The sequence below is a fragment of the Micromonospora globbae genome, assembly GCF_003610785.1.
Taxonomy (GTDB): Bacteria; Actinomycetota; Actinomycetes; order Mycobacteriales; family Micromonosporaceae; genus Micromonospora; species Micromonospora globbae.
In genome coordinates this window covers 1-55,955 of record NZ_RAQQ01000013.1, presented here as the reverse complement: position 1 = coordinate 55,955, position 55,955 = coordinate 1, and the positions used below count along the sequence as shown (strand labels likewise).

Sequence of the window (55,955 nt, the reverse complement as noted above, 5' to 3'; positions counted from 1 at the left end):
CACCCTGCCGTTCCTCTTCATCTACCTCACCGACGTGCGGGGCCTCACCGACGCACGGGCCGGCCTGGTGATCGGCTGGTACGGCGCGGTCACCCTCGTCCTGTCGCCGCTGGGTGGCAGCCTCATCGACCGGTTCGGCGCGCGACGGGTGGTGATCCCCTGCCTGGTGATCGAGGCGGCGGGCACCGGCTCGCTCGCGCTCGTCCACTCGACCACCTCGGCGTTCCTGGTGATGACGGTGATCGCGGTCGGCAGCTCGGCCATCTGGTCGGGGCAGAACACGATCCTCGCCACGCTGACCGACGACGGCGAGCGGCAGCGGGTGTTCGGCCTGAACTTCGCCCTGCTCAACCTGGGCATCGGTGTCGGCGGTCTGATCTCCGGCGCGATCATCGACACCGAGCGGCCGGTCACCTTCCAGGCGATCTACGTGCTGGACGCGGTGAGCTACCTGACGCCGGCCATCATCCTGCTGACCCTGCCCGCCGTGGGGCGCCGGATCGCCGCCGCGTCGAGCGGGGACGCGCCGTCGACCGGTGGCTACTTCGCCGTCCTGCGGGACCGCCCGTTCCGGCGCCTGGTGATCTTCGGCCTGGTCCTCACCACGTGCGGCTACGCGCAGATCGAGGTGGGCTTCGCCGCGTACGCCGTGCGGGTCGCCGAGGTGAGCCCCCGCGTGGTGGCCTGGGCGCTCACCGCCAACACCGTGATGATCGTGCTGGCCCAGCTCGTGGTGATCCGGCGGTTGGAGGGGCGCAGCCGCACCGGTGCGCTCGCCGTCGTGGGCGCCGTGTTCGCCGCCGCCTGGCTGGTGCTGGGCGCCGCCGGTGTCGTGGCCACGGGCAACGCGATCGTCGCCGCGCTCTGCGTGGTGGCCTGCTCCGCGATCTTCGGTTTCGGCGAGACCATGCTCTCGCCGATGATGCCGGCGCTGACGAACGCGCTCGCCACCGACGAGCTGCGCGGCCGGTACAACGCCATGAGCTCCATGATCTTCGGCATCAGCGGGGTGATCGGCCCGGTGACCGCCGGCCCGCTGATCGGCGCCGCCGACGGCAAGGTGTGGGTGGTGGCGGTCGTCGGCGGGTGCCTGATCGCCTCGCTGGTGGCGCTGTCCCTGCGCCGCCTGCTCACCCCGATCCAGGACGGCCGCGTCCTGGCCACCCCGGTGGCGGAGCCCGCTCCGGCCCACGCCTGACCCGTCGGCCGGCTCGACAGGATCGCGCTGCATCTGGTTGTGGTGGCCTCGCCGGCACGCGGAGGCCACCGCGTCCACGATCGAGCGTGATCTCCGCCGGGACCGGCACGGGCGGCGGCGAGCGGCGCCCGGAGACGCATCGGGCCCCGGAGCGGATGCTCCGGGGCCCGACCGTGGGACGACCGAGCCGTCAGGCGGACTCGGCGGTGGTGCGGATCCGGTCCAGCGCCGGGGCGGAGACCGGGGACTCGGCGGTCAGGTACGCCACGAACGCGTCCAGGTCGATCTGCCCGGTGACCAGGTTCGTGCCGGCGGTGAGGGTGCTGAAGCCGTCACCGCCGCCGGCCAGGAAGTTGTTCACCGTCACCCGGTAGGTGGCGGCCGGGTCGACCGTCGTGCCGCCGATGGCGAGGCTGCCCCGGACCACCCGGGTACCACCGCACGGGTCGGCGGCCGGGGCGGTGGCGCCGTTCGGGTCGACGACGTACCGGACGGTGGACGACGGGTAGAGGATCCGGTTCACCACGAACTGCTGCTCCAGCACGCAGTACAGCTGCGCGCCGGTGAGGTCGAGCGTCACCAGGTTGTTGGCGAACGGCTGGACGGTGAACGCCTCCTCGTACGTGACCGGGCCGGCGTCCAGGTCGGCTCGCACGCCGCCGGGGTTCATGAACGCGGCGACGGCGTTCTGCTCGTCGTCGGTGGCGGCGAGCTGCGCGTCCGCGATCACGTTGCCCAACGGCGACTCGCCCATCGTCGTACCGAAGAGGGTCTCCTGGCTCCGCGTGATCGCCTCGGTGGTCTCGCCGACCTGACGGTCGGCGACCGGGCCGAGCACGGTGGTGTAGCGGTCGATCAGGGCGGTCTGCGCCGGGTCCTTGGCCACGTCCCGGGTGACGACCACGTTCTCGGCCGACGCGCTGAGGACGTCACCGCTGCGCCGGTCGATCTTCAGGTCGATGTCGGTGACGAGGCGGCCGAACGAGCTGGCGCTCGTGACCAGCTTGCCGTTGATCTCGCAGTTGTACGCCTGGTGGGTGTGGCCGCTGACCACGACGTCGATCGACGGGTCCATGCGGTTGGCGATGTCCACGATGGGGCCGGTCATGCCGACGCAGTCGTTGATGCCACCGCCGGCGGCCTGGGTGCCGCCCTCGTGCAGCAGGACGACGATCGACTGCACACCCTGGCGGCGCAGCTCCCGGGCGTACCGGTTGGCGGTCTCCGCCTCGTCGGCGAAGCTCAGGCCGGCGACGCCCTCCTGGCTGACGATCTGCGGGGTGCCCTCCAGCGTCATCCCGATGAAGCCGATCCTGACGCCCTGCACCTCGTGGATGGCGTACGGCGCGAGCAGCGGCTGGCCGGTCGCGGTCCGGAACGCGTTCGCCGAGAGGTACTGGAACCCGGCGCCCTCGTACGGGGTGCCGTCGGCGCAGCCGTCCACCGGGTGGCAGCCGCCGTTCTGGATCCGCAGCAGCTCGTTGGCGCCCTCGTCGAACTCGTGGTTGCCGACGCTCGCGTAGTCGAGCCCGGCCATCGACAGCGCCTCGATCGTCGGCTCGTCGTGGAACGCGGCGGAGAGCAGCGGGGACGCACCGATCAGGTCGCCGGCGGCGACGGTGATGGTGTTCTTGTTCGTGGCCGCCCTGCGCAGCTCGGCCAGGTGGGTGGCGAGGTACTCGACACCGCCCGCGCTCTGCCCGGCGATGGTGCCGCTGGAGCCGCTCGGCGGTTCGAGGTTGCCGTGGAAGTCGTTCAGTGCGAGCAGGGTGACGTCGACGGGCTTGGGCCCCGCCTCCGCCTGGTCGGGGGTGCTGGTGACCGCGCCGAACGCGGCCACCGCGAGCGCGGTCAGGCCGACGGTGGCCCGACGCATCCCGGGGATGGACATGGAACTCCTCGTGAGACTCGGTGGGGGGCGGCACCGGGCCGTGGGTCGCCCGGACGCCGACCGGCACCGTCGGAAGGGTCGGTGCGGCGGCAGCGCTCGGGGGTACGCTGCCCCGTCCGGCACAGCCTCTCATCCCGGACGCCCCGGGTCGACCGGGGACGGCGTCGGACCTGCGGATACGCGATCGGCCGCTGTCTCAGAACCCGCAGGTGTGCCCCGCCGAGTGGCTGACCTGCACGGTGTGCGTGACACAGCCGCCGCCCTCGACGAGGTGCAGCAGGAACGCCGTGGGCTCGGCCACCCAGCCGATCTGCTCGTCCGGGCTCATCGTCAACGACGCCTGCCGCCAGGTGCTCGGCGCGGTCGTGACGACCGTTCCGGCGAATCCCGCCGTGAGCGGCCGGTGCAGGTGACCGGCGCCGATCCGGAGCACGTGGGGGTGCCGGCCGATCACGTCGGCGAACCCGTCGGCGTCGGCCAGCCCGATCGCGTCGGCGGCGGGGACACCCGCGGCCACCGGAGGGTGGTGCAGGAAGACCAGGGCCGGCACGTCCGGTCGGCCGGCCAGGACGCCGTCCAGCCAGCCCAGTTGCTCTTCACCGAGCCGCCCGCCGCTCGCCCCGGGCACCAGGGAGTCGAGGACGACCACCGTCGCGGCCGAGTGGTCGACGAGGTAGTACGCCGAGAAGCCGTCGCCCAGCCACGGGGTGCCGCCGAACGTGTCGAGCAGCGACTCCCGGTCGTCGTGGTTGCCGGTGACCAGGTGCACGGGCAGGGGAAACCGCCCGATGACCTCGCGCAGCGCGAGGTACTCGTCGGGACGGCCGTGGTCGACGAGGTCCCCGGTGATCACCACGCAGTCGGGGCGGGGGGTCAACGCGAGCACCCGGCCGAGCGCCCGGTGCAGCCCGGCGGCCGGTTCGGCGGCGAGCGGGCCGGTGGTCAGGTGCGGGTCGCTCAGCTGGGCGATGCGCATGGGACGCCTCCTCGCGGCCGGGGTATTCACGCTATCGCCGCCGCGACCCGCCCGGGGCCCGCTGTATCCACCGGCCACGTCCACAGCCTGTGGATAGCACGTGTGTACGAAGAGCCTGAGCGGAAGGGCTCCCGTCACGCCATGAGTACGCTTGATCGCAGGCGCGGCAGCGGCCGGCCCCCACCCCTACCTGGAACGACGAGCGAGTGGATCACGAGCGGATCATCCGTGACGTCACGGCCAGCCTTCCCGCGGCCTCGACCGCCCTGGAGGCGTGCCAACGCGCCGTCACCGCCCTCGCGAGGCACACCCCGGCCACGATCTCCGTACTCCTACAGGTCCACGACCGGCTGCGCTGCGTGGCCGCCACCGGCGCCTGGCAGGTCTTCGCGACGGTGCCGCCGAAGACCGGGATCGTCGGCCGGGTGCACGCCTCCGGGGAGACCGCCGTCGTGCCCGACGTCGCCGCGGACCCCGACTACCTTCCGGTCCGCCCGGACGTGGTCACCGAGATCTGCGTACCGGTGGTGGACCCCGCCGGGCGGCCGGTCGGCGTGCTCGACCTCCAGTGGAGCGCACCTGTCGACCTGACCCCGTGGCGGGTCACCGCGGAACGGCTGGCCGGGCGGCTCGGCGCCCGGATCATGGCACTCGGCGGCCCTCCGGCGGAGAGCCGCAGCGAGAAACTGCTCCGGCACGCCGCCGCGCTCTCGGCCGCCCCGACCGAGGGCGAACTCGTCGCGGCGGCGGTGTGCGCCGCGCGCGACGTCGCCACCCTCTCCGCCGGCGTGCTGGTGCTGGCGGATCGTGACAGGCACCGCCTCGGCACGCCGCCGCACGGTCAGGTCGGCGGCGTGGCCGGGATCGCGGATCAGGCCGACGGCGCGGTGCCCGGTGAGCTGGAGTCGCGGATCCGCGCCGAGTTGACCGAGGCGGGTCCGGGCGCGCTGCGGGCCATCGTCGAGCGGGTCCACCGGTACGGCGCGGGCTACACGCTCGGCGAGGCCGGCCAGCCGCCGACGGCGGAGTACCAGCCGCTGGCCCACGCCGGCGTACGCACCCTCGTGGCCGTGCCCCTCGGCCCGCCCGACCGCGGCGGGGTGCTGCTCGTCGCCGACGAGCGGCTGCTGTACCCCGACCCGACCACGGTCAGCCTCATGGAACTCCTCGCCGGCCACGCCTGGAACAGCCTGGACCGGCTGCGCACCCTCGACCGGCTGCGCGAGCAGGCCATCTCGGACCCGCTCACCGGGCTCCGGCACACCGGGCCGTTCGGCAAGCGGATCGCGGCGGCCACCCCGGGCCGCACGGCCCTGCTCGCGATCGACGTGGACGGCTTCAAGACGGTCAACGACACGTACGGCCACCAGGCCGGCGACCAGTTGCTCATCGGCCTCGCCCGGGCGCTGGAGGGCGCGCTGCGGCAGGGCGACGAGCTGTACCGGGTCGGCGGCGACGAGTTCGTCGCCGTGATCGAGGTGAACCGCCCGGAGGAGGCGGTCCGGATCGCCGAACGGTTGACCGAGGCGGCCCGCCGTACCGGCCGCACCATCAGTGTCGGAGTGGCCCTCCCCCGTCCCGGCGAATCCGCGGAACTCGCACTGCGCCGCGCCGACCAGGCCCTCTACGCCGTGAAGCGCCACGGCCGCGACGGAGTCCGCCTAGCCCCCGCGTAACCCCTGACCCCCGCGCCCCGCCCCTGACCCCCGCGATCTTGCACTTTCGGCCCCCGTTATGCACCATTCGCACCCTTTGCCGGGGCACAAACTGCAAGATCGACGCTGGGAGCGGGGGCGCGGGGAGCGCGCGGGGAGCGCGCGGGGAGCGCGGGGGGGGTTAGCGGGTCAGCTCTTGGGCTAGGAGTTCGGCGATCTGGGCCGTGTTCAGGGCGGCGCCCTTGCGGAGGTTGTCGCCGGTGATGAAGAGGTCCAGGGCGCGCGGGTCGTCCAGGGCCCTACGGATCCGGCCCACCCAGGACGGGTCGGTGCCCACGGCGTCGATCGGCATGGGGAACTCGCCGGCGGCCGGGTCGTCGACGAGGATCACGCCGGGCGCGTTGCGCAGCACCTCGCGGGCGCCCTCGGCGTCGACCTCGGTGGCGAACACCGCGTGCACGGCCACCGAGTGCCCGGTCACGACCGGCACCCGCACGCAGGTGGCGGAGACCTTCAGGTCGGGCAGGCCGAGGATCTTCCGGGACTCGTTGCGGACCTTCATCTCCTCCGACGACCAGCCGCCGTCCAGGGCCGAGCCGGCCCATGGCACCACGTTCAGGGCGAGCGGCGCCGGGAACGGCCCGAGGTCGTCGCCGACCGCCTGGCGTACGTCGCCGGGCCGCGAGCCGAGCACGCGGTCCCCCGCGACCTTGCCGAGCTGCGCGTGCAGGGCGTCCACACCTGCCTGGCCGGCGCCGGAGACCGCCTGGTACGAGGAGACGACCAGCTCGCGCAGGCCGTACTCGCGGTGCAGCGGTGCGATCGCCACGATCATCGCGAGGGTCGTGCAGTTGGCGTTGGCGATGATGCCCTTCGGCCGGTTCCGTACCTGCTCGGGGTTAATCTCCGGCACCACCAGCGGCACGTCTCGGTCCATCCGGAAGGCGCCGGAGTTGTCCACCACGACGGCGCCGCGGTCGACCGCGACCGGCGCCCACTGCGCGGACACCTCGTCGGGCACGTCGAACATCGCGACGTCGACCCCGTCGAAGGCCTCCGGGGTGACCGCCTGGACGGTCAGCTCGTCGCCCCGGCAGCGGACCCGCCGCCCGACCGAACGCTCGGAGGCGAGCAGGCGGATCTCGCCCCAGACGTTGCGGCGCCCGGTGAGCAGCTCGCACATGACGGTGCCGACAGCGCCGGTCGCCCCGACCACGGCGAGGGTGGGCAGCTCGCCCATGAGCTACCGCCCGGTGCCCGCGTAGACCACGGCCTCGGTGTCGCCGCCGAGGTCGAAGGCGTCGTGGATGGCACGGACCGCCGCGTCGAGGTCGGTGTCCCGGCAGACCACGGAGACCCGGATCTCGGAGGTGGAGATCATCTCGATGTTCACGCCGGCCGCGCCGAGGGCCGCGAAGAAGCCGGCCGCGACGCCCGGGTGCGAGCGCATCCCGGCGCCGATGAGCGACACCTTGCCGACGTGGTCGTCGTAGAGCAGGCCCTTGAACTTGACCGACTCCTGGATCTTGCTGAGCGCGGCCATCGCCGTCGGGCCGTCGGCCTTGGGCAGGGTGAAGGAGATGTCCGTCCGCCCGGTGCCCTCGGTGGAGACGTTCTGCACGATCATGTCGATGTTGATCTCGGCGCCCGCCACGGTGTCGAAGATCCGCGCGGCGGCGCCGGGCTCGTCCGGCACGCCGACGATCGTGATCTTGGCCTCGCTGCGGTCGTGGGCGACCCCGGTGATCAGTGCTTGCTCCACGGGAAGGTCCTCCATCGATCCGGTGACCATCGTGCCGGTGTTGGTCGAGTATGACGAACGGACGTGGATCGGCAACCCCGCGCGCCGGGCGTACTCCACGCTGCGCAGGTGCAGCACCTTGGCGCCGCAGGCGGCCAGCTCCAGCATCTCCTCGTAGGTGATCTGCTTGATGTGCCGGGCGTTGGGCACGATGCGCGGGTCGGCGCTGAAGACGCCGTCCACGTCGGTGTAGATCTCGCAGACGTCGGCGTCGAGCGCGGCGGCCAGCGCGACGGCCGTGGTGTCCGAGCCGCCCCGACCGAGCGTCGTCACGTCCTTGGTGTCCTGGGAGACGCCCTGGAAGCCGGCCACGATCACCACGGCGCCCTCGTCGAGCGCGCCCTTCAGGCGGCCCGGGGTCACGTCGATGATCCGCGCCCGGCCGTGCACCGAGGTGGTGATCACGCCGGCCTGCGAGCCGGTGAACGAACGGGCCTCGTACCCCAGGTTGTGGATGGCCATCGCGAGCAGCGCCATGGAGATGCGCTCACCGGCGGTGAGCAGCATGTCCAGCTCACGGCCCGGTGGCAGCGGGCTGATCTGGTTGGCCAGGTCGAGCAGTTCGTCGGTGGTGTCGCCCATCGCGGAGACCACCACCACGACGTCGTCACCGGCCTTGCGTGCGGCGACGATGCGCTCGGCGACCCGCTTGATCCGCTCGGCGTTGGCGACGGAGGACCCGCCGTACTTCTGCACCACGAGTGCCACGACGGTGCACTCCCCTCCCAGTGACCCTGAGCGTGCCGACGCCGCCGGTCACGGGCCGGCGGCGTGTCAGACCTCCTCAGCCTATCGGGCCGGCGGGTCCGCCGGGTCGGGTGATCCCACCATCCGGCCCGCACAGGCGCGGACACGCAGGTCGACCACGGGGGCGGACGGGACCCGCTGCGACACGCCGGTGACACGGCGGGCGGCGGGGAAGCGGAGGCCGACACGGCGGGGCGGGCGGGAAGGCGGTGGCCGACACGCCGTGGGTACGACGGGCGGCCGGGGCACCGCGGGGCGCCCGGGCACCGGAGAATGTGCCCGTGCCCGTCCTCTCCCGTTCGCCCCGGGTCGCCGGCAGGCGTACGCCCGACCGGCCCCGCCCCGACCGGCCCGGCCGGCGCGCCTGCGGCCCCCTCGTGTTCGCGATCGCCCTGCCGGCTGCACTCCTCCTCGGCTGCTCCGCCGAACCGCCGTCGACGCCGCCGCCGAGCGACCCGGCGAGCGACCCGACGCCGGTCGCGGCGGACGCCGCCCGGGACGAGCTGGCCGCGCTCGCGGCGGCGGCCCAGGACCGTCACCTCGTCGCCCGGTACACGTTCAGCCGTGGCGGCGAGCCGGACCGGACGATCGTGGTCACCAGCGCGGAGGACGGCACCTGGCGGGTCGACGTGCCGGGCGGGGCGCTCGGCGGGGCGGCCGACGTGTCGTTGGCGGCGACCGCCGACGGGCTCTTCCAGTGCGCCCTGCCGTCGGCGGCCCGGCCCCAGGCGGCGAGCTGCGTACGCCTCGGCGACCGGGACGACACGATCCCGCGCCGGTTCGACCCCCGGGTGCAGCACCCGTTCACGGACTGGCTGGACGTGCTCACCGACCGCCGCGCCCCGCTCTCGGTCTCGCCGGCGCAGCCGCCGAAGGGCGTCGCCGGCACCTGTTACGCGGTGGAGACCACCTCGGCCTCGCTGAACGCCCCGCTGGACGTGGGCATCTACTGCTACGACCAGGACGGCACGCCGACCGCCGTCCGTACCGAGCACGGCACGCTCACCCTCGCCGGGCCGCCGGCGCCCGCGCCACCGACCGTGCAGCTGGCCGGGCCGGTCGTCGACGGCGAGCCGCTGGGCACGGCCTCACCCCCGCCACCCGAGCCGTCGGGGAGCCCGAGCACCGGAACGCAATGATCTTCATCCCGTTACGGGTGCTGTTGCCCACATTTGCCCACCCCGGACGTCTGGGCGAATCGGCCATACAGGACGCTTCTCCCATGGCTGACCTCACCCCGCTGCTCGCCTTCCGCTGGAGCCCCCGGGCCTTCGATCCGAGCGCCGAGCTGACCCCGGACGAGGCCGCCTCACTGCTGGAGGCCGCCCGCTGGGCGCCCTCGGCGGGCAACCGCCAGCCCTGGCGGTTCGCCCTCGGCCACCGGGAGGACGAGACCTGGAAGCGGATCCTCGTCAACCTCCCGGAGCGGGAGCAGCGTTGGGCCCGTCGCGCCGCCGCGCTCCTTCTCGCCGCGCACGTCACCGCCACGAGCGACCGCGCGGCAGCCGACCCCGCCACGGGCGCCGCAGCGGACTCCGCTACGAGCGACCGCGCCGCAGCGGACACGGAGGCGAGCGCCGCACCGGGCCCGGCCGCGGGCGCCCCCGCCGCGCCGGACCCGCAGACGGCGTACGACCTGGGGCAGGCCGTCGCCCACCTCACCGTGCAGGCCACGGCGCTCGGGCTGCACGTACGCCAGATCCACGACCTCGACCGCGCCGGCCTGGCCGCGGACCTCGACCTCCCCGGCGACATCCGGCCCGCCGTCGCGCTGGCCGTCGGCCGGCTCGGCGATCCGTTGAGCCTCCCGGCCGACCTCGTCGCGGCCGAGACCGGGCTGCGCCACCGCCGGCCGCTCGACGACCTCCTCCTAGTCTGAGCTGGGCTTACGCGGCTCAGTCCTGCGACTCACGTCTCAAAGTCCGGACTGTCTTCCCAGATCCACGTCCCGAGTCGTAGGGTTGCGCTTGTCATGTGGCAGGCCCTTCTCCTTGGTCGCCGCGACGAGGCCTGACGGCCGGCACCTCGTCGCGGAGTTGAAGCGCGCCGCCCAGCAGATCCGAACGTCCGCCCGGAATTCCCCGGGCTCGGCACCGCCGCCGACACCGCGCCCCCGGCACCGTCGCCGGCCCGGCGCCCGCGGCACCCGCCGACAACCTCCGATTGCTGACGCCACGTGACCAACGGGAGCACTCCGCCATGGCTCAACCAGCCACCGACGTCGAGACCGATCCGATCGCCCGGCAGCGCCCCAGCCGGATGCCGTTCCAGCGCTACCAGCCCTACCAGCAGCAGTTCCGCGTCGACCTGCCGGACCGCACCTGGCCGACCCGGCACGTCGCCGCCGCGCCCCGCTGGTGCGCCGTCGACCTGCGCGACGGCAACCAGGCCCTGATCGACCCGATGTCCCCCGAGCGCAAGCGGCGCATGTTCCAGCTGCTCGTGCAGATGGGCTACAAGGAGATCGAGGTCGGCTTCCCGTCGGCGAGCCAGACCGACTACGAGTTCGTCCGGCAGCTCATCGAGCAGGACCTGATCCCGGACGACGTGACGATCCAGGTCCTGACCCAGTGCCGCGAGCACCTGATCGAGCGGACGTTCGAGTCGCTGCGCGGCGCGAAGCGCGCCATCGTGCACTTCTACAACTCCACCTCGACGCTCCAGCGCCGGGTGGTCTTCGGTCTGGACCGCGACGGCATCACCGACATCGCCACCACCGGCGCCCGGCTCTGCCAGAAGTACGCAGAGATCCACACTCCGGACACCGACATCCACTACGAGTACTCGCCGGAGTCGTACACGGGCACCGAGCTGGAGTACGCGCTGGAGGTCTGCGCGAAGGTCATCGAGGTGATCGACCCGACGCCGGACCGGAAGCTGATCGTCAACCTGCCGGCGACGGTCGAGATGGCCACCCCGAACGTGTACGCGGACTCGATCGAGTGGATGCACCGGCACCTGCCCCGGCGTGACAGCCTGGTGCTCAGCCTGCACCCGCACAACGACCGGGGCACCGGCGTGGCGGCCGCCGAGCTGGGCCTGCTGGCCGGCGCCGACCGGATCGAGGGCTGCCTGTTCGGCAACGGGGAGCGCACCGGCAACGTGGACCTGGTGACCCTGGGCCTGAACCTGTTCTCCCAGGGCATCGACCCGATGATCGACTTCTCGAACATCGACGAGATCAAGCGGACCGTCGAGTACTGCAACCAGCTGCCGGTGCACGAGCGGCACCCGTACGCGGGCGACCTCGTCTACACCGCGTTCTCCGGCTCGCACCAGGACGCCATCAAGAAGGGCTTCGACGCGCTCACCGCCGACGCCGCGGCGGCCGGGGTGCCCGTCGACGAGCACCCGTGGGCGGTGCCCTACCTGCCGATCGACCCGAAGGACCTGGGCCGCACCTACGAGGCCGTCATCCGGGTCAACTCGCAGTCCGGCAAGGGCGGCGTCGCGTACATCATGAAGAGCGAGCACCAGCTCGACCTGCCGCGCCGGCTCCAGATCGAGTTCTCCGGCGTGGTGCAGCAGGTCACCGACCACGACGGCGGCGAGGTCGAGCCGGGCGCGATGTGGGAGATCTTCGCCCGCAACTACCTTCTCGACCACCAGACCGACCCGGCGGTGACGCTGGCCGGCTACACGATCGGCACCGCCGAGGGGAAGGTGGAGATCGAGGCCCGGATCGGCGTGGACGGCGAGGACCGGTCGCTCACCGCGGTCGGCAACGGCCCGATCGACGCGTACGTCACCGCGCTCCAGTCGGTGGGTGTCGGCGTACGGGTGCTCGACTACCACGAGCACGCGCTCTCCTCGGGTGGGGACGCGCAGGCGGCCGCGTACGTCGAGTGCGAGGTGGACGGTCAGACGGTGTGGGGCGTGGGTGTCGACGCCAACATCGTCACCGCCTCGATCAAGGCCGTGACCAGCGCCGTGAACCGCGCCCGACGCTGACGCGGGCAGGGGCCCCTCCGCGACGGAAGGGGCCCCTGCTCTCACCGTGGGCGCGGGCGGTGCACCAGCACGAGCGCCATGACCGCGCCGGCCACCAGCGCGCCGGCGCACCACAGCAGCGCGCCGCGGAACGCGCCGGTCAGCTCGCCGCGCTGCTCGTACCCGCCACCGGAGAGACCGACCAGCAGCGGCAGCGCGGCCACCGCGAGCAGGCCGCCCGCGCGGGCCGCCGCGTTGTTGAAGCCGCTGGCCACGCCGGCGAACCGGTCCGACACGGCGGCGAGCACCGACGCGGTGAGCGGCGCCACCACGAGGGTCAGGCCGGCGCCGAACAGCACCACCCCGGGCAGCACGTCGAGCCAGTACGACGCGCCGGGGCTGACCCGCCGCAACAGCAGCAGCCCGACGGCGGCCACCACCGGGCCCACGGTCAGCGGCAGGCGCGGACCGATCCGCGCGGACAGCGCACCCGCCCGCGCCGAGCCCACGAGCAGCAGGACCGTCATCGGCAGCAGCGCGACCCCGGTGAGCAGCGCCGACCAGCCGAGCACGTTCTGCAGGTAGACGGAGAAGAAGAAGGTGAAGCCGCCGAGCGCGGCGTAGACCACGACGGTGAAGACGTTCAGCACCGCGAACAGCCGGCTGCGGAACAGCAGGGTCGGCAGCATGGCGGTCTCGCCGCGACGTCGCTCCAGCAGGACGAAGGCCGTCGCCCCCAGCAGCCCGGCCAGCGCCGCTCCCCACACCGCAGGCGAGGCGACGCCGCGTCCGGGCGCGTCGATGAGCGCGTACGTCACGCCGCCCAGGGCGAGCGCGCCGAGCAGGGCGCCCGCCACGTCGAACCGGCGGTGCCGGTCGCCGGCGGCCCGCGTACGCGAGACGTCCTCGTCGCGGCTCTCCGGCACCCAGCGCAGCGCGGCGAGCACCACGAGGACGGCCAGCGGCAGGTTCAGGAAGAAGATCCACCGCCAGGACAGCGCGTCGATCAGCCAGCCGCCGATGAACGGCCCGAGCGCCGTCGACACCCCGGACAGCCCGGACCAGGCGCCGATGGCCCGACCCCGGTCGTCCGGGTGGAAGCTGGACTGGAGCACCGACAGCGACCCGGGGGTGAGCAGCGCCCCGCCGGCGCCCTGGAGGAAGCGTGCGCCGATCAGCCACGAGGTGCCCTGGGCCAGGCCGCAGAGGACGGACGCGCCGGTGAACCAGACCACCCCGAGCAGGAAGATCCGCCGGCGGCCGAAGCGGTCGCCGAGCGCGCCGCCGAGCAGCACGAACGCGGCGAGCGTCAACAGGTAGCCGTTCACCGTCCACTGGAGATCGGCCACGGTGGCGTGCAGGTCGGCGCCGAGCCGGGGCAGGGCCACGTTGACCACGGTGGTGTCCAGGAAGACCATGCCGGAGGCGAGGACCGCGGCGAGCAGGGTCCCCCGTCCTGCGGCGGTGCGCATGCGGAGCGCGGGCGAGGGCTGGGTCACGTCTGCCCATCTTTCCCGCACGATGTGGGAGAGGCCACGAAACGCCGAAACCGTGCTTGGGTACTGTGCGGGATCGCCACGAGCCCGCAAGCTGGAGAGGTGTCGTCTGTGCGTACCAGATCAGGACCGCGCGCGGCGCTGTCGGCCGCGCTCGCCGCGGCGCTGGCGCTCGGCGCGGCCGGCTGCGTGCCGGTGGACGAACCGGATGTGCCGCCCCGCACCGACGGTACGGCGATCCAGAAGCTGAGCCAGCTCACGGTGGCCAGCGCCGGGTCGATGAAGGGGTACAGCCGGGAGCGGTTCCCGCACTGGCGGGACACCGGCACCAACTGCGACGTACGCGACACGGTGCTGCGCCGGGACGGCCGCAACATCCGGCTCTCCGGCTGCAACGTGGTGGCCGGCCGGTGGGAGAGCGCGTACGACGGCCGCGCCTTCACCGATCCCTCTGATGTGGACATCGACCATGTGGTGCCGCTGGCCAACGCGTGGCGCTCGGGCGCCGACGAGTGGGACGACGCGAAGCGCGGCGATTTCGCCAACGACACCACGCGCCCGCAGCTCATCGCGGTTTCCGCCTCCTCCAATCGGGCAAAGGGTGACCAGGACCCGTCCCAGTGGAAACCGGCGAACCGGTCGTACTGGTGCCAGTACGCCGAGAACTGGGTCACGGTCAAGCACTACTGGCGGCTGACGGTGACGAGCGCCGAGAAGGCCGCCCTGACCGAGATGCTGGAGGGCTGTGCATGAGCGGGCGTCAGCGGACGGACAGTCCGCGTGGTGGCAGGACGCGGAGTGGGGTGCCGGCATGAGCGACCAGTCCGGGACCGGGCCGGACCCGACGACGGCCGGCATGAACGTGGACGGCAGCGCCGAGGGGCCGGGAGCGGTGCCCGGCGCCGGCATGCAGGCCGACGGGCCGGCCGCGGCCACCGCCGCCGTGCCGGGCGCGGGCATGCAGGCCGACGCGGCGAGCGGGGCCGGCGCCGGCGGAACCGGCGCGGGCGGCGCGGGCGGCGCGGGCGGCGCGGGCGGCGCGGGCGGCGCCCAGGATCGGACCACGGACATCGTGGCCGGCCCGGGCGGGGTGATGACCGACGAGGTCGGCGTCGTCACCGGCGAGCTGACGCTGCGCACCGAGTGGGCGGACGGGCAGGTCACGCTGCGCGTGCAGTACAAGGACGCCGACGAGTGGTACGCCGTCACCGGCGGCCGGGTGGCGCTGCCCGACGCCACGGGTCTCGACGCGGTGCACGCTGTCGCGGTCGCCCTGCTCAACCGTCCCGAGGGCTGAGCGGCCCCGCGGGTGCTGCCGTCCGGGCGGCGGCCCGTCCGCGGCCCGACGAGGTGGGCCCAGGGTCGGGTGGGACACGGATGCCGTGTCGGCAACCGTTGATGTCGGTGACGACATCAGCTCTGAAGCGGCCCGGTACCCGGACACCGACCGGCGAGGCCCCGGACCTCGGGCCGGCAGCCCGGCCGTCGGGCGGGCAGGGGGTCAGGGCGGGCAGGGGTCGGGCGGTCGGCGGAGCCGGAGACCGGCCCCGCCGACCGGACCGTCACGGCGTCGGGATCAGCTCGCCCGGGTCGCCGGGCGCGGCGTCGTCGGTCGGCCGCACCAGCTCCGGCTCGACCTCGTGGGGCCGGATCCGGCCGGCGGCGATGTCCTCCGCGTAGTGGCACGCCACGCGGTGTCCCGTGACCACCTCCCGCAGCGCCGGCCGCTCGTCGGCGCACCGCGTCGGCTGCGCCCACGGGCATCGCGTGTGGAAGCGGCACCCCGACGGCGGGTTGGTGGGCGACGGCAGGTCGCCGGCGAGGAGGATCCGCTCGCGGCGGTCCTCCACCACCGGGTCCGGCACCGGCACCGCCGACATCAGCGCCCGGGTGTACGGGTGCAGCGGCTCCCGGTAGAGGTCGTCGCTGGACGCCTCCTCCACGAGCCCGCCGAGGTACATGACGCCGACGGTGTCCGCGATGTGCCGGACCACCGCCAGGTCGTGAGCGATGATCAGGTACGTGAGGCCTCGCTCGGCCTGGAGGTCCTCGAGCAGGTTGAGCACCTGCGCCTGGATCGACACGTCGAGCGCCGAGACGGGCTCGTCGGCGACGATGAGGTCCGGGTTGAGCACCAGCGCCCGGGCGATGCCGATGCGCTGCCGCTGGCCGCCGGAGAACTCGTGCGGGTACTTGGTGAGCGCCGAGGCGGGCAGTCCCACGGCGTCGAGCGTCTCGCGCAGCCGCCGGCCGGTCTCGGCCTTGTCGTTGGCCAGCCCGTGCGCCTTGAGCCCCTCGACGAGCAGCGACTCCACCGACTGGCGGGGGTCCAGGCTGGACAGCGGGTCCTGGAAGATCATCTGCATGCGGCGGCGGGCCCGGCGCATCTTCTCGCCCTTGAGCGAGCGCACGTCGGTGCCGTCGAAGATGATCTCCCCGGCGGTCGGCTCGACGAGCCGCAGCAGGCCCCGCCCGAGCGTCGACTTGCCGCAGCCCGACTCGCCGACCAGCCCGTACGTCTCACCGGCGTTGATGGACAGGGAGACGCCGTCCACGGCATACACGTAGCCGACGGTGCGGTCGACGAGCAGACCGCTCTTGATCGGAAAGTGGACCTTGACGTCGCGCAGTTCGACCAGTGGTCCGGTCCGCTCGGTCACGGCACCGCCACCTCCTCGGAAACAGGGTTGTTGCAGCGCAGGTCGCCGCCGGTGGCGGTGGGTTCGAGCGGCGGCGGGCCCTCCAGGCAGGCGTCCACCACGTTGGGGCAGCGCGGCGCGAAGGCGCAGCCCTCGGCCCACGGGATGTTGTCGGCCACCGATCCGGGAATGGCGTGCAGGCGCTCGCCGCGGGGCGAGTCGAGCCGCGGCACCGAGTTGAGCAGCCCGTGGGTGTACGGGTGCCGCGCGTGCCCGAACAGCTCGTGCCGCCGCGCCCGCTCCACGACCTTGCCGCCGTAGAGGACGTTGACGGTGTCGCAGAGGCCGGCCACCACACCGAGATCGTGCGTGATCATGATGAGCGCCGTGCCGGTCTCGTCGACGAGCTGCTTGAGCAGGGTGAGGATCTGCGCCTGGATGGTCACGTCCAGCGCCGTGGTCGGCTCGTCGGCGATCAGCAGGCGGGGCTTGCAGGCCAGCGCGATGGCGATCAGCGCGCGCTGGCGCATGCCGCCGGAGATCTGGTGCGGGTACTCCTTGAGCCGCCGCATCGGGTCCGGGATGCCGACCGCGTCGAGCAGCTCCTTGGCCTCCTTGAGCGCCGCCTTGTGGTCCATGCCCCGGTGCCGCTCCAGCACCTCGGCGACCTGGATGCCGATCGGGATGACCGGGTTCAGCGAGGAGAGCGGGTCCTGGAAGATCATGCCGATGTCCCGGCCACGCCGGTCCCGCATGTCGTCCGGCCGCAGCTTCAGCAGGTCGGCGCCGTCGAAGAGCACCTCGCCCGTGACCTTGTTGCCCCGGCGGGGCAGCAGCCCCATGATCGCCAGGCTGGTCACGCTCTTGCCGCAGCCCGACTCGCCGACCAGGCCGACGGTCTGACCCGGCTCCACCGTGAAACTGACCTTGTCGACGGCGGTGAACGGCCGCTCGCCGCGCCGCTGGAACACGACGCTCAGGTCTCGTACGTCGAGCAGGCTCATCGGGTCACTTCCTCACCGTGCTGGTCCGTTGTCGCTCGCACCGCGTCACCGCCGGTTCTTCGGGTCGATGGCCTCGCGCATGGCCTCGCCGAGCAGGGTGAAGCCGAGCGCGACCACGATGATCGCGAGCGCCGGGTAGTAGGCCAGCTCCGGTCGTACCTCGAAGTAGCGCTGGCCGTCCACGCCGAGCATGAGGCCCCACTCGGCCCGGTTGATGTCCGGGTCACCGAGACCGAGGAAGGAGAGGGCCGCCGCGTCCAGGATGGCCACCGCGAACGTGAGCGTGGCCTGCACGATCACGGCGGTCAGCGAGTTCGGCAGCATGTGCCGCAGCACGATGTTGCGTTCCTTGACGCCGAGCGCCCGCGCGGCGAGCACGTGGTCGCTCTCCCGCTGCGCGAGCATCGAGCCGCGCAGCAGGCGGGCGAAGATCGGCACGTTGACGATGGCGACCGCGAAGATCACCGTCCACTGGCTGGACTTGCTCGCCATGGCGACCAGGGTGATCGCCAGCAGCAGGCTGGGCAGGGCCAGCATGACGTCGGTGAGCCGCATCAGGATGACGTCGATCCAGCCGCCGAAGGCGCCGGCGAGCGCGCCGAACACCACGCCGAAGGCGAGCCCGATGAGGGTGGCGAGGACGCCGACGAAGAGGGTCTGCCGGCTGCCGTAGATGAGCCGCGACAGGAAGTCCCGGCCCAGCGGGTCGGACCCGAGCGGGAACTCGCTGCTCGCGCCGGGGATGTTGTCGACGGTGAGGTTGCGGGTCAGCTCGTCGAACCGCTGCACCGGGTCGTGTGGCGCGATGAGCGGGGCGAACGCCGCCACCAGCACGAACAGACCCACGATGATCGCGCCGACGATGGCGACGGGGTTGCGTCGCAGCCGCCGGGCCGCGTCCCGGACGAGGCTGACCCCGCCCTTGTCCGCGCTGGCCCGGGCCAGTTCCTCCAGCCGCGCCTTCTTACGCTCGCCGAGCAGTCCGATACTACGCTCGCTCATGCCGTCGCCTCGCTTCGTTCGCCGCCGGGCCGGGACCCGGTGATCATCCGCCCGCTCATCGCACACGCACCCGTGGGTCGATGAAGGCGTACGAGAGGTCGACCAGCAGGTTGACCACCACGAACACCAGTGCGGCGAGCAGGATCAGCGCTTGGAGCACCGGGTAGTCCCGGCTGCCGCTGATCGAGTCGGTGATCAGCGTGCCGAGGCCACCCCAGTTGTAGACCTTCTCGGTGAGCACTGCCCCGGACAGCAGCGCGCCAGTCTGGAGGCCGATGGCCGTGACCACCGGAAGCAGGGCGTTGCGCAGGATGTGCCGGCCCCGGATGGTGCGGTGCCGCAGGCCCTTGGCCTCGGCGGTGCGGACGTAGTCCTCGTTGAGGACGTCGAGCACGCTCGCCCGGGTGATGCGGACGATGACGGCCAGCGGGATCGTGGCGAGCGTGATCGCCGGCAGGAGCAGGTGCCAGAGTGCGTCGGCGGCGGCGTCGAACTCGCGGGTCAGCAGGCCGTCCAGGACGAAGAAGCCGGTGACGTTCGTGTTGTCGATGCCCGTGCTCACCCGGCCGGACGGCGGGAACCAGTGGATGTTCTGGGTGAAGACGTCCTTGAGCAGGTAGCCCAGGAAGAAGATCGGGATCGAGATGCCGAGCAGGGTGCCGGCGATCGTGAGGTTGTCGAGGAACCGGCCGCGCCAGCGGGCGGCCAGGTAGCCGAGCGGCACGCCGAGGCCGACCGCGATGATCATCGCGGCGAGGGCCAGCTCGACGGTGGCCGGGAAGGCCCGGCCGATCACCTCGGTGACGGGGTCTCCGGTGCGGATCGAGTTGCCGAAGTCACCGGTGAGGATCCGCTGCATGAACTTGCCGTACTGGACCAGGATCGGCTGGTCGTAGCCGAGGGCCTTGGTCAGCAGGGCGCGGGTCTCGGGGGTGGCGCGCTCGCCGAGCAGCGCGTCGACGGGGCCGCCGGGCAGGTTCCGCAGCCAGATGAAGATCAGCGCCGACAGCGCTATGAGCGTCACCACCAGTTGCAGCAGGCGGCGAACTATGACTCGCAACATCTTTCACACACCAGACTCTCGATGGTCGCGGAATCGGCCCGGGCGGGGAAGTCCCCAACCCGGGCCGATTCCGCCTACGGCGTCAGCCTGCGGACGTCACTGCTTGACGCTGACGGTGTTGAACCGCTCGTCGGTGAGCGGGCTGGCCACCAGGCCCTCGACGTCCTTCGTCACGACGATGGCCGGCGGGGCGTGCCACACCGGCACGGCCGGCAGCCACTTGCTGGCGATGTCACGGTTGACCTGCTCCCAGGCCGCCTTCTTGCCCGCCTCGTCGACGGTGGCGTCGGCCTTGCCGATGGCGTCGAACATCTCGGTCATCGCCTGGTCGCCGAACTCGGCCTTGCCCCGGCCGAAGAACGTCCCGACGAAGTTGCCCGGGTCGTTGTAGTCACCGGTCCAGCCGAGGATGTGCAGGTCGTGCTTGCCGAACGTCTGCACGTCGTCCTTGAAGCCACCGTTCCACGGACGCGGCACACCGTTCACCTTGATGCCGACGGCCTGGAGGTCGTTCGCCAGGACGGTGAAGATCTCCTGCGGGTTCGGCATGTACGGCCGGGTGACGTCCGGCGGGTAGTAGAAGTTCAGCGTCAGGTTCTCGGCGCCGGCCTCCTTGAGTAGCTGCTTGGCCTTCTCCGGGTTGTACTCGTACTTCTGCACGTCCGGGGCGTAGCCGAGCACGGTGTCCGGCATGAACTCGTCGGCGACCTTCGCGCCGCCCGGGCCCTTGGTCTGCACGAGCTGCTGGCGGTTGAGGGCGTAGGCGATCGCCTGGCGCACCCGCAGGTCCTTCAGCTTCGGGTTCTTCTGGTTGATGCCCAGGTAGAGGATGTTGAAGGCCGGCCGGTCGATGACCTGGAAGCCCTCGTCGGCGAGCGCCTTGCGGTCGGCCGGGGCCGGGAAGTCGATGCCCTGGACGGTACCGGCCCGCAGCTCCTGCTTACGGGTGTTCTCGTCCTTGATGATCTTGATGATCAGCTTGTCGACCTTGGCCTTGTCACCCCAGTAGTCCGGGTTCCGGTTGAGGGTGATCTCGCCCTTGGCCTTGTCCCAGCCACCGAAGGTGAACGGGCCGGTGCCGACCGGGTGCTCGTTGGCGAACGCGCTGTAGGCGAACGAGTCACCGCTCTGCGTGACCGTGTCGGCGTCGTACTTCTTGAGCGCCTCGGGGCTCGCGATGGAGAGCGAGGTCAGCGCGAACGCGCCGGGGAAGGCACCCTTGTACTTCTTGAGCGAGAGGACGGCGGTGTTGTCGTCCTTCGCCTCGCACTTGTCGTAGATCGACTCGCCGGCACCCTCGGCCTCGTTCTTCGCGAACCCGCCGAAGACGTCCATGTAGTAGATCATGTTGGCCTGGGCGGCGGCGCCCTTCATGTTGTACCAGCGGTCGAAGTTGTAGCAGACCGCGGCGGCGTTGAAGGGGGTGCCGTCGTGGAACTTGACGCCCTGGCGCAGCTTGAACGTCCAGACCTTACCGGTCGGGTCGTGCTCCCAGCTCTCCGCCAGGCCGCCCGTCAGCTCCGCGGTGCCCGGCTTGTGGGTGACCAGGGTGTCGAACATCTGCCGGATCGGGCGGAACGACTCACCGTCGTCGTTGAAGATCGGGTCGAAGTTCTTCGGGTCACCGGCACCCGCGAAGATGAAGGTGCCGCCGGTCTTGGCCTCACCGCTGTCGCCGTCACGCTCACTCTCCGCGCACCCGGCGGCGCCGACCGCCAGGGCGGTGACGGCCGCGATCGCGACGGCCGTTCTGAGCCTTCTCGCCTGCATCTCTCACCTCTGTCATGCGCCGGACCACGCGGAGTCGTGGCTCGGTCCGTGTGCGGGAGGCTATGACAGGTCACTTGCAAAGCGGAACGCCCGCGCGGCAATCGCTATCAAGCCGACACCTTCTGACACCCGACGGCCCGCCGGAGACCGATGGCGACACATGTAACGGGCTGCTTTGGGCGGTTCGCGAGCAGTGCGGGCAGCGTCCACCACACCCACCACTGTGGTAAGAACCCGGGGCGTCCGGGCCGGTTCAGACGGCCCGGCGGCCCTCGAAGGCGCGGCCGAGAGTGATCTCGTCCGCGTACTCCAGGTCACCGCCGACCGGCAGGCCGCTGGCGAGACGGGTCACGGCGATCCCCATCGGCTTGACCATCAGCGCGAGGTAGGTGGCCGTCGCCTCACCCTCCGTGTTCGGGTCGGTGGCGAGGATCAGCTCGCGCACCGCGCCACCGCCGAGCCGCGTCATCAGCTCCCGGATGCGCAGGTTGTCCGGCCCGATCCCCTCCAGCGGGTTGATCGCGCCGCCGAGCACGTGGTAGCGGCCGCGGAACTCACCGGTCCGCTCGATCGCCACCACGTCCTTCGGCTCCTCGACCACGCAGATCACCTCGTCGGTGCGGCGCGGGTCGCGGCAGATCCGGCACTGCTCGGACTCGGCGACGTTGTAGCAGCTCGTGCAGAACCGCACCAGCTCCTTGACCTTGCGCAGCGCGCCCGCCAGGCGGTTGACGTCGGCCGGGTCGGCGGACAGGACGTGGAAGGCGATCCGCTGGGCGCTCTTCGGGCCGACGCCCGGCAGCCGGCCCAGCTCGTCGATCAGGTCCTGGATGGCGCCTTCGTACATCTGCTGCTCAGAAACCGGGCAGGCCGAGGCCGCCCATGCCGCCGGTGACGGGGCCCATCTTCCGCTCGGTCAGCTCCCGAGCCGCCTCGGCGGCGTTGTGCAGGGCGGCGACGACCAGGTCCTCCAGGGTCTCCACGTCCTCCGGGTCGACCGCCTTCGGGTCGATCTTGATGCTCTTGACCTCGCCGGTGCCGGCGACGGTCACGGTCACCAGCCCACCGCCGGCGGTGCCGGTCAGCTCGGCCTCGGCGAGCTCGGCCTGCGCCTTGGCGAGCTGCTGCTGCATCTTCTGCGCCTGCTTCAGCATCTGCTGCATGTTCGGCTGTCCACCTGGGCGCACGACGGCTCCTTCTCGCACTCGTCTGTCGGGCCGCCGCTCAGCCTATCCGCTGTGCGCCGTCCCGCCCTGCCCGGTGCGCGTGCCGCCCACCGAGTCGGCGATCAGGCAGTTCCGGTGCCCGATCTGCGGGGATCAACGCCTTCCACCCCCACCACCACTGCGTGATCGACCACGCCTCGCTCGGCGACCGCGAGGTCTCAGCGGGCGTCCACCTCGTCGATCTTCTCGGCCCCGAGCGCCTCACGCAGCAGCCGTACCGCCTGCTCCTCGCTCGACTCCCGGGCCGTCTTCTCGTCGATCACGTCGTCCAGCGGCTCGTCGCCCGGGTCGAACCCCTCGTAGACGGGGGCCGCCGCCGGTCGCCCTCCGCCGGGCCGGACCGGCCCGTCGTAGTCGGGGTCGTACGGCGGTTCGCCCGCCCAGTCGCTGTCCGCGGTCGGCCGGGCCGGTGCGGCCGTACGCGCACCGCGCCCCGCAGCGGCGGCACGCGCCGCCGCGATCGCGCTGCTCACGGGTGCACCGGTGCCGCTCCCGGCGGCCGACTGGCGGGGCGTGGCCGGGGCGGCGCCACCGGAGGCACCCGCCGGGGCCGCCGGACGGACCGGAGCCGCGGGGACACCCGCCGGGGCGGCAGCACCAGCCGGAGCGCCGACCGCGCCACCGGCCGCACCGCCGACCGGGCCACCCGGCGCGGCGCCGCCGGCACCACCCGGCCGGGCAGGCTCGGGCCAGTCGCCCGCGTCGCTGTCGTCAGGACCGGGGGCGGCGCCGCCGGGGCGGGCCGGCTCGGGCCAGTCCTCCTCGTCGTCGGCGGGGGCCTCGCCGGCGCCCGTACCCGTGGCACCGGCACCTTCCGCACCGCGAGCGCCCGTCGACGCCGGGCCGGCGGCCGCCGGGCCGGGCGGCGGGGACGCGGGCCGCGCGGGAGCGGCGGACCGGGGCGGACCGGAGAGCGTCACACCACCCCGCTCGCCGGCCACCTCGCAGCGGATCTGCCAGCGCCCGCCCAGTTCCTCGTAGAGCGCGTCGGTGAGCACCGCCGCGTGGTCGGACATCATCCGGGCCAGCACGGCCGACTTCACCGTGAGCACCAGGGTGTCGCCGTCGAGTTCGCGGACCACCGCGTCCCGCATCAGCGCGGCGATCCGCTTGTTGGTCCGGTTGACCTTGCCGACCACGTCCGGCCACACCCGGCGTACGGCCGCCGCGTCCAGCGTGCCGGGCGCCTCGGCGCCGGGCAGGGGCGGAGCGGGGGTGGCCGGGTCGGGCATCACGGCCGAGGGCGGCACCGCGCGGCGGGGCGCCGCCGAGCCGTCGTCGGGACGGGAGGCGGGCCGGCCCGGGCCACCGGCGGGAACGTCCGACGCCGGGGCCGGCGAACGGGTCGCCCCGGCACCGGGTGCGGGCTGGGGTGCGGGTGCGGGTGCGGGGGTGGCGGCAGCCGCCGTGGCGGTCCCGGCCGGTGCCGCGGCGCCAGCCGCCGCCGGGGCGTCAGCCGCCGGGCGTACGGCCGGAGCGTGAGCGACCGGCGCGGGGTCGGCGGCGGCCGACGGCGTGTCGGTGCCGGACAGGGTGAGCCGGCGTTCCATGCGTTCCAGGCGCTGGAGCAGGGCGCCGGCCGAGTCGTCGGCGCCGGGGAGCAGCATCCGGGCGCAGATCAGCTCCAGCAGCAGCCGGGGTGCGGTGGTGCCGCGCATCTCCACGAGGCCGTTGTGCACGATGTCGGCGCAGCGGCTCAGGGTGCCCGGGCCGAGGCGCTGGGCCTGCGCCGTCATCCGCTCGATCTGGTCGGCGGGGCCGTCGATGAGGCCCTTGGCGGCCGCGTCGGGCACCTGCTGGAGCACGATGAGGTCGCGCAGCCGTTCGAGCAGGTCGGAGGCGAACCGGCGCGGGTCGTGCCCGGCCTCGGCCACCCGGTCGACGGTGGCGTAGGCGGCCGCGCCGTCACCGGCGGCGAGCGCGTCGCACATCTCGTCGATCAGCGCCGAGTCGGTGACGCCGAGCAGGGCGGCGGCCCGGGCGTAGGTGACGCCCTCCGGCCCGGCGCCGGCGATGAGCTGGTCGAGAACGGAGAGGCTGTCCCGGGCGCTGCCGCCGCCGGCGCGCACCACCAGCGGGAACACGGCCGGCTCCACGGTGATGCCCTCGGCCTCGCAGAGCTGCTCCAGGTAGGGGCGGAGCACCTTCGGCGGGATGAGTCGGAACGGGTAGTGGTGGGTCCGCGACTTGATCGTGCCGAGGACCTTCTCCGGCTCGGTGGTGGCGAAGATGAACTTGACGTAGTCCGGGGGCTCCTCGACCAGCTTGAGCAGGGCGTTGAAGCCGGCCGACGAGACCATGTGCGCCTCGTCGATGACGTAGATCTTGAAGCGGCTGCGCGCCGGCGCGAAGACCGCCTTCTCCCGCAGCTCACGGGCGTCGTCGACGCCGCCGTGGCTGGCCGCGTCGATCTCGATGACGTCGATGGAGCCGGCACCGTCGTTGGCCAGCGCCCGGCAGGACTCGCACTGCCCGCACGGCTCGGGGGTGGGCCCCTGCTCGCAGTTGAGCGAGCGGGCCAGGATCCGGGCACTGGAGGTCTTGCCGCAGCCGCGGGGGCCGGAGAAGAGGTACGCGTGGTTGAGCCGTCCGCTGCGCAACGCCTGCGTCAGCGGCTCGGTGACGTGCTCCTGGCCGATGACCTCGGCGAACGTACGCGGCCGGTACTTGCGGTAGAGCGCCAGTGCCACCCGTCCCGCCTCCTCTCGACCGAGCCATTCTGCGCCGGTACGCCCCGGGTGACCACCCACCCCGCCGGTTCCGCCGGCACGCTGCGGTGTGACCGACCCGGCTGTCGCCGCGTCGGGGGGACCGGCTTCGCTGGCCTCGCGTCGACCGAGGCGGGCCCGAGACAGAAGGGCCCCCCGTGCACCCGTCAGAGCCCGCTTATCCTTGCTGCCTTCCGGCCCTGGGGAGGTTCACGAGATGCACGCCGCACGGGGGGCTCGTCAAGCGTACCCGACTCCCTGTCGATCTTCCGGGGGTGGTGGGGTGGGCGATCCGGACGGGACCTGTATCCTGTTCCGCGGAGGATTCGCCTAGCGGCCTAGGGCGCACGCTTGGAAAGCGTGTTGGGGTAACCCCCCTCACGAGTTCGAATCTCGTATCCTCCGCTCTCTTGAGCAGGAAAAACGGAAGGGTCGGCCCCCGCGCGGGGCCGGCCCTGATTCGTGTTCCGGGTCGTTCCGCCGCCTCGTCCGTCATCCGTCCTGGCGCGGCCAGGCGGCCATGGCGAGGTCCGCGATGTGTTCCAGCGTCGGCCGGTCGGCGCCGTCGACGGCCTGGGTCGACATGCCCTGGATGACGCTCGCGTAGAAGGCGGCCAGCGCGGCGGTGTCGACCGTCGCGGGCAGGAGGCCGGCGGGTACGTCGGCGGCGATGCGGTCCTGGATCGCCTGCCTGCTGGCCTCCCGCAGGGCACGAAGCTCCGACTTGACGTCCTCGCTGGCCGGGCCGCAGTTCACCGCGGCGGTGATCACCATGCACCCGCGTGGCCGGTCGGGACGGGTGTACTCGGCGGCGAGGTCGCGCAGCAGGCGACCGATCGCCTCACGGGCGGTCCCCGCCCCGGCGAGGGCCCGGGTCATGACCGTGCCGCTGGTGTCCTGGTAGCGCTGGACGGCCTCGCTGAACAGCCGGTGCTTGTCGCCGAACGCGGCGTACAGGCTGGGCGGATTGATGCCGATCGCCTGGGTGAGTTGGGAGACCGACGTCGCCTCGTACCCCTGGCGCCAGAACAGGAGCATCGCGCGCTCCAGCGCCTGCTCCCGGTCGAAGCTGCGGGGACGTCCACCTGTGGCCACGACCCCATTTTATAGGCCTCGCTAAAAAACCTGGTACCGTCTCCGTCTGTAGCGACCACTACAGAACAGGGAGGGTGCTGCCATGCTACCGGTCATGTCTCCGGCCACGTCCTACGCCCGTACGGTCCGTGGCACCGGCCCCGGGCTGCTGCTCGCCCACGGCGCGAGCGGGGGCGTCGCCGCCAACTACGGACCACTCCTGGACACGCTCGCCACCGGCCACACGGTCGTCGGCGTCGACTACCCCGGCTCCGGGGACACCCCGCGTGCCGGGGCGCCGCTCGTCCTGGACGACCTCGCCGACCAGCTGGTCGCCGCCGCCGACGAGCAGGGCCTCGACCGCTTCGCCGTGCTCGGCTACTCGCTGGGCAGCGCGGTGGCGGTCCGCGTCGCCAGCCGGCACCCGGACCGCGTCGCTGCGCTCGTGCTCACCGCGCCGTTCGCCCGGCCGAACACGCGGTTGCGCCTCGCGGCCGAACAGGTACGGGACCTCCAGGCCAGGGGAGAGCTGTTCCTGCTCGCCCGACACACGCTCCCGCTGGCGCTCGGCGCCGACGCGCTGGAGGCCCTCAGCCCCGACGAGGTGCAGGACGTCCTGCGGACGAGCGCCGCCACCGCCCCACCGGGCGGCGGCGACCAGATGGACCTGGTGACCCGCGTCGACGTACGCGACGACCTGTCCCGCATCACCGCCCGTACGCTGGTCATCTCCACCACGGCGGACCTGCTGGTCACCCCGGACCTGCACCGCGACGTCGCGGCGGCCATCCCCGGCGCGGAGTTGGTGGAGATCCCGACCGGACACCTGCCCTTCCTCGAAGACCCCACCGCCTGGGAAGCCGCGATCACCCGGTTCCTCGCGAAGACGTCCTGACGGGCCGCGTCGGTTGGCCATCCGGATCGGCGCGGCGACGAGCACGGCGAACGCGACGACGGCCAGCACGATGCGCGCGCGCCGCCCGCGCCACCAGGGCAGCAGCCGTCCCGGAGGGTCACGTTGGTTCGCGATCCGGGTGAGGTCGCCGCCATGATGGCAGCGTGCGAGAACCTTCCGGCGCGGCGCTGACCCGGGAACCGACCCCGGTCGTACACATGTTCTATCCACAGGCTGTGGATCCCGGAGCGAGGCAATGAGTTACCAGCTCAGCGCCGTGGTCGCCGACGCCGAGCTGCTCCGGGAGCACACCGCCGAGCTCGACCACGCCGTCCTCGGCGCGCTGCGGCAGGACTTCGCGTTGCTGCCGGTCACGCCGCAACTCGTCGAGGAACTGACCGGGGCACTGCCGGACTTCTCGGTGGCGGAACGGTCGCCCGATGAGCCGTTCCGCCTGATACTCTCGCCGTCCCTCGCCGGGACGTTCGCCCGCTGGTCACGGTCCGGGCCGGTGGCGTACGTCGAGGCGGAGTTCGTCGGCGGCCTCGGGTACCAGTCGGCGGCGGTGTGGCTCGGCGGCAGGCTGACGTGGGGGCCGCAGGTCGAGAGCGCCTTCGACCGGCCGCGCGAGGGCTGGCCGATCAACGCGGCCCTCGTCGAGCTGGGCGTCGAACCCGGCCCGTGGATCGACGCCTTCGCCGAGCTGGGACTGCACCTGGAGCGGGACACCGCCGGCTGGTTGGCCCACGGGCGCCGGAGGCTGAGCCCCGACTACTGGGACGAGCTTGCCGAGGAATGGGAAGAGCAGCAATCGGGCGGATAGCAGCAACCTGGACGCCCGCGATCCGTTAGGGACCCGGGGGAGTCCATGAAATTGCGCCAATTCGCGGTGATCGCGGGGCTGCTGACGGCTGCCGTCGTCTCGGGCAGCCCGCCCACCGTCCACACGCCACAGACACCGGTGGCCGCCGGCGAGGTGCTCGACCTCGACGGCCTGCACGACGTCGACTTCGGCGACACGGAGAGCGAGCTGACCCGGCGCGGCATCCTGCGCACCGACGTGGCGGGATGCGGCCCGACACTGGCCGGGCACGAGACCATCAGCCCCGTCTTCATCGACGACCGGTTGGTGCTGCTCTGGCTGGGCGACTCGACCCGCACGCCGCAGGGGGTCACGGTCGGCACCCCGCTCGACGAGCTGCGCACCCGTTACCCCGAGCTGGCTCCGCTCGACGCTCCACAGGGGACGTACCGGTTCGACGGGCTGCTCGCCCGCCACGGCGACCGCGCCTACCTCTTCCTCCACGATGGACGCGAGGTGCGGAAGATCATCGCCGGGTACGCCGACTGGGCCCGGCGGCTCTTCGAAGAGGGCGTCGGCCCCTGCTAGGTGGAGTCGGCCGGCCCGGTGTCGTCAGGGCCGTCGTGCTTGTCGTGCCCGTCGTGCTCGTCGCCGTCGGCGGCGACGGCGTTGCCCCGGCCGCTGTCGTCCTGGCCGGCGTTGCCTCGGCCGCCGTCGCCCTGGCCGGCGTTGCCCCGGCCGCTGTCGCCCTGGCCGGCGCGCAGGGCGCCGAGCGTCAGCAGCGCCGGTCCGGCGAGCGCGACGGCCGCCTCCACCGCCGGGGAGACGTCCAGGCCGGTGTCGACCGCGACCCCGTACGTGAGGTAGGCGCTGCGGCTGGCCTCGGCGAACCACCACCAGGACGACCACGTACCGACGAGGTGGCCGAGGTCGACGGCAGCCACCCCCGCGACCAGCAGCGCCCCGAGCGGCAGGAGGCCGAACCGGTCGGACCGTGCGCCGGACAGCGCGAGCACCACCGCCGCGACCAGGACGGCCAGGAGCGCCGACCAGGCGACCCCGAGCGCGCCGGTCAGCGGTGCGTCACGAAGGTCACCCCAGGCCTCGGCGAGGGCGGCGACGAGCACCAGTACGGCGAGGATCCGGGCCAGCAGCGCCCGTCTCGTCCGCCTCCGGGGCGGCAGAGCGGCCACCGCGTACGCGAGGGCGAGCAGGCCCACCAACTCCCCCGTCTGGACGGCACGGTTCCGGTCGATTCCCTCCTGCCACTCGTCGAGCAGGGCCGACGGGTGCGGCGACGGCGCCGGGCTGCCGTCGAGGGGCGAGTAGGACGGGACGAGCAGTTGGGAGGTGGCGGACGGTTCGGGGAGCCACCGCAGTTCCATGACCATCACCAGGGCGAGCAACCCGAGACCGGCGGCCAGGGCCACCCGTACGCGCCCCGCCGTCGTGTTCGGGAGCAGCGCGAGGACGGCCAGCGCGGCCAGGGCGACCGCGCCGGACTGCAACGCCATCCGCGACTCGTCGAACAGCGTCGCGAGCGCCGAGAGGGCACCCGCCAGGACGGACGCCAGCAGCAGTACTCGACGAGGGCGCACGGTCCGCGATCCTGCCACGGCGGCGGTTGCCACGGGGGACGCCCGGGATCATCGGCTGCCACCGGCCGGTGGGCGGCGGTGAGCCCGTAGCGGGGGGGGTCTGGGCGCACATGGCGTCCGCAACTGTTTCCGCAGCTCACAGCCACCTCTGCGGAGATGCGGAGATGCGGAGATGGTTCAGCCCCTCTCGCAACGAGCCGACCGCCGCAGCCGACGCCAGCGAGGCGGCGCGGCAGTGTGCCGGCCGGGCTGCAAGGCTGGACAATGGCGTGATCGTGGCCAAACGGAAACCGTCGTACGTCTGTACGAGACTTAGAGTCAAGGGCCAACCGAAGGGAGGAGCGGCAATGAGCCCCGTGTCGCTGCCGCCTGTAGATAGCACTCCTAGGATCACTGACATGCCGGAAGACCGCCAGGCCCAGGTAGCAGCCCTTGTCGCGCTGCTGCGTCAGCCTGGTGCTCGCTGGACCGAGATAGCCGCAGAGGTGCTTGCCGAAGGCAGTGCGCTTGCTGTCCTGTATCGCCACCTTGGTGCAGGGGAGACCCTGTTTGCTGAAGACCCGGCGCGAGATGCGTTGAACGGTGCGCGCACCGAGCTGCAGGCGTGGGCGGCGGACGGAATCGGCGTGCATTCGCTGTTCGATGACACCTATCCCGCTCGCCTGCGCGATATTCATCAGATGCCCCCGATCGTGTTCACGCGGGGAACGCTTGCGGAGGATCGCCGGGCAGTGGCAGTGGTCGGGACCCGCCGGCCCAGCGACCAGGGCGTCGGCATCGCCGAGACTTGCGCAACCGCCCTAGCCGAGTCAGGCATCACCGTTGTCTCGGGTCTTGCTGCCGGCATCGACACAGCAGCTCACACCGCAGCCCTCCGCGCGGGTGGCCGTACCGTCGCGGTCATCGGTACGGGGGTCAACAGGTACTACCCAGCAACCAACAGGGCTCTACAGGATCAGATCGTCAAAGACGGCTTGGTGCTCAGTCAGTTCTGGCCAGACGCGCCACCCGGCAAGCACACTTTCCCCATGCGGAACGCAGTCATGAGCGGCTATGCCGCCGCGACGGTCGTTGTTGAGGCGGCATACCGTAGCGGGGCACGCATGCAGGCTCGCCTTGCGCTACAGCACGGCCGGCCCGTGGTCCTGGCTGACTCGCTCCTTCAGCACGACTGGGCACGCGAGTACGCCACCCGACCGGGCGTGTACGTCGTATCCACAGCCAATGAACTGGTAGCTACGGTCGACCTCATCGTGCGCCAGATACCCGACTCGCTCCAGGCACTTGAAGGTCTGCCGCGCCTTGTCGACCTTTAGACAATGGGCGACCGCCCAGCATGACGAGATGCAGGTGGTTGAGCGACAGCGCAACTACCTACGCAACCCACTACCGCCGGGAGATGGCATCTGCGCCGTCTGCCGCAGCACCGCGGGCAGTGGTTTCGAACTCTGCTACCAGTGCAGCCAGCACCGCTCGGCATCCGGCGGCATGCAGGCGGACATCGTTGCCCCGATCGCCTACTCAATCGCACGCGCACAGCACGATCACAACCTGATCATCTACAAGTCGGCGCAACCGTCGGCCGTTGCGATGGGAAACCTCTCGTCGCTCACGGTCCTCTACCTCGCGTATCACTGGGATTGCTTCGCCGCCGCGCTCGGCGGCGCGTTCACACACGTCGTTACGGTTCCCTCCACGCGCGGCCGGCAGGGCGAGCATCCGCTAGAGACCATCGTCGCCAGACGTATGCCTCTGCCCGTGCTACGCCCAGTCCCGAACTCTGCCTACGGCGCCGATGACCGGAACTTCTACCGCGACCGCTTCTACCTGCCGCCGGGCAGCGCGACCGGCGGCAGAGTGCTCCTGCTCGATGACACATGGACAACCGGGGGTCGAGTTCAGTCCCTGGCATTCGCCCTCAAGGCAGCCGGCGCAGTAGCAGTCGCAGCGGTAGTCATCGGCCGAAGGGTCAACCCGGACTACGGTCCGTCGAAGCCGCTCGTTGATCGGCTACGGGCAGCCCCCTGGTTCGACATCACCCGCTGTACGCCCGTCGACAGGCCGCACTAGTCGCTAGTACAAGGCGCATACCTGGGATCGGTCGCCTGGACAGGCAAGGATCCCGCCTCCCGCCCGTTCGGCTTAGCGCCGAACGGGCGTCGTGCATCCCTGCCCGGAACGAGCTGTTCAACGCAGCCGCTGAACGCCACACAGACGCTCCGACGCAACCGGTCACACCAACCCGCCGGAGATCTTGGCTCTACGGCGCTCTCAGCGGGGCCGCCCTGCGCACCACTACCACAACTCCTCACCAACCCTCCACCGAACCCACCCAACGACGGAAAGGCCGCCAGCATGCGAATCAGGCTGCACGGCACCCCCGCCGGAACCGCCGCCACCCTCGCCGCACGCGCCCGCGTACTCACCATCCAGCACGTCAGCCGGCCGTACCCCGACCGGCCCCCGTCCACCTGGCACCGCATCTACATCGACGCCACCCGGAGGGAGGACGCCTGCAAATGAACTCCGGCGACCGAATCGTCTTGACCGTCGAAGAAGCGGCGCAGCGTCTCGGAATCGGCCGAACCACAATGTACGGCCTCGTAAAGAACGGCGAGGTTCGCACCGTGACCATTGGCAGACTCCGCCGCGTGCCATTGGCCTGCCTGAACGAGTACGTAGACAACTTGCTTGACAACTCGCATTCACTCGACCAGGCCGCCTGAAACCGGAGGACAGATTGGGACGCAAACCCGCTGGCGCGTCCAGCATTTACAAGGGCAGCGATGGCTACTGGCACGGACGAGTCACCGTTGGCGTGAAGAACAACGGCCGACCCGACCGGCGTCACGTTCAGGCCATGACCGAGGCAGAGGTGATCCGCAAGGTTCGCGCACTGGAACGGGAGCGGGACAGCGGCACGGTTCGCAAGGTCGGTCAGCGTTGGACCGTCGAGAAGTGGCTCACGCATTGGGTCGAGAACATCGCCGCTCAGTCCGTCCGTGAGAACACGCTCGCCGGATATCGGGTGGCCGCGCGAAAGCACTTGATCCCCGGCGTGGGTGGCCACCGAATCGACCGATTGGAGCCGGAGCGCCTTGAGACGCTGTATCGGCAGATGATGCGGAGCGGAAGTGCCCCGGCCACCGCGCATCAGGCACACCGGACGATTCGTGCCGCACTCAACGAAGCAATGCGTCGGGGTCACCTCGCCCGAAATCCGGCCGCGCTGGCCAAAGCGCCGCGCCTACCCCATGAGGAAGTCGAGCCATACTCCGTCAGCGAGATTCAACGGCTACCGGCCGTCGCCAGCGAACGGCGGAATCACGCCCGATGGGCAATCGCGCTTGCCCTCGGACTACGGCAGAGCGAAGCGCTCGGCCTCAAATGGCCGGACGTAGATTTGGACGCCGGAGTTTTAACCGTGCGGCGCGGTCGGCAACGCCCGAAATGGCGGCACGGGTGCGAGGGAAAGTGCGGGCGGAAGTTCGGCGGCCACTGCCCCAAACGGGTGCCGCTACGCGCCGAAACCACCGAGACGAAGTCGCGTGCGGGTCGCCGGAGCATCGGTCTGCCGGATGAGCTGGTGACGCTGCTCCGGCAGCACCGGAAGGAGCAAGACCAGGAGCGCGACCGGGCGGCCCAGCTCTGGCAGGAGGGCGGTTGGCTGTTCGCCACGCCGACCGGTGAGCCGGTCAACCCGCGAACCGACTACGACGAATGGAAGCGCCTACTCAAGCTGGCCGGGCTGCGAGATGGACGCCTACACGACGCGAGACACCGCAGCAACGGTGCTGCTCTTGCTCGGCGTACCGGAGCGGGCCGTGATGGGCATCATGGGTTGGTCGAGCTCTTCCATGGCCGCCCGATACCAGCACATCACGGCGCAGATCCGCCGAGACATCGCAAAGCGGGTGGGCGGACTCCTATGGTCAACCCCAAGCGGGCCGAATAACGACGGCGCAAGCTAGAGCATCTTGGCGGCGGAACGGCGTGCTGCGGCCCCAATCGGCCCGGCCGGGCGCTTCGTCGGCCGGGCCGAGTCATGCATTGGCAACATTCGCCGGTTTTATGCCAGACACTCCCGGGAAGCGCGATATGTGATCCACTTTGATCGATGTAGCCGTCCGTAATACCCACAGGTCGAATGGAGTAGACACAGGTTTCCCACACCGCTGTCCACGGACTCTCACAGTTGGTTACATCGCGAGTGGCCGATGCATTCCGCCACCTGACCAGGCAGTTTATTCAATAGAACGCATGTGCGAACGAGAGGGGGTGCGGAGTTATCCACAGGCCAACGCCACTAGATGTGGGCAACATGGCGGTCTCACACCACAACATCTAGCGCCTGGAGCGTCTCGGCCTCCTTGATCCCCATGCCGCCGACAAGTACTTTGATCCGAGCAACACAGCACGAAGACCCGGCAGGGTGCCGGTTCTCCGGGCCGCCCCACCGGGTCGTCGTTTCTACCTGGCAGTAGACCGGCGAGGCTATCACCGCCTGGTGTCTTTCGCGAGACCTCAGGGGAGTGAAATTCTCCGCAGGGGCGCGTCTGGCGTGCTCAACCAGAAGGAGAAAAGTGGCGAACAAGGCCACGAAGCCGGCTTCGGGAGCGGGTAAGCCCGCCGCTCGCCCGGCCGCCAAGCCCGCCGCTCGCCCGGCCGCCAAGCCGGTCGTTGTGAACCCGGGCACCCCCGCTCCGAAGAGCGGTCAGTACCTGCCCGTCAAGGGCGGTCCCGAGGTGACCGTCCCGAAGGGCCACCGGATCCCGCCGACTCCCAAGGGCGGCCCGTCGAAGTTGGTCGACCCGACCAAGAACAAGTCCGGCAAGTGATCCCCCTGGCCTAGCTTCGGCTTGGCCACCGATGCCCGTCCAGTCGTCTGGGCGGGCATCGGGCTTCCTGCCCAGGCGGGGTATATCGCCGCGGCCCGCCTGCGGCTTATTGAGACGACGAATGAGACTAGCGATCTTGAGATAGCGGAACGCCCGGTCGATCCGTGTGGATCGGCCGGGCGTTCTCGCTGTTCACGAGCGGTGGCGGCGGGATTTGAACCCGCGGAGGGCGTGAACCCTCACACGCTTTCGAGGCGTGCTCCTTAGGCCACTCGGACACACCACCGCCGAGTAGGGTACAGGACCGCAGGTTGCGATGCCGAACCGGTACCGCCCGGCTGCGCCTGGCAGGATCCTTGCCATGAGTACGCACATCGGCGCGAAGCCGGGAGAGATCGCCGAGCGGGTCCTGATGCCGGGCGACCCGCTGCGGGCCAAGTGGATCGCGGAGACCTACCTCGAGGGCGCGGAGTGCTACTCGACCGTCCGCGGCATGCTGGGCTTCACCGGCCGCTGGAAGGGTGTCGACGTCTCCGTCCAGGGCTCGGGCATGGGCATGCCGTCGGCGTCGATCTACGCCCACGAGCTGATCAACGAGTACGGCGTGAAGACCCTGATCCGGGTCGGCTCCTGCGGCGCCCTGCGGGAGGACCTGAAGCTGCGCGACGTGATCGCGGCGATCGGCTCGTCCACCGACTCGAACATGAACCGGATGCGGTTCGACGGGCTGATCGACTACGCCCCGGTGGCCGACTTCGGGCTGCTGCGTACGGCCGTGGAGGTGGCCGAGCGGCAGGGCGTCACCATGCACGTGGGGCCGATCCTGGCCGCCGACGCCTTCTACACCGACCGGCCGGACCTCTACGACACCCTCGCCGACTACGGGGTGCTGGCCGTCGAAATGGAGTCCGCGGCGCTGTACACGATCGCGGCCCGGTTCAAGGCGCGGGCCCTCACGGTGCTGACCGTGAGCGACCACATCAAGACGGGCGAGAAGACCACCGCCGCCGAGCGTGAGCAGACGTTCAGCCAGATGGTGGAGATCGCGCTGGACACGATCATCGCCTGACCCGCCACCTGCCTCCGGCAGCACAGCCGGCGCACAGCCACCTGCCCTTCCGCCGCCCCGCCGTCCACCCGGACGGCGGGGCGGCGGCGTTGGCGGGTGACGACGGTCACGGCACAAAACAATACGACCGGTCGTGCTGATTGAGTACGGTGTCGGCATGACGGTCGACGGACGCCTCGCGAGGGGCGAGCGCACCCGCGCCGCGACACTGGACGCGGCCGTGGTCCTCGCCACCGAGGCCGGCCTGCACGGGCTCAGCCTCGCCCAGCTCGCCGACGCGCTCGGGGTGAGCAAGTCGGGGCTCTTCGCACACTGGCGGTCGAAGGAAGCGCTCCAGCTCGCGGCGATCGACCGGGCCGTGGAGCAGTGGCAGGAGCGGATCGTCGCGCCGGCGCTACGCGCCCCGCGGGGCGTACGCCGGATCCGGGCACTTCACGAGGCCCGGATCGACTTCTACGCCGCCCGCGTGCTGCCCGGCGGCTGCTTCTTCGCCAACACCCAGTTCGAGTACAACGCCCGGCCCGGCCCGGTCCGCGACCGGCTCGCCGAGGCGTTCCGCCGCTGGACGGCGTTCCTCGAGGAGCTGGTGCGGCAGGCCGTGGACGCCGGCGAGCTCGCCGCCGACGTCGACGTGCCGCAACTGGCGTACGAGATCGACGCGCTCGGGATGAGCGCCGCCATGCACTCCCGGCTGCTGGAGCCGGAGGCCGCGTACCGGCACGCCCGCCAGGGTCTGCTGGACCGCCTCCGGGCGCTGTGCACCGACCCGACCCTGCTACCGGAAGGCCGACCATGAGTGCCACCCTCACCGACCAGCCCGCCGTGGCGTACGGGCACGTCGAGCACGTCACCGTGCACTTCGACGACCTCGACGCCATGGGCATCATGCACAACGCCCGGTACGCGGTGCTGCTGGAACGGGGGCTCACCCCGTACTGGTCGCAGCGTGGGCTCGCCTACCGGGGCAGCTCCACCCCGCCCGACCTGTTCCACGCCGTGCGGGAGTTCGCGATCACCTACCGCGCGCCGATCACCAGCACCGGCCCCGTGGCGCTGCACTTCTGGCTCAACCACTTCGGCACGAGCAGCGCCGAGTACGGCTTCCAGTTCCGCTCGGTGGACGGCCACACGCTGCACGCCGAGGGCCACCGCTCGATCGTGCGGCTGGACCCGGCGACGCTGCGGCCGGCGCCCTGGACGGACGCCGCCCGGGCCGTGGCCGCCACCCTGCTCCGGCCCGCGACCACCGCCGCCTGACGCACCGCGCGGCGCGTCCGCCTGACGCACCGCCGGGTCGGGTGCGTCCGCCGCCTCCGCGACGACGAACGCACCCGACCCGCTCACGACGCCCGGCCCCGGTCAGGCGAGCGCCTCGGTCGGGGCGAGGCGGGCGGCCCGGACGGCCGGGTAGAGGCCCGCGAGGCCACCGATGAGCAGGGTGGCTCCGACGCCACCGGCCATCGCCCACACCGGCACCGCGGTCGGCCACTGCCGCCAGAACGCGTACCCCGCGGTGACCAGGATGCCGAGCAGCACCCCGCCCGCACCGCCGAGCGCGGAGAGCAGCAGCGACTCGGCGAGGAACTGGACGCGGACCTGTCCCCTGGTGGCGCCCAGCGACCGGCGCAACCCGATCTCCGCCCGCCGTTCCAGCACCGAGATGACCATGGTGTTGGCCACGCCCACGCCGCCGACGAGCAGCGCCACCGCGCCGAGCCCCAGCAGCAGCCCGGTGAACGCCTCGTCGGTGGCGGCCGCGGCGGCGAGCGCGTCCGACGGCCGCGACACCTGCACCTCGTTCGGCGCCTCCGGGTTCGCGGTCGCGCCGAGCACCGCGCGCACCGCCTCCACCGACTCCTCCCGCGATCGCGTGTAGACGGTCGTGGGGTGCCCGTCGAACTCCAGGTACGCCTCGGCGGCCGGCCAGCCGACGAGCACCGAACTGTCCAGCTCCGGTGCGAGCGGGGCCGGAGCCAGGATGCCCACCACGGTGAACCAGCGACCGCCCACGTACACCTGCACCTCGGGCCCGGCCGCACCGAGCCCGAGCCGCCGGGCGGCGGCGTCGCCGAGCACCACGGCCGGATACCGCTCGGTGGCCGCGTTCAGCCAGGTGCCGCTGCGTACGGTCGCACCGACCGTGTCGAGCAGGCCGAGCTGGGCGGCCCGCGTGGCGATCCCGCCGGTCTCGCCCGACGGGATGCGGTCGGTGCGGTAGACCGGGGCGTCCGGCACCTGCCCCGTGGCGGAGGCGTCCGTCACCGGCCCGATCCGGCCGATCATCGCGACCGACTCGACCGGCAGCTTCGCCTGCTCGCCGAAGAGGGTGTTGCCCGGCGCGACGGTGAGCAGGTTGGTGCCGAGCCGGTCCAGCGTGCGGTCGAGATCGGCCCGGGACGACGACGAGATGCCGACGACGGCGACCATCGCCGCGATGCCGATCGCGATGCCCAGCGCCGAGAGGAACGCGCGCAGCGGCCGGGTGCGCAGGCCCACGCCGCCGACCCGGAACACGTCGCCCGGAGCGAGCCGGGCCGGTGTCAGGCGCGGTCGGGTGTCCGCCGGCACGAGCCGCAGCGGGGTCTGCACGGCCATCAGCGCACCCCCTCGGCGAGCGGCGCCGCCGTGTCGGCGAGCACCCGGCCGTCACGCATCCGCACCTGTCGGGGAAGCCCGTCGGCGATCTCCCGATCGTGGGTGATCACCACGACGGTGGTCCCCGCCGCGTGCAGGTCGCGCAGCAGCGCGAGCACCCCGGCGCCGGCCACCGAGTCGAGGTTCCCGGTCGGCTCGTCGGCGAGGAGCACCGCCGGCTCACCGACGACCGCCCGGGCCACCGCCACCCGCTGCCGCTCCCCGCCGGAGAGTTCGTGCGGCCGGTGCGTCAGCCGGTGGCCGAGGCCCACCCGGTCCAGCGCGGCCTCCGCCCGCCGCCGTCGCTCCCGCCGGGGTACGCCGGCGTACAGCAGGCCGTCGGCCACGTTGTCCAGCACGGGCGTGCCGGAGGCCAGGTGGAACTGCTGGAAGACGAAGCCGATCCGGCGGGCCCGCAGCGCGGAGAGCTGCCGGTCCGGCAGGGCCGCCACGTCGTAGCCGTCGATCACCACCCGGCCCGTCGACGGGCGGTCCAGGGTGCCGATCAGGTTCAACATCGTCGACTTGCCCGACCCGGACGGTCCCACGATCGCCACCAGTTCGCCGTGGCGGATCCGCAGCGACACCTCGCGCAGCGCCGTCACCCCGCCGGGGTACGTCCGGCTCACCCGGTCGAGCACCACGGCGTCACCGGTCATGCCGGCATCCCCACCGTCATGCCCTCGGCGATGTCGGGGCCGCTCACCTCGACCCGGCCGGCGGCGAAGAGCCCGGTGGTCACGGCCACGATCCGGCTCCGGCCCCCGTCGACCACCTCCACGCCGTAGCCGCCCTCGGCGAGCGCGAGCAGCGCGGCCACCGGCACGGTGAGCACGTCCGGCCGCTCGGCGGCGGTGAAGGTGACCTCGACGCTCGCCTGGTCGTATCCGGCGAGCTTCGCTGGGTCGGCCACCGAGACGGTGACCTCGATCTTCGTCTCCGCCTCGCTGGACTGGCCGCCCGCGCCGCCCGAGCCCGGGTCGATCACGGTCTGCACCGATTCGATCTTGCCGGGCACCGAGCCCCCGTCGGGCAGGCCGACGCTGACCGCGCCGCCCTTCTTCGCCAGCCGCTGGTCGTCCACGTCCAGGTCCACGGTGACGAGCCGGCTGGTGCCGGTGTACGTGAGCACCGCCTGGCCGGGCTGCGCCGCGTCCCCGGTGGCGGCCTGCTGGCTCTCCACGCGTACGGCGCCGTCGGCGTAGACGACCCGGCCCGGCTCGACGCGGCCGGTCTCGGGCAGCCCGAGGTCCTCCTGCCACTCGCGGACCGCGTCGGCGGTGCTGTCGGTGTACTCGTCGTCGACGATGAAGCCGGTCCGCCCGAGCGCCCGCAGGTTCCGCTCGAACTGCTTGACGTCGGCCCCCTCCACCCCGGGTTCGAGCACCCGGTACGCGGGCAGCGCCCCGTAGAGGAGCACCACCGGTTCGTCGTCCACCGCGTACAGCCGGCCGCCCCGCTTGACGACCGTGCCGGTGTCGGGCAGGGCGGTGATCGTGCCGGTGAGGCGGGCGGAGGCGGTACGCGGGCTGCCGTACCCGAGTGTCCCGTCCACCTCCTGCGCGTCGGTCAACGTCTGGCGGGTGACGGTGGCGGTGGCCGGCGGGGTGGTGCCGGCGGCGGCCGTACCCCGGTCGGTGCCACCGAAGCCCACCGCGGCCGCGACGCCGGCGGCGGCCGCCAGCACGACCGCGGCGGCCAGCGCGACGGCGCGCAGCCGCGGGCGACGAACCCTCACCGCGTCGCCTCCGCGATCTTCGGCGCGTACTGCCGGCACTTCTCCATGGCGGCCTTCACCTTCGGGTCCTTGAGGTCGACCACGTCGAGCCGGAGCTGCAGCCCGCCGTCCGGCGACGGGTCGGGGAACTCGGGCACGCCGTTCTCCCGCATGCAGGTGGCGAGCTTGCGCAGCCGCTCCACCTGCTCCGGGTCGAGCTTGCGCTTCTCGCCGCCGTTGGGCAGGTACTGGCGGCACGCCTCCATGGCCGCCTGCACCTTCTTCGGGTCGGTGTTCCCGTCGAACCGGAACAGCCGCTGCCCGCCCGGCTCCGGGTCCGGCACCTCGACGCCGTGCTCCCGCATGCACCCGGTGAACTTCAACTGCCGTTCCTCGTCGCTGAGCTGGGCCGCCGGGCTGGCGGACGCGGCCTGCGCCCCACCGCCCCCGGCCGTCGCCACCGCCGGCTCCTCGTCCTGGCCGTTCCCGCAGGCGGGAAGGGTCAGGGCGAGCAGCAGCGGCAGTGCGAACAGTCCTCGTCGCATGACGCTTCCTCTCCCGGCCCGGCCGTGTGCCGGGCGCTCCGATCGGCCACGACGCACCGCCGGGCCTCCCGCCCAGTCGACGGCAAGGGGCGTATCCGGGGCGTAACGGCGGGCGTTTACGGCGGCGTTATCCGGCGGGCGGCACCATGGACGGGTGAGGGTCCTGGTGGTGGAGGACGAGAGCCTGCTCGCCGAGAGCATCGCCGAGTGGCTGCGCCGCGAGGCGTTCGCGGTGGACGTCGCGTACGACGGCGGCGCCGCGCTGGAACGGCTCGGTGTGAACGAGTACGACGTGGTCGTCCTCGACCGTGACCTGCCCGGGGTGCACGGGGACGACGTGTGCCGGGCGATCGTCGACGGCGGCGGGGAGACCCGGGTGCTGATGCTGACGGCCGCGGCGGCCGTACGCGAGCGGGTGGCCGGCCTCGCGATCGGCGCCGACGACTACCTGACCAAGCCGTTCGCCCTGGTCGAGCTCTCCGCCCGGGTGCACGCGCTGAGCCGGCGAGCCCGCCGGGCCGCGCCGCCGACCCTGACCCGCGCCGGCATCGTGCTCGACCCGGCCCGCCGCGAGGTGCACCGCGACGGCCGGTACGTGCCGCTGTCCCGCAAGGAGTTCGCCGTGCTGGTCGAGCTGATGCGCGCCGACGGCGCCGTGGTCTCGACCGAGGAACTGCTGGAACGTGCCTGGGACGAGCACATCGACCCGTTCACCAACGCGGTCCGGGTCACCGTCATGAAGCTTCGCCGCAAGCTGGGCGAGCCGCAGGTGGTCGAGACCCTGGCCGGCGTGGGATACCGGATACCGTGAAGCGACTCTCCCTGCGGGCACGGCTCACCCTGATCTACGGCGGCCTCTTCCTCGGGGCCGGCCTGGTCCTCCTCGCGGTCACCTACGTGCTCGTCGACCAGCGCACGGTGCAGCCGTTCGGGCTGGCGCTGCGCGACGTCAAACCCGTGGTGCAGGACATGAACGGGAGGCTCACCGGCGACCAGGCCGAACAGCTGCGCCTCATCGTCAACAAGGCGCAGGACGACGCGCGGGACCAGACGCTGGACTCGCTGCTCACCCAGGGCGGGATCGCGCTGGGCCTGGTCTCGGTCGTGGCCATCGCGTTCGGCTGGCTGGTCGCCGGCCGGGCGCTGCAACCGCTGCACCAGATCACCGGGACCGCCCGGAGGATCGCCGGTGCCGACGTGGCCGGGCGGGGCCTGCACGAACGCATCTCCCTCTCCGGCCCCGGCGACGAGATCCGCGAGCTGGCCGACACCTTCGACGAGATGCTGGAACGGCTGGACCGGTCGTTCGACGGGCAGCGGCGGTTCGTCGCGAACGCCTCGCACGAGCTGCGCACCCCGCTCGCGCTGAACCGGTCGCTCATCGAGCTGGCGGTCACCCGGCCGGGCGCCTCCGAGGACGTACGCCGGCTGGGCGAGTCGCTGCTCGCCGTGAACGAGCGGCACGAGCGGTTGATCGACGGGCTGCTGACCCTGGCCGACTCGGAGAACGAACTCACCGCCCGGTCCCGGGTGGACCTCGCCGACGTGGCCGACCACGTGCTCGACCAGGCCGCCGGGAAGGGCGACGGACCGGTCGTGACCCGGGAGCTGGCGCCGGCGCCGGTGGTGGGCGACCCGGTCCTGCTGGAACGGCTCACCACCAACCTCGTGGAGAACGCGGTGCGGCACAACGTGCCCACCGGAGGCTGGGTCCACGTCGGCACCGGCTCGTGGGACGGCCACGCGACGCTCACGGTGAGCAACACCGGCCCGGTGGTGCCGGGCTACGACGTGGAGGCGATCTTCGAGCCGTTCCGCCGGCTCGCCGGTGACCGGGTCGGCGGGGGCCGCGGGTTCGGCCTGGGCCTGTCCATCGTCCGGGCCGTGGCCCGGGCGCACGGCGGCACGGTGACGGCTCAGCCGCGCGACGGCGGCGGGCTGGTGGTCACCGTACGGTTGCCCGTGGCGCCGGCCGCACCGCAGCTCTCCGCCGTGCCGGACAGCCGGCGGGCGGAGCCGGACCGGAGTCTCCGGTAGCCCGCGCTCCCGGGCAGGGGTCGCCGGCGAGGGGTCGCGGGCGCGCGGCTCAGCGGAAGAACGCGCGCAGCAGCGCGGCGCTCTCGTTCTCCAGCACTCCCGCGTAGACCTCGGGCCGGTGGTTGAGCCGGCGGTCCCGCAGCACGTCCCACAGCGACCCGACGGCGCCGGTCTTCGGCTCCCAGGCCCCGAAGACCACCGTCGAGATCCGGGCCAGCGCCAGGGCGCCCGCGCACATCGTGCAGGGCTCCAGGGTCACGACGAGTGTGCAGCCGTCGAGCCGCCACCGCCCCAGCCGTTGCGCGGCCCGGCGCAGCGCCAGCACCTCGGCGTGGGCGGTCGGGTCACCGGTCAGCTCGCGCTCGTTGCGGCCGATCGCCAGTTCGGTTCCGTCCGGGCCGTAGACGACGGCGCCCACCGGGACGTCCTCGACGGCCGTGGTCTCGGCACCGCCCTCCGCCGGACCCGGCACGCCCGAGGCCGATCCGCCCGGCGAGGCGGAACCGGCCGCCGAGCCGAAGCCCGGCCCGGCGCCGTCGCCGGCCGGGGTCGCCGGCCCGGTCACCGCGACCTCCAGCGCCCGCCGCATCCACAGCTCGTGCCGCTGCCGGCGGCCCAGGTCACCCGGGTCGGCCAACCCCTCGTCGGCGCCCGGGCCGACCCGCCCGATCCGGCCCGGCGTCGGCTGGCCCGGTCGTACGGTCTCCAGCGCCGGATCCGTGGCGTCGGCCGGCTCGCCGCCGCGTGGCAGCAGCGGATCGCCGCCGGGCGGATCAGACCTCACGCAGTTCCTCGACCTGGTCGGCGCAGCCCAGCACCTGGCAGATCTCGGCGGTCACGTCGGCGGGCAGCATGCCCTCCTCGGCGCAGAGGGAGAGCAGCTTCTGCGCGGGGATGCCCAGGTCGGCCAGGATGTCGGCGTCCCCGACCGGGTCGGCCTCGGGGTCGACGGCCGGCTGCTCGGTCTCCTCGTCGCCGCCGCCCGCGGCGCGCGGCTCGTCGGTGTCCTCCAGGCCGGTCACCGACGCCTTCAGGTCACCGACCAGCAGCGCGCCCAGCTGGGACTCCTCCGCGTACGCCGAGTCGGAGCCGAAGACGCGCAGATCCTCGCCCTCGTCGAGGCGGAGGATCACCAGGTAGGTGTCGTCGGCCTCGACGAAGAGCAGCGACAGGTCGGCGTCCTGGTCGACGTCGCGCAGCCGGTCCGCGACCTCGTCGATGTCGGCGGCCCCCCGCAGGCTCACCTCGGCGGCCGTCCAGCCGCCGTCATCGCGCACCACGGCCGCAGCGAAGTACGACACGTTCCCCCCAATTGCCCTCGGCACAGCACGCCGACTCGTTACGCGTGCACGTTAGCCGGTCGGGTCGGCGGGCGACCGGTCAACGCCCCGAAGCGCCGGTCATTCGTGACAAAGTCTCCGCCGGTTCAGCCGGCGAGCTGTCGTCGCGTGGCGATGATCTGTCGCAGTCGCTCGGTGCGCAGCCGCTGCGGGCGCTCCCGCCGGCGTACCGCCCGGGCCCCGGCCAACTCGGCGAGGAGTTGCAGGCGGCGGCGGCTACGGTCGGGGTCGAGCCGCGGAGTGGTCCAGGCCATAGCTGCGAGAGTGCGTCAGCCGTGGGGCCCTCGTCAAGCCGGGCTTCGCAGCGCAGCCGAGCGGCGACGGGCCGCAGTCACCGACACCGCGCGGTGACCGATCTGACGGGTTCACCGGGCTCCCGCCGGTGACCAGAGTGCGCCCGCACCGACCTCGCGCGGGCACCGGCCTCGCGGCCTCACCACAGCGGCCAGTCCCCACTGGTCGCCCAGCGCACCGCCACGACGGCGGCCGCGATGCTCCACCCGCCGGCGGTCACGATCGCGATCCCGACGCCCACCCCCCGGTCGCCGTGCCGCACGAGCACCGCGGCGACGAGCCAGGCCAGCAGGCCCGCCACGAGGGTCCACCAGGCGTAGCCGGCGACGTCGGTGCCGAGCAGCCCGAACAGCAGCAACCACACGAACGCGGACCCGCCTCCCGCCGCCACGCCGGCGCCGGTGACCGGGTGCGGTTCGCGGTAGGTGGGCCGGCTCGGCGGGCCGGCGGGGAAGAGGCCCGAGGGGGTACGCGACACGGGCCGGTGCGCGGCGCCCGGGTCGTACGGGTAGGGAGGCTGGCCGGTCGTCACCCGTCGCCTCCCCTCAGCCGGACCACTCGTACCACCGTACCGACTCTGCCAGGATGACCGGATGCCCTCGCCGACGACCAGACGCCGCGCGTACCCGGTCCTGCTGCTCGCCGCCACGCTGGCCGCGGGGTGCGCGACCACGCGGCCCGGGGCGCCGCCCGGCGGCGTGGCGCCGACCCCGCCGAGCGCACCGGTCACCGCGGACCAGGCGCCGGGCTCCGCCGCGCCGACCGGCTCCGCCTCGCCGACGGCGGCACCGGCCACGAGCGCGAGCGGCGGCACGGCACGGCACGTCTTCCCGGTGCGGGCCGACAAGGTCGCCTACCACCGGACGCACTCCGGATACCCGGCGACCGACATCTTCGCCGACTGCGGCGAGCCGGTCGTCGCGGTGACCGACGGCACCGTCCTGGAGGTGAGCCGCGTCGACCGGTTCGACAAGCGGGGGCCGCTCGGCCCGGACAACGGGGGCCTGTCGGTGGCGCTGCTCGGCGACGACGGCGTCCGCTACTACGGCTCGCACCTCAGCCGGATCGCGGGCGGCGTGGACCCCGGCGTGCGCGTCCGGGCGGGACAGCAGCTCGGCGAGGTGGGGCGTACGGGCAACGCCAACAACGTCTGCCACCTGCACTTCGGCATCTCGCCACCGTGCGCGGGCCAGGACGGCTGGTGGATCCGACGTGGCGTGATCTGGCCGGCTCGCTACCTGGACAGCTGGCGCAAGGGCGGCAACCGGGCACCCGCCGCCGAGGTCGGTGCGTGGCACCGCCGCCACGGCTGCCCGAAGGCGCCCTGACCGGCTAGGTTCGGTGGGATGAAGGCCCGGGACCCCATCGCCGACCTGCGTCGGATCGCGTTCCTGCTGGAGCGGGCGAACGAGGCGACCTACCGGGTGCGGGCGTTCCGCTCCGCGGCCAAGGCCCTCGCCGCGCTGCCGGCCGCCGAGCTGGCCGAGCGCGCGGCCGCCGGCACCCTCACCGAGCTGGCCGGGGTCGGCGACGTGACGGCCCGTTGCGTGGCCGAGTCGATCGCCGGGGAGGAGCCGGTCTACCTGCGGCGGCTGCTCGCCACGGAGGGCAGCGACCTGGACGCCGAGGCGACCGCGTTGCGGACCGCGCTGCGCGGCGACTGCCACACCCACTCGGACTGGTCGGACGGCGGGTCACCGATCGAGGAGATGGCGCTCGCGGCGGTCGAGCTGGGGCACGAGTACGTGGTGCTCACCGACCACTCGCCCCGGTTGACCGTGGCGCGGGGGCTCACCGCCGAGCGGCTGCGCCGCCAGCTCGACCACGTGGAGAAGGTGAACGCGGCGCTGCCCGAGGGGTTCCGGATCCTCACCGGCATCGAGGTGGACATCCTCGCCGACGGCTCGCTCGACCAGGACGAGGAGCTGCTCGCGCGGCTCGACGTGGTGGTCGGCTCGGTGCACAGCGGCCTGAACGACGAGCGGTCGAAGATGACCCGCCGGATGCTCACGGCCATCGCGAACCCGCACCTGGACATCCTCGGCCACTGCACCGGCCGGATGGTCTCCTCCCGGCCGGCCGGTGTCACGGGCCCCGGCGACCGCGGGCACCGGGCGCGCAGCCGCAAGGAGAGCGACTTCGACGCGGACGCCGTGTTCGCCGCGTGCGCCGAGCACGACGTCGCCGTGGAGATCAACTCCCGTCCGGAGCGGCAGGACCCGCCGAAGCGGCTCATCCGGCGCGCGCTGGAGGCGGGCTGCCGGTTCGCCATCAACACCGACGCGCACGCGCCGGGCCAGTTGGACTGGCAGCGGTTCGGCTGCGAACGGGCGGCCCGCTGTGGCGTGACCGCCGACCAGGTCGTGAACACCTGGCCGGCGGAACAGCTCGTCGACTGGGCGCGCGGCCACTCCTGACCGGGGCGGGCGTGCCGGTGGCTCAGCGGTGTGCGGCCGGCTCCGCGGACGCCGCGGGCGCCGGGGCGGGCGTCGCGGGGACGGTCGCGCGACGCCGGCGGCCGAGCATGCCCTGCGAGACGGCGACGCCCAGCAGCACGACGAACGCGCCGACGGGCTGGTGCCAGTTCAGCCGCTCGTCGAGGACGAGCGCGCCGATCAGCACCGCGAAGACCGGGATCAGGTACGTCACGCTGGACGCGGTGCTCGCCCCCACGACCCGGATGTTGCGCATGTTGACCACGAAGGCCAGGCCGGTGCCGAGCGCGCCGAGGGCCAGCACGCTGGCCAGCACCCGTGGCGACAGCTCGGTGGGCACCGGAGGCGCCCCGGCCACCAGCGGGGTGACGATGGCCAGCTGCGCCGCGGCCATCAGCAGCTGCGCCGCCGACAGCGAGACGCCGGAGTGCGCGCTGCCGGCCACGAACCGCTTCTGGTACGGGATGGCGACGCCGTAGCAGGCGGCCGCGCCGAAGCACATGAGCTGGCCGGCGAAGTGAGCCCCGCCCACGCCCTCCCAGACGCCGAGCACCACCAGCACGCCGGCGAACCCGAGCGCGAGCCCGATGCCCCGGCGCGCCGTGAGCCGCTCGGTGCGGAACACCAGCACGGCGAGCGGGAGGACGATCAGCGGCGTCGTGGCGTTCCAGATGCCGGCGAGCATCGACTCGACGCGCTGCTCGCCGTAACCGAAGAGGGTGAACGGCATGGCCACGCCGAACGCCGCGATCACGAAGAGGTGGGCCCACACCCGAGGTTCGCGGGGCAGCCGGTCGCGGAGCACGGCGAGCACCACGAGGAGGGTCAGCGCCCCGGCGGCTACCCGGTAGAGGGTGAGCTGGAGCGGATGCAGCTCCTCGACCCCGACCTTGATGAACAGGAAGCTCGAGCCCCAGATCGCGGCCAGGGCGAGGTATCCGGGCAGCCAGCTGCGGAGGGCTGGCCGGTCAGGAGTGAAGTGGTCCGACACTCCTGACACTCTGCCGGACGCGTACGACAAAGTCGCGCGGAATTCGGACGCCCGTGTCGCACGCCACGGGCGTCGGTTCCGTCCGCCGCCCGAAGGTGCGAACACGCTCGACACGGGACGGGCCCGGTCACGTAGGGTCGCCGTGTGGGACGAATCGACGAACTCGCGAACCGCTACGTGGCCGAGTGGGCGCCACTGAGCCCGACCGGGGCCACCTACGTCGGCATCGCCGGCTACGACGACAAGCTGGACGACCTGTCGCCCGAGGGCTACGCGGCCCGAGCCGACCTGACCCGTCGCACGCTGGCCGACCTCGACGTCACCGAGCCGGAGACCGAGGCGGAGCGGACCGCCAAGGAGGCCATGCAGGAGCGGCTCGGCCTCGACCTCGCCCGCTACGAGGCGGGCGAGACGACGAGCGAGGTCAACGTCATCGCCAGCGCGCTGCACGACCTCCGGATGGTCTTCGACCTGATGCCCACGGAGGGCGAGGACGCGCAGGCCAACATCGCGACCCGGCTGAACGCCTTCCCCGCCGCGGTGGAGGGCTACAAGACCACGCTGCGCGAGGCGGCCGCGGCCGGGCACGTCAGCTCGAAGGTGCAGCTCATCGAGACGGCCAAGCAGTGTGACATCTGGGTCGACCCGAACGGCGACAACGTCTTCCACGGCCTGGTCGAGCGGCTCGGCGCGCAGGGCAGCGTCGGCGCCGAACTGCGCCGGGGTGCGGCGGCGGCCACCGCCGCGACGGCGCAGTTCGGCCAGTTCCTCCGCACCGAACTCGCCCCGCTCGGCCGGGAGAAACAGGCGGCCGGCCGGGAGCGCTACGAGCTGGCGTCGCAGTACTTCCTCGGCGCGAAGGTCGACCTGGACGAGACGTACGCCTGGGGCTTCGCGGAGCTGGCCCGCCTGGAGAGCGAGATGCGGCAGGTGGCCGCACGGATCGCGGGCCCGGGCGCGACCATCGACGAGGCCGTCGCGGCGCTGGACGCCGACCCGGCCCGGACGATCCAGGGCAAGGAGGCGTTCCGGGACTGGATGCAGTCGCTCGCCGACAAGGCGATCGGCGAGCTGCACGGCACGCACTTCGACATCCCGGAGCAGGTACGCCGGATCGAGTGCTGCATCGCCCCGACCAGCGACGGCGTCATCTACTACACCGGTCCGAGCGAGGACTTCTCCCGCCCCGGCCGGATGTGGTGGGCGGTGCCGCAGGGCATCAGCGAGTTCTCCACGTGGCGGGAGGTCACCACCGTCTACCACGAGGGCGTCCCGGGCCACCACCTCCAGGTCGCGCAGACCGCCGTCCGGGCCGACCTGCTCAACCGCTGGCAGCGGCTGCTCTGCTGGGTCTCCGGCCACGGCGAGGGGTGGGCGCTCTACGCGGAGCGCCTGATGGACGACCTGGGCTACCTGGAGGACCCGGGCGACAAGCTCGGCATGCTCGACGCGCAGGCGTTCCGGGCGGCCCGGGTGATCGTCGACATCGGCATGCACCTGGAGCTGGAGATCCCGCGCGACAACCCGTTCGGCTTCCACCCGGGCGAGCGCTGGACGCCGGAGCTGGGCTGGGAGTTCCTGCGCGCCCACTGCCGCATCCCGGACGAGAACCTGCGCTTCGAGCTGAACCGCTACCTGGGCTGGCCGGGCCAGGCGCCGTCGTACAAGGTGGGCGAACGGATCTGGCTCCAGGCGCGGGACGAGGCGAAGGCCCGCAAGGGCGCCGACTTCGACCTGAAGGAGTTCCACCGGCAGGCCCTGGACCTGGGCTCGCTCGGGCTGGACCCGCTGCGCCGGGCGCTCGCCCGGCTCTGACCGCCGGGGGACCGGCGCCGACCGAACTCGACGAAGGGCCGGGAGCCAGAGGCTCCCGGCCCTTCGTCACGCTCAGGCCAGTTCGATGTTCAGCGGGCCACGGGTGTTCGCGGTCAGGGTGTCGCAGTCGATGTACGCCAGGTTGATGTCGACCTTCGTGAAGGTGATCGGCACCGGCGAGGTGATCGGGATGCCGTCCGGGAACGGCAGGTCCGGGGTCAGGGTGACCTTCAGGGGACCGAGCCACCCGACGAACCGCGTCGCGAAGAACCGCACGTCGCCCTTCACGATCAGCTGCTCGGTGACGTACCGGACGGTCTTCCCCGCCGGGCCGTCGACCGCGAGGACGAAGTCGTTCGTGACGGCCTTGTCCATCGTGAACATCAGCGTCCTGAGCGTGCCGTCGGCCGTGTCCAGCTCGGCGATGCCCTCGAAGCGCAGGCCGGTCATCGTCTGCGAGGAGCCGGTGAGCTTCCCCGGCTTGGCGGCGACCCTCGGCAGGTCGTCGTCCGTGGCGACCATGGGCAGCGGCTTGCCGGGCTCCACCTCCCGCGGCGTGGTGGGGGTCGGGGTCGCGCACCGGCCGGGTTCGGTGCCGCCGGGCTTCGGTGCACGGGCGGGACGCTGTGGCGTCGGCTCGTCGGTCGACGCGCTGCGGGACGGCGTGGCCGAGGGCTCGCCCTCCGGGCTGGCGGTGGGGGACGGGGACGCCGTCGCGGTGGTGTCCTTCTCGTCCGAGTCACCGCCGGTGAGCAGATCGGTGATGCCGCCGACGATGTCGGTCAGCAGGTTGCCGTCGGACGACTTCTCGGGGTCCGCGCTGGCCGGGGCCGAGGGGGTGGCGGCGCTGGACGACGTGGCGCTGGCGGTCGACTCGGCAGTTCCGGTCGGCTTCGCGGTGGCGGTCGGCTTCGCGGTCGGCTTCGCGCTCTCCGTCGGCTTCGCGCTCTCCGTCGGGGTGGGGCAGGACGGCGCGGCCACCGCCGGCCCGCTGGTGGGGAGCCCGAGCAGCCCGGCTGCGGCGGCCGTCGCCACGACCAGCAGGATCGCGTACGTCCTCGGCTCGCGGTGCCGGCCACCCTGCGCCGGCCGCTCCGGGTCCGTGACGGGGAGCGCGACGGTGTCCGGCCCCGTGCCCTGGGCCGGCTCGGTGGGTGCCGACTCCCGCAGCGGGTTGCGCGGCGGCGGCACCGTGTCGGTGAGCACTCCCGTGTGCTCCTCCTCCCGCTGCCGCGGCATCAGGTCGTCGACGAGCGCCGGCTCACCGGCACCGGTCCAGTCGGCGGGACGCTCCTCCGCGATCTCCTCGTCCGCCGCCGGCTCGTCCACGGGCGGCGGGGCGACCGGCCTCTTCACGGGCACCCACGCGAACCCGAGCGCGCTGCCGACCATGCCGAGGACCAGCCCGACGAAGAAGCCGCCCAGGTTCACGCCGATCAGCGAGTAGACCGCTGTCACGGCCGCGACCACGGCGTAGAAGATCCGTTGTGCGGGGCTCAGCCAGAGAAGCAGGCCGCAGGTGAACAGGATGGCGGGGATCAGCCACGCCAGGAAGCCGGTCGGACCCATCTTGACGGAGAGCCCGTCGAGGGACATCTGCGTGCTTCCGAAGATCTCCAGGCCGGCCAGCATGGTGAACAGCCCGGCCCAGAACGGGCGCTGCCGCCGCCAACGGCGGAACCCGCGCCACGTCCGGCCCCACCAGCCGGAGCGGGCGTTCTGCGTCTCGGCGGTTGTCACGTACTCCTCCTGGCGGTGCCGACGGGGTGGGACACGGACGAGGCCCGCGGAGGGAGCCCTCCGCGGGCCTCGGGGTCAGATCAGAAGCATTCCTTGGCGTCCGGGCCCACCTTGAGGCCGAGCTTCAACCCGTTGAGCGTGAACGTGCCGGCGCTGGTCGACCACGCCACCTGCTTGAGGTCCTTGATGACGACCTTGTCGGCGTCCTGCCCGAAGGACTTCGGCAGCGCGTGCTCGTTCAGGTCGGTGGCGTCGCGCCCGATCTGGATGTTGGTGAACTCCGCGTTGCCCTCGAGGGACTCCATGTCGATGAGCAGACCCTTGGCCGTGGCCGGCTTGCCGCCACCACCGGCGTTGATGGTCAGCACGATGTCCATCCCGAGCACCCGGGACTTGACGGACTGGCACAGGTTGTGGAGTTCCGCGGTGCCGATCTCGGACACGGCCACCGGGTGGACCGTGTTGTCCTTCTCCTTGACCATGCCGCCGTACTGCTTGAAGTCGTGGCCCACCAGCTCCGAGGCGCCGACCTTGAACGTCTGACCGGAGACGTTGAACGACGCGGCGATGGCGCCGTTGGCCATCCCCAGGACTATGCCGCCGGCCACGACGGTCGCGGGGACCATCATCGCGGCGAAGCGGCGCCACCGGGTGCCGCCGCTCAGCTGACGGTCTTCCGATTCACTCACGGGGTCCTCCTCGACGGGGGTGTCGTCACCGATCGCGCACGCGATGCGGGACTGGGAAAGAGCGAGCGCTGCGCTGCCGTGGTGTGCCATCAGCGGGGCACTGCACGCGGATGGATGCTCTCGCGAAGGGACCTACGTCACAAGACCCTAGCTACTGACCGGTAACAGGGTGGGTCCGCCGAGCGCCACCGCCGCTACAAGCCGTTAACCCGCGGGTGCGGCGGGTCGGCTGACAAATGCGCTTTATTACGACAATGTGGCCGGTAGGTTTCACCGGTGGTAGCCGAGCAGGCCCTTCATCACAGTTCAGTAACGGCAGGCTGTCAAAGCGCTGAGGGTGACCCGATCCCGACCGTCCGGACGAGGCGGCGGTCAACTGTCCCGCCCGTCGGCGTCGAGCCACGAACCGAGCAGATGGCGGTCGATGGAGTCGACGCGGCCGAGCGGCCGGCCCGCGGCCACCCGCGCACGGAGCTCCCTCCGGGTGAACCACCGCGCCTCCAGCAGTTCCACGCCGTCCACCCGGACCTCGTCGGACACCGCAGTGGCGCGGAAACCGACCATCAGGCCGGCCGGGAACGGCCACGCCTGCGATCCCTGGTAGACGAGGTCGGTCACCGTCACACCGACCTCCTCGGCCAACTCCCGGTGCACCGCGTCCTCCAGGCTCTCGCCCACCTCGACGAACCCGGCCAGGGTCGAGTACGAACCCTCCGGGGAACCCGCGTGCCGGGCCAGCAGGCAGCGGCCGGGCTCGCCCGGCGCCTCCACGAGGACGATGACCGCCGGCTCGATCCGGGGGAAGTGCAGCCGCCCGCACTCCGCGGCCGTGCAGACCCGCACGTGGCCGCCCGCGCGGGCCGCCGTCGTGGCACCGCAGGCGCCGCACCACCGTTGCTGGCGGTGCCAGTGGAGCAGACCCCGGCCGTACGCCTGGGCGGCCGCCTCGGCGGCGCTGAGCCGGCCCGCGAGCCGCCGGACGTCCACGACCGACGCCGCACCCGCCACGTCGAGGGCCCGTGCCTCGGGCTGCCCCGTCAGGTCCGCCGCGAACACCGCCGCGCCCGCGTCCAGGCCGAGGAAGACCGTCTCGTCCGCGACGGCGAACACCCGCGCCGCCGCGTCCCCCGTCAACCGCACCGGGACGTCCTCAGCGGTCACCAGGCAGCGGTCCCGCCACAGCGCCAGCACCGCCGTCCGCTCGTCGGACCTCAGCGCCGCCAGTCGCTCCGCGTCGGCGCGGACGTCACCCGCCCGGTCCAACCACCCACCGCCGTACGCGAACACCCGCTCGCCGCTCATGCCGTCACGCTTTCACGGCCGCCCCGACGACCGGCGGGCAGGCCCCACGTCGAGACGGCCGACCCCGTCCACGGCGGGCGTGAGGGGTGCCGGAACCGCACGCCGGCCCCCCGGCACGGCCGGGCCGTCCGGGCGCGACACGCCGGGCGACACGCCGTGCGGGGACGATCGGACGGCGACTGCCGACCCGGCCGGGCGTTCGTTACCGTAGGTGTCCGCGCGGGGAGAGTCCCCGGGATGGCACGTCGCGATCGAGGTAGCTGTGACGCTGTACGGCGAGAACCGTCCGCCCGCCGACGACCGTCCCACCGTGCAGGTCACCGCCGTCACGTGGCCCGTCGAGGAGCCCGAACCCACACCGCCGGCCACGCCCCGCCGCCCCCGCCGGCTGCGGCTGCTGGTCGCCGCGGGCGCCACCGCCGTGATGCTGGCCGGCGTGGCGGGTGCCGGGGCCTACGCGTACGCCGGCGACGTGCCGCGCGGCACCGTCGTCCTCGGCGCCGAACTGGGCGGCCGCAGCCGCGCGGAGGCGGCCCGGGAGCTGCGTGCCGAGCTGGACCGGCGGGCCGCCGCACTCGCCGCCCCGCTGACCGTACGCGTCGGGGAGCGGACCGCCGAGATCGTGCCGGGCGACGTGGGCCTCACCGTCGACGTGGAGGCGACAGTGGCCGCCGCGGCGAAGGCCGACGCGCATCCGGTGAGCCGGCTCGTCGGGTCGCGGTCGGTGCGGCCGGTCGTGTCGGTGGACGTCGACCGCCTGCACACCGCCCTGCAGAAGGTGGCCGGTGACCAGGTCCGGAAGATGACGATGCCGGCCATCACGTACGCCGGCACCACCCCGAAGGTGGTGCACCCGAAGCCGGGCCTGGCGCTCGACCCGCAACGCTCGGCGGAGGCCGTCCGGACCGGGTGGCTCGACGGACAGCCGGTGACCGTGCCGCTCGTCGAGACGCAGCCGGCGACCAGCGCCGAGGAGGTGCAGCGCCTCGTCGACGAGCTGGCCCGCCCGGCGGTCGCCGCGCCCGTGAAGGTCACCACCGACAAGGGCTCGGTGACGATCCCGCCGAAGGCCATCGCGCGGAGCCTGCGTTTCAGCGCCGACGAGACCGGCAAGCTGACGCCGCGGGTGGACGTGAAGCGGCTGCGCGCCGCCCTCGGCGACGACCTGGCGAAGATCGAGGTGGCGCCGCGCAACGCGCGGATGAGCATCTCCGGTGGACGCCCCAAGGTGGTCGACCAGGGCCGCCCCGGCCAGCAGCTGGACGCCGTGGCGCTCGCCCGGGACCTGCTCGCCGTCCTGCCCGACGCCGACGGCCGGGAGGTCACCGGCCAGCTCAAGCCGGCGCAGCCGGAGCTGACCGCGGAGAAGCTGGCCGGGCTCGGCATCAAACAGAAGGTCTCCTCGTTCACCACCCGCTTCACCGGTGGCCTCTCCTCGCCGCGCAGCCAGAACATCGTGACGATCGCCAAGGAGGTCGACGGCACCGTGGTGCTGCCGGGCGAGACGTTCTCCCTCAACGGGCACACGGGGGAGCGCGGCTACGCCCAGGGCTACCGGGACGCACCCGTCATCCTCGACGGGAAGCTGGTGCCGGGCGTCGGTGGCGGCACGTCGCAGTTCACGACGACGCTCTTCAACGCCACCTACTACGCGGGCCTCGAGGACGTCGAGCACAAGCCGCACTCGTACTGGTTCGACCGCTACCCGCCGGTCATCGAGTCGACCATCTTCTGGCCGGACCTGGACTTCAAGTTCCGCAACAACACCCCGTACGGCGTCCTCATCGACACCTCGTACACCTCCAGCACGATCACCGTGTCGATCTGGAGCACGAAGATCTACGACAGCGTCAAGACGGAGTACGGCCCGCGGCGCAACATCACCACCCCGCGGACCATCTACCTGGAGCCCGGGCCGTCCTGCATCCCCAGCAACGGCATCAACGGCTTCACCCAGGACGCGTACCGGGTCATCCGCAAGGACGGCAAGGTCGTCAAGCGGGAGAAGTTCACCTGGCGCTACGACGCGGAGCCGCGCTACGTGTGCGGCCGCGAGCCCTCCTGACGCGGGTCACGGCCCGCCGCAGCCCTCGTCGTACGCGGGCTCAGCGGCGGGCCTCCGCGAGCGCCTGGCGTACGCCGTCCGCGTCCCGGTCGGCGAGGTAGACGGGCGTGCCGGGCTCCTGGCGCCAGCTGTCGTCGAGGCTTCCCCCGTCGACGGGGTCGAAGCCGAGGGCGTCGACCAGTTCCATCACCGTCCGCTTGGCCTCGGGGTCGTCGCCGGCTACCGGCAGCGCGATCCGGTCGGGGGCACCGGCCGGGCGCCCGTTCTCCAGCAGGTGCTGGGCCTGGATGGTGTTGAACGCCTTCACGAGCCGCGCGCCGCGAAGGTGTTCGGCGGTCCACCGGCTGGACGCCGTGCCGTCCATGAGTTCCGGGATGTCGCCGTCCCGGTCGGGGTAGTAGTTGTCGGCGTCCACCACGAGCTTCCCGGCGAAGAGGCCGTCGCCCGGTAGGTCGGGCACCCCCATGAGGGGTACGGCGACGACCACCACGTCCGCACCGCGTACGGCCTCCTCGACCGTGGCGGTCTCCGCGCCGGTCTCGCCGGCGAGGGCGCGCAGCGTCTGGGGGCCACGGGAGTTGGAGACGGTGACGTCGTGCCCGAGGGCAGTGAACCGTCGGGTGAGGGTGCCACCGATGTGCCCCGAGCCGATGATGCCGATCCTCATGCCCGCCCCCTGGCCGTCGCGACGCGATCCGTCCTCGACGCTATCGCCGATCGTGGCGGCGGTTCAGGGAAACGGCGGGGACACCGGGCGTGGGCCGCGAGGCCGCGAGTGGAAAAGGTCCGTAAACGGTGTCAGGGCCACCCCCTTTGCTAGGGGGTGACCCTGACCGAAAGAATGTCCGGCGGCGTCCTACTCTCCCACACCCTCACGAGTGCAGTACCATCGGCGCTGGAGGGCTTAGCTTCCGGGTTCGGAATGTGACCGGGCGTTTCCCCTCCGCCATGACCGCCGTAACTCTATCG

Annotated in this window: 52 protein-coding genes, 2 tRNA genes, 1 rRNA gene, 1 other RNA gene and 1 pseudogene (1 of these 57 running past the window's edge); 26 read left to right on the top strand and 31 right to left on the bottom strand. The window is 72.5% G+C overall.

The features are described 5' to 3' along the window. Positions 1-1,198, top strand: the 3' portion of a protein-coding gene (locus D7I43_RS18605; RefSeq protein WP_120329804.1) for an MFS transporter. Its footprint begins 83 nt before the window's first position; the window shows 1,198 of its 1,281 coding nt (coding positions 84-1,281); its start codon lies beyond the left edge, outside the window; the stop codon is at positions 1,196-1,198. 190 nt (positions 1,199-1,388) lie between these two features. On the opposite strand, the gene D7I43_RS18600 is transcribed toward D7I43_RS18605, so the two are convergent. Both D7I43_RS18600 and D7I43_RS18595 read right to left on the bottom strand, forming a co-directional pair. Continuing rightward, positions 1,389-3,089 (bottom strand): bifunctional metallophosphatase/5'-nucleotidase, encoded by a 1,701-nt coding sequence (locus tag D7I43_RS18600; protein ID WP_120329803.1) that lies wholly within the window; start codon positions 3,087-3,089, stop codon positions 1,389-1,391. A gap of 196 nt (positions 3,090-3,285) precedes the next feature. Continuing rightward, positions 3,286-4,065 carry a phosphodiesterase gene (locus tag D7I43_RS18595; RefSeq protein ID WP_120329802.1) on the bottom strand — a complete coding sequence of 260 codons (780 nt, stop codon included), beginning with the start codon at positions 4,063-4,065 and terminating at the stop codon, positions 3,286-3,288. Between the two features lie 206 nt (positions 4,066-4,271). Between D7I43_RS18595 and D7I43_RS18590 the strand changes: the two genes are divergently transcribed. Beyond that, a complete protein-coding gene (locus D7I43_RS18590; RefSeq protein ID WP_120329801.1) occupies positions 4,272-5,741 on the top strand; it encodes a diguanylate cyclase in 1,470 nt (489 codons plus the stop codon). 160 nt (positions 5,742-5,901) lie between these two features. On the opposite strand, the gene D7I43_RS18585 is transcribed toward D7I43_RS18590, so the two are convergent. Both D7I43_RS18585 and D7I43_RS18580 read right to left on the bottom strand, forming a co-directional pair. Then, a complete protein-coding gene (locus tag D7I43_RS18585) occupies positions 5,902-6,960 on the bottom strand; it encodes an aspartate-semialdehyde dehydrogenase (protein WP_120329800.1) in 1,059 nt (352 codons plus the stop codon). Positions 6,961-6,963: 3 nt separating this feature from the next. Then, on the bottom strand, positions 6,964-8,229 hold the full coding sequence (locus D7I43_RS18580; protein ID WP_120329799.1) for an aspartate kinase: 1,266 nt from the start codon (positions 8,227-8,229) through the stop codon (positions 6,964-6,966). Between the two features lie 320 nt (positions 8,230-8,549). Here D7I43_RS18580 and D7I43_RS18575 point away from each other — a divergent pair, with 320 nt between their 5' ends. The 3 genes from D7I43_RS18575 (at position 8,550) to leuA (ending at position 12,219) form a co-directional block, all read left to right on the top strand. Next, positions 8,550-9,407, top strand: a complete 858-nt coding sequence (locus D7I43_RS18575) for a hypothetical protein (protein ID WP_240033032.1) — start codon at positions 8,550-8,552, stop codon at positions 9,405-9,407. Between the two features lie 83 nt (positions 9,408-9,490). After that, a complete protein-coding gene (locus D7I43_RS18570; protein ID WP_120329797.1) occupies positions 9,491-10,147 on the top strand; it encodes a nitroreductase family protein in 657 nt (218 codons plus the stop codon). A gap of 320 nt (positions 10,148-10,467) precedes the next feature. Further along, a complete protein-coding gene (gene leuA, locus D7I43_RS18565) occupies positions 10,468-12,219 on the top strand; it encodes a 2-isopropylmalate synthase (RefSeq protein ID WP_120329796.1) in 1,752 nt (583 codons plus the stop codon). 41 nt (positions 12,220-12,260) lie between these two features. On the opposite strand, the gene D7I43_RS18560 is transcribed toward leuA, so the two are convergent. Then, a complete protein-coding gene (locus D7I43_RS18560) occupies positions 12,261-13,670 on the bottom strand; it encodes an MFS transporter (protein WP_120329795.1) in 1,410 nt (469 codons plus the stop codon). Positions 13,671-13,805: 135 nt separating this feature from the next. Between D7I43_RS18560 and D7I43_RS18555 the strand changes: the two genes are divergently transcribed. Both D7I43_RS18555 and D7I43_RS18550 read left to right on the top strand, forming a co-directional pair. Further along, positions 13,806-14,447, top strand: a complete 642-nt coding sequence (locus D7I43_RS18555) for an HNH endonuclease family protein (protein ID WP_120329794.1) — start codon at positions 13,806-13,808, stop codon at positions 14,445-14,447. 58 nt (positions 14,448-14,505) lie between these two features. Continuing rightward, positions 14,506-14,991 carry a hypothetical protein gene (locus D7I43_RS18550; protein WP_420870219.1) on the top strand — a complete coding sequence of 162 codons (486 nt, stop codon included), beginning with the start codon at positions 14,506-14,508 and terminating at the stop codon, positions 14,989-14,991. A gap of 265 nt (positions 14,992-15,256) precedes the next feature. Here D7I43_RS18550 and D7I43_RS18545 read toward each other — a convergent pair whose 3' ends face one another. The 9 genes from D7I43_RS18545 to ffs all read right to left on the bottom strand — a co-directional run bounded on the left by D7I43_RS18545 (position 15,257) and on the right by ffs (position 25,346). Next, the gene (locus tag D7I43_RS18545) at positions 15,257-16,354 is read right to left on the bottom strand and encodes an ABC transporter ATP-binding protein (RefSeq protein WP_120329793.1); all 1,098 of its coding nucleotides are present in this window, start codon (positions 16,352-16,354) and stop codon (positions 15,257-15,259) included. Further along, positions 16,351-17,337, bottom strand: a complete 987-nt coding sequence (locus D7I43_RS18540; RefSeq protein WP_120329792.1) for an ABC transporter ATP-binding protein — start codon at positions 17,335-17,337, stop codon at positions 16,351-16,353. The genes D7I43_RS18545 and D7I43_RS18540 overlap by 4 nt, the downstream gene beginning before the upstream one ends. Positions 17,338-17,382: 45 nt before the next feature. After that, entirely contained in the window at positions 17,383-18,339 is a 957-nt protein-coding gene (locus tag D7I43_RS18535) for an ABC transporter permease (RefSeq protein WP_120329791.1), read from the bottom strand. A 55-nt stretch (positions 18,340-18,394) separates the two neighbouring features. Then, positions 18,395-19,402 carry an ABC transporter permease gene (locus D7I43_RS18530; protein WP_120329790.1) on the bottom strand — a complete coding sequence of 336 codons (1,008 nt, stop codon included), beginning with the start codon at positions 19,400-19,402 and terminating at the stop codon, positions 18,395-18,397. 96 nt (positions 19,403-19,498) lie between these two features. After that, on the bottom strand, positions 19,499-21,172 hold the full coding sequence (locus tag D7I43_RS18525) for an ABC transporter substrate-binding protein (protein ID WP_120329789.1): 1,674 nt from the start codon (positions 21,170-21,172) through the stop codon (positions 19,499-19,501). Positions 21,173-21,425: 253 nt separating this feature from the next. Then, positions 21,426-22,019, bottom strand: a complete 594-nt coding sequence (gene recR / locus D7I43_RS18520) for a recombination mediator RecR (RefSeq protein ID WP_120329788.1) — start codon at positions 22,017-22,019, stop codon at positions 21,426-21,428. 7 nt (positions 22,020-22,026) lie between these two features. Next, positions 22,027-22,335 (bottom strand): YbaB/EbfC family nucleoid-associated protein, encoded by a 309-nt coding sequence (locus D7I43_RS18515; RefSeq protein ID WP_240033041.1) that lies wholly within the window; start codon positions 22,333-22,335, stop codon positions 22,027-22,029. Between the two features lie 221 nt (positions 22,336-22,556). Then, positions 22,557-25,088 (bottom strand): DNA polymerase III subunit gamma and tau, encoded by a 2,532-nt coding sequence (locus D7I43_RS18510; protein WP_120329786.1) that lies wholly within the window; start codon positions 25,086-25,088, stop codon positions 22,557-22,559. A gap of 163 nt (positions 25,089-25,251) precedes the next feature. After that, an RNA gene (gene ffs, locus D7I43_RS18505) (signal recognition particle sRNA small type) lies at positions 25,252-25,346 on the bottom strand. Between the two features lie 79 nt (positions 25,347-25,425). On the opposite strand from ffs, the gene D7I43_RS18500 reads away from it, so the two are divergent. Further along, positions 25,426-25,511 (top strand) — tRNA-Ser (locus D7I43_RS18500). A gap of 87 nt (positions 25,512-25,598) precedes the next feature. Here the strand turns inward: D7I43_RS18500 and D7I43_RS18495 are convergent. Next, the gene (locus D7I43_RS18495) at positions 25,599-26,201 is read right to left on the bottom strand and encodes a TetR/AcrR family transcriptional regulator (RefSeq protein ID WP_204985233.1); all 603 of its coding nucleotides are present in this window, start codon (positions 26,199-26,201) and stop codon (positions 25,599-25,601) included. A gap of 94 nt (positions 26,202-26,295) precedes the next feature. Here D7I43_RS18495 and D7I43_RS18490 point away from each other — a divergent pair, with 94 nt between their 5' ends. From D7I43_RS18490 to D7I43_RS18480, 3 genes are all read left to right on the top strand, one after another. Continuing rightward, complete coding sequence (locus D7I43_RS18490) at positions 26,296-27,075, top strand: alpha/beta fold hydrolase (protein ID WP_204985232.1); 780 nt, start codon at positions 26,296-26,298, stop codon at positions 27,073-27,075. A 256-nt stretch (positions 27,076-27,331) separates the two neighbouring features. Continuing rightward, complete coding sequence (locus tag D7I43_RS18485) at positions 27,332-27,898, top strand: hypothetical protein (protein WP_120329784.1); 567 nt, start codon at positions 27,332-27,334, stop codon at positions 27,896-27,898. 81 nt (positions 27,899-27,979) lie between these two features. After that, entirely contained in the window at positions 27,980-28,465 is a 486-nt protein-coding gene (locus D7I43_RS18480) for a hypothetical protein (RefSeq protein WP_120329931.1), read from the top strand. Here the strand turns inward: D7I43_RS18480 and D7I43_RS18475 are convergent. Beyond that, positions 28,462-29,475: an aminopeptidase gene (locus tag D7I43_RS18475; RefSeq protein WP_120329783.1), complete on the bottom strand. Its 1,014-nt coding sequence runs from the start codon at positions 29,473-29,475 to the stop codon at positions 28,462-28,464. The genes D7I43_RS18480 and D7I43_RS18475 overlap by 4 nt on opposite strands. A 398-nt stretch (positions 29,476-29,873) precedes the next feature. Here D7I43_RS18475 and D7I43_RS18470 point away from each other — a divergent pair, with 398 nt between their 5' ends. The 6 genes and pseudogenes from D7I43_RS18470 to D7I43_RS18450 all read left to right on the top strand — a co-directional run bounded on the left by D7I43_RS18470 (position 29,874) and on the right by D7I43_RS18450 (position 34,313). Further along, positions 29,874-30,791: a DNA-processing protein DprA gene (locus tag D7I43_RS18470; RefSeq protein WP_120329782.1), complete on the top strand. Its 918-nt coding sequence runs from the start codon at positions 29,874-29,876 to the stop codon at positions 30,789-30,791. 28 nt (positions 30,792-30,819) lie between these two features. Beyond that, complete coding sequence (locus tag D7I43_RS18465) at positions 30,820-31,545, top strand: phosphoribosyltransferase (protein ID WP_240033030.1); 726 nt, start codon at positions 30,820-30,822, stop codon at positions 31,543-31,545. A 285-nt stretch (positions 31,546-31,830) separates the two neighbouring features. Next, on the top strand, positions 31,831-31,998 hold the full coding sequence (locus D7I43_RS33065; protein ID WP_192902193.1) for a hypothetical protein: 168 nt from the start codon (positions 31,831-31,833) through the stop codon (positions 31,996-31,998). After that, the gene (locus D7I43_RS18460) at positions 31,995-32,201 is read left to right on the top strand and encodes a helix-turn-helix domain-containing protein (RefSeq protein WP_120329780.1); all 207 of its coding nucleotides are present in this window, start codon (positions 31,995-31,997) and stop codon (positions 32,199-32,201) included. Before D7I43_RS33065 ends, D7I43_RS18460 begins: the two co-directional genes overlap by 4 nt. Positions 32,202-32,215: 14 nt before the next feature. Then, positions 32,216-33,446 (top strand): annotated as a pseudogene (locus tag D7I43_RS18455) (tyrosine-type recombinase/integrase). A 612-nt stretch (positions 33,447-34,058) separates the two neighbouring features. Then, positions 34,059-34,313: a hypothetical protein gene (locus D7I43_RS18450; RefSeq protein WP_120329779.1), complete on the top strand. Its 255-nt coding sequence runs from the start codon at positions 34,059-34,061 to the stop codon at positions 34,311-34,313. A 199-nt stretch (positions 34,314-34,512) separates the two neighbouring features. Here the strand turns inward: D7I43_RS18450 and D7I43_RS18445 are convergent. Continuing rightward, a tRNA-Ser gene (locus tag D7I43_RS18445) sits at positions 34,513-34,599 on the bottom strand. 75 nt (positions 34,600-34,674) lie between these two features. Here D7I43_RS18445 and deoD point away from each other — a divergent pair. From deoD to D7I43_RS18430, 3 genes are all read left to right on the top strand, one after another. Further along, positions 34,675-35,382 (top strand): purine-nucleoside phosphorylase, encoded by a 708-nt coding sequence (gene deoD / locus D7I43_RS18440; RefSeq protein ID WP_120329778.1) that lies wholly within the window; start codon positions 34,675-34,677, stop codon positions 35,380-35,382. Between the two features lie 157 nt (positions 35,383-35,539). Further along, positions 35,540-36,178 carry a TetR/AcrR family transcriptional regulator gene (locus D7I43_RS18435; protein ID WP_120329930.1) on the top strand — a complete coding sequence of 213 codons (639 nt, stop codon included), beginning with the start codon at positions 35,540-35,542 and terminating at the stop codon, positions 36,176-36,178. Next, positions 36,175-36,639 (top strand): acyl-CoA thioesterase, encoded by a 465-nt coding sequence (locus D7I43_RS18430; RefSeq protein WP_120329777.1) that lies wholly within the window; start codon positions 36,175-36,177, stop codon positions 36,637-36,639. The genes D7I43_RS18435 and D7I43_RS18430 overlap by 4 nt, the downstream gene beginning before the upstream one ends. Before the next feature lie 102 nt (positions 36,640-36,741). Here the strand turns inward: D7I43_RS18430 and D7I43_RS18425 are convergent, their stop codons facing one another. Genes D7I43_RS18425 through D7I43_RS18410 form a run of 4 tightly spaced genes read right to left on the bottom strand, consistent with a single transcriptional unit; the run spans position 36,742 to position 40,278 of the window. Beyond that, entirely contained in the window at positions 36,742-37,977 is a 1,236-nt protein-coding gene (locus D7I43_RS18425; RefSeq protein ID WP_120329776.1) for an ABC transporter permease, read from the bottom strand. Continuing rightward, positions 37,977-38,675, bottom strand: a complete 699-nt coding sequence (locus D7I43_RS18420) for an ABC transporter ATP-binding protein (protein WP_120329775.1) — start codon at positions 38,673-38,675, stop codon at positions 37,977-37,979. The genes D7I43_RS18425 and D7I43_RS18420 overlap by 1 nt, the downstream gene beginning before the upstream one ends. Beyond that, a complete protein-coding gene (locus D7I43_RS18415) occupies positions 38,672-39,733 on the bottom strand; it encodes a peptidoglycan-binding protein (protein ID WP_120329929.1) in 1,062 nt (353 codons plus the stop codon). Before D7I43_RS18415 ends, D7I43_RS18420 begins: the two co-directional genes overlap by 4 nt. 17 nt (positions 39,734-39,750) lie before the next feature. Further along, positions 39,751-40,278 carry a hypothetical protein gene (locus D7I43_RS18410; protein ID WP_120329774.1) on the bottom strand — a complete coding sequence of 176 codons (528 nt, stop codon included), beginning with the start codon at positions 40,276-40,278 and terminating at the stop codon, positions 39,751-39,753. 154 nt (positions 40,279-40,432) lie between these two features. On the opposite strand from D7I43_RS18410, the gene D7I43_RS18405 reads away from it, so the two are divergent. Next, positions 40,433-41,089, top strand: coding sequence for a response regulator transcription factor (locus tag D7I43_RS18405; protein ID WP_120329773.1), 657 nt, complete (start codon positions 40,433-40,435; stop codon positions 41,087-41,089). Further along, positions 41,086-42,315, top strand: coding sequence for a sensor histidine kinase (locus tag D7I43_RS18400; protein WP_120329772.1), 1,230 nt, complete (start codon positions 41,086-41,088; stop codon positions 42,313-42,315). Before D7I43_RS18405 ends, D7I43_RS18400 begins: the two co-directional genes overlap by 4 nt. Before the next feature lie 49 nt (positions 42,316-42,364). On the opposite strand, the gene D7I43_RS18395 is transcribed toward D7I43_RS18400, so the two are convergent. The 4 genes from D7I43_RS18395 to D7I43_RS18385 all read right to left on the bottom strand — a co-directional run bounded on the left by D7I43_RS18395 (position 42,365) and on the right by D7I43_RS18385 (position 44,481). After that, positions 42,365-42,904 (bottom strand): nucleoside deaminase, encoded by a 540-nt coding sequence (locus D7I43_RS18395; protein ID WP_240033040.1) that lies wholly within the window; start codon positions 42,902-42,904, stop codon positions 42,365-42,367. A gap of 184 nt (positions 42,905-43,088) precedes the next feature. Next, a complete protein-coding gene (locus D7I43_RS18390) occupies positions 43,089-43,616 on the bottom strand; it encodes a tRNA adenosine deaminase-associated protein (RefSeq protein ID WP_120329770.1) in 528 nt (175 codons plus the stop codon). Between the two features lie 125 nt (positions 43,617-43,741). Further along, the gene (locus D7I43_RS33060; protein WP_192902192.1) at positions 43,742-43,909 is read right to left on the bottom strand and encodes a hypothetical protein; all 168 of its coding nucleotides are present in this window, start codon (positions 43,907-43,909) and stop codon (positions 43,742-43,744) included. 179 nt (positions 43,910-44,088) lie between these two features. Further along, on the bottom strand, positions 44,089-44,481 hold the full coding sequence (locus D7I43_RS18385; RefSeq protein ID WP_396845410.1) for a hypothetical protein: 393 nt from the start codon (positions 44,479-44,481) through the stop codon (positions 44,089-44,091). A gap of 61 nt (positions 44,482-44,542) precedes the next feature. Between D7I43_RS18385 and D7I43_RS18380 the strand changes: the two genes are divergently transcribed. Further along, positions 44,543-45,277 carry a M23 family metallopeptidase gene (locus tag D7I43_RS18380; RefSeq protein WP_120329769.1) on the top strand — a complete coding sequence of 245 codons (735 nt, stop codon included), beginning with the start codon at positions 44,543-44,545 and terminating at the stop codon, positions 45,275-45,277. Between the two features lie 18 nt (positions 45,278-45,295). Then, positions 45,296-46,366 (top strand): PHP domain-containing protein, encoded by a 1,071-nt coding sequence (locus tag D7I43_RS18375; protein ID WP_120329768.1) that lies wholly within the window; start codon positions 45,296-45,298, stop codon positions 46,364-46,366. 22 nt (positions 46,367-46,388) lie between these two features. Here D7I43_RS18375 and D7I43_RS18370 read toward each other — a convergent pair whose 3' ends face one another. Further along, the gene (locus D7I43_RS18370; protein ID WP_120329767.1) at positions 46,389-47,375 is read right to left on the bottom strand and encodes a DMT family transporter; all 987 of its coding nucleotides are present in this window, start codon (positions 47,373-47,375) and stop codon (positions 46,389-46,391) included. A 144-nt stretch (positions 47,376-47,519) separates the two neighbouring features. On the opposite strand from D7I43_RS18370, the gene D7I43_RS18365 reads away from it, so the two are divergent. Further along, complete coding sequence (locus tag D7I43_RS18365) at positions 47,520-49,190, top strand: DUF885 domain-containing protein (protein WP_120329766.1); 1,671 nt, start codon at positions 47,520-47,522, stop codon at positions 49,188-49,190. A 72-nt stretch (positions 49,191-49,262) separates the two neighbouring features. On the opposite strand, the gene D7I43_RS18360 is transcribed toward D7I43_RS18365, so the two are convergent. From D7I43_RS18360 to nudC, 3 genes are all read right to left on the bottom strand, one after another. Beyond that, positions 49,263-50,930 (bottom strand): DUF6114 domain-containing protein, encoded by a 1,668-nt coding sequence (locus D7I43_RS18360; protein WP_120329765.1) that lies wholly within the window; start codon positions 50,928-50,930, stop codon positions 49,263-49,265. A gap of 80 nt (positions 50,931-51,010) precedes the next feature. Continuing rightward, positions 51,011-51,559, bottom strand: coding sequence for a DUF6230 family protein (locus D7I43_RS18355; RefSeq protein ID WP_120329927.1), 549 nt, complete (start codon positions 51,557-51,559; stop codon positions 51,011-51,013). A 432-nt stretch (positions 51,560-51,991) separates the two neighbouring features. Continuing rightward, positions 51,992-52,921, bottom strand: coding sequence for an NAD(+) diphosphatase (gene nudC / locus D7I43_RS18350; protein ID WP_120329764.1), 930 nt, complete (start codon positions 52,919-52,921; stop codon positions 51,992-51,994). Between the two features lie 262 nt (positions 52,922-53,183). Here nudC and D7I43_RS18345 point away from each other — a divergent pair, with 262 nt between their 5' ends. Then, the gene (locus D7I43_RS18345; RefSeq protein ID WP_120329763.1) at positions 53,184-54,986 is read left to right on the top strand and encodes a VanW family protein; all 1,803 of its coding nucleotides are present in this window, start codon (positions 53,184-53,186) and stop codon (positions 54,984-54,986) included. A 40-nt stretch (positions 54,987-55,026) separates the two neighbouring features. Here the strand turns inward: D7I43_RS18345 and D7I43_RS18340 are convergent, their stop codons facing one another. Continuing rightward, positions 55,027-55,653 (bottom strand): NADPH-dependent F420 reductase, encoded by a 627-nt coding sequence (locus D7I43_RS18340; protein ID WP_120329762.1) that lies wholly within the window; start codon positions 55,651-55,653, stop codon positions 55,027-55,029. Between the two features lie 176 nt (positions 55,654-55,829). Further along, positions 55,830-55,946, bottom strand: a 5S ribosomal RNA gene (gene rrf / locus D7I43_RS18335). Positions 55,947-55,955 lie beyond the last annotated feature (9 nt).

Excerpts from the sequence above, each read along its gene's own strand:
- D7I43_RS18600 (WP_120329803.1), bottom strand. The coding sequence starts at position 3,089 with ATGTCCATCCCCGGGATGCGTCGGGCCACCGTCGGCCTGACCGCGCTC.
- D7I43_RS18595 (WP_120329802.1), bottom strand. The coding sequence starts at position 4,065 with ATGCGCATCGCCCAGCTGAGCGACCCGCACCTGACCACCGGCCCGCTC.
- D7I43_RS18585 (WP_120329800.1), bottom strand. The coding sequence starts at position 6,960 with ATGGGCGAGCTGCCCACCCTCGCCGTGGTCGGGGCGACCGGCGCTGTC.
- D7I43_RS18570 (WP_120329797.1), top strand. The coding sequence starts at position 9,491 with ATGGCTGACCTCACCCCGCTGCTCGCCTTCCGCTGGAGCCCCCGGGCC.
- leuA (WP_120329796.1), top strand. The coding sequence starts at position 10,468 with ATGGCTCAACCAGCCACCGACGTCGAGACCGATCCGATCGCCCGGCAG.
- D7I43_RS18560 (WP_120329795.1), bottom strand. The coding sequence starts at position 13,670 with ATGCGCACCGCCGCAGGACGGGGGACCCTGCTCGCCGCGGTCCTCGCC.
- D7I43_RS18550 (WP_420870219.1), top strand. The coding sequence starts at position 14,506 with ATGAGCGACCAGTCCGGGACCGGGCCGGACCCGACGACGGCCGGCATG.
- D7I43_RS18540 (WP_120329792.1), bottom strand. The coding sequence starts at position 17,337 with ATGAGCCTGCTCGACGTACGAGACCTGAGCGTCGTGTTCCAGCGGCGC.
- D7I43_RS18535 (WP_120329791.1), bottom strand. The coding sequence starts at position 18,339 with ATGAGCGAGCGTAGTATCGGACTGCTCGGCGAGCGTAAGAAGGCGCGG.
- D7I43_RS18530 (WP_120329790.1), bottom strand. The coding sequence starts at position 19,402 with ATGTTGCGAGTCATAGTTCGCCGCCTGCTGCAACTGGTGGTGACGCTC.
- D7I43_RS18525 (WP_120329789.1), bottom strand. The coding sequence starts at position 21,172 with ATGCAGGCGAGAAGGCTCAGAACGGCCGTCGCGATCGCGGCCGTCACC.
- recR (WP_120329788.1), bottom strand. The coding sequence starts at position 22,019 with ATGTACGAAGGCGCCATCCAGGACCTGATCGACGAGCTGGGCCGGCTG.
- D7I43_RS18515 (WP_240033041.1), bottom strand. The coding sequence starts at position 22,335 with ATGCAGCAGATGCTGAAGCAGGCGCAGAAGATGCAGCAGCAGCTCGCC.
- D7I43_RS18490 (WP_204985232.1), top strand. The coding sequence starts at position 26,296 with ATGTCTCCGGCCACGTCCTACGCCCGTACGGTCCGTGGCACCGGCCCC.
- D7I43_RS18485 (WP_120329784.1), top strand. The coding sequence starts at position 27,332 with ATGAGTTACCAGCTCAGCGCCGTGGTCGCCGACGCCGAGCTGCTCCGG.
- D7I43_RS18470 (WP_120329782.1), top strand. The coding sequence starts at position 29,874 with ATGCCGGAAGACCGCCAGGCCCAGGTAGCAGCCCTTGTCGCGCTGCTG.
- D7I43_RS18465 (WP_240033030.1), top strand. The coding sequence starts at position 30,820 with ATGCAGGTGGTTGAGCGACAGCGCAACTACCTACGCAACCCACTACCG.
- D7I43_RS33065 (WP_192902193.1), top strand. The coding sequence starts at position 31,831 with ATGCGAATCAGGCTGCACGGCACCCCCGCCGGAACCGCCGCCACCCTC.
- D7I43_RS18460 (WP_120329780.1), top strand. The coding sequence starts at position 31,995 with ATGAACTCCGGCGACCGAATCGTCTTGACCGTCGAAGAAGCGGCGCAG.
- deoD (WP_120329778.1), top strand. The coding sequence starts at position 34,675 with ATGAGTACGCACATCGGCGCGAAGCCGGGAGAGATCGCCGAGCGGGTC.
- D7I43_RS18435 (WP_120329930.1), top strand. The coding sequence starts at position 35,540 with ATGACGGTCGACGGACGCCTCGCGAGGGGCGAGCGCACCCGCGCCGCG.
- D7I43_RS18430 (WP_120329777.1), top strand. The coding sequence starts at position 36,175 with ATGAGTGCCACCCTCACCGACCAGCCCGCCGTGGCGTACGGGCACGTC.
- D7I43_RS18425 (WP_120329776.1), bottom strand. The coding sequence starts at position 37,977 with ATGGCCGTGCAGACCCCGCTGCGGCTCGTGCCGGCGGACACCCGACCG.
- D7I43_RS18420 (WP_120329775.1), bottom strand. The coding sequence starts at position 38,675 with ATGACCGGTGACGCCGTGGTGCTCGACCGGGTGAGCCGGACGTACCCC.
- D7I43_RS18410 (WP_120329774.1), bottom strand. The coding sequence starts at position 40,278 with ATGCGACGAGGACTGTTCGCACTGCCGCTGCTGCTCGCCCTGACCCTT.
- D7I43_RS18395 (WP_240033040.1), bottom strand. The coding sequence starts at position 42,904 with ATGCGGCGGGCGCTGGAGGTCGCGGTGACCGGGCCGGCGACCCCGGCC.
- D7I43_RS33060 (WP_192902192.1), bottom strand. The coding sequence starts at position 43,909 with ATGGCCTGGACCACTCCGCGGCTCGACCCCGACCGTAGCCGCCGCCGC.
- D7I43_RS18380 (WP_120329769.1), top strand. The coding sequence starts at position 44,543 with ATGCCCTCGCCGACGACCAGACGCCGCGCGTACCCGGTCCTGCTGCTC.
- D7I43_RS18375 (WP_120329768.1), top strand. The coding sequence starts at position 45,296 with ATGAAGGCCCGGGACCCCATCGCCGACCTGCGTCGGATCGCGTTCCTG.
- D7I43_RS18355 (WP_120329927.1), bottom strand. The coding sequence starts at position 51,559 with ATGATGGTCCCCGCGACCGTCGTGGCCGGCGGCATAGTCCTGGGGATG.
- nudC (WP_120329764.1), bottom strand. The coding sequence starts at position 52,921 with ATGAGCGGCGAGCGGGTGTTCGCGTACGGCGGTGGGTGGTTGGACCGG.
- D7I43_RS18340 (WP_120329762.1), bottom strand. The coding sequence starts at position 55,653 with ATGAGGATCGGCATCATCGGCTCGGGGCACATCGGTGGCACCCTCACC.